The 57,671-nt window shown below is 59.8% G+C and carries 48 protein-coding genes and 1 riboswitch (2 of these 49 only partly in view); of the genes, 23 read left to right on the top strand and 25 right to left on the bottom strand.

Annotated elements, in window-relative coordinates; all coding sequences use genetic code 11:
• A protein-coding gene (gene trhA / locus ACA052_RS27120; protein WP_497647552.1) for a PAQR family membrane homeostasis protein TrhA crosses the window boundary here: on the top strand, window positions 1-353 show its 3' portion. It extends 265 nt beyond the left edge of the window; 353 of the gene's 618 nt are visible here — the last part of the coding sequence; the start codon falls outside the window, past its left edge; the stop codon is at window positions 351-353.
• Between the two features lie 93 nt (window positions 354-446).
• Here the strand turns inward: trhA and ACA052_RS27115 are convergent, their stop codons facing one another.
• Complete coding sequence (locus tag ACA052_RS27115) at window positions 447-1,166, bottom strand: 16S rRNA (uracil(1498)-N(3))-methyltransferase (RefSeq protein ID WP_497647551.1); 720 nt, start codon at window positions 1,164-1,166, stop codon at window positions 447-449.
• A gap of 147 nt (window positions 1,167-1,313) precedes the next feature.
• A complete protein-coding gene (locus ACA052_RS27110; protein WP_497647550.1) occupies window positions 1,314-2,720 on the bottom strand; it encodes an adenosylmethionine--8-amino-7-oxononanoate transaminase in 1,407 nt (468 codons plus the stop codon).
• 222 nt (window positions 2,721-2,942) lie between these two features.
• Here ACA052_RS27110 and ACA052_RS27105 point away from each other — a divergent pair, with 222 nt between their 5' ends.
• The 3 genes from ACA052_RS27105 (at window position 2,943) to ACA052_RS27095 (ending at window position 6,276) form a co-directional block, all read left to right on the top strand.
• Complete coding sequence (locus ACA052_RS27105) at window positions 2,943-4,700, top strand: flavin monoamine oxidase family protein (RefSeq protein WP_497647549.1); 1,758 nt, start codon at window positions 2,943-2,945, stop codon at window positions 4,698-4,700.
• A 400-nt stretch (window positions 4,701-5,100) separates the two neighbouring features.
• Window positions 5,101-5,652: a cytochrome b gene (locus tag ACA052_RS27100; protein ID WP_497647548.1), complete on the top strand. Its 552-nt coding sequence runs from the start codon at window positions 5,101-5,103 to the stop codon at window positions 5,650-5,652.
• Between the two features lie 30 nt (window positions 5,653-5,682).
• Window positions 5,683-6,276: a YceI family protein gene (locus ACA052_RS27095; RefSeq protein ID WP_497647547.1), complete on the top strand. Its 594-nt coding sequence runs from the start codon at window positions 5,683-5,685 to the stop codon at window positions 6,274-6,276.
• A 244-nt stretch (window positions 6,277-6,520) separates the two neighbouring features.
• Here the strand turns inward: ACA052_RS27095 and rhlE2 are convergent, their stop codons facing one another.
• From rhlE2 to ahcY, 4 genes are all read right to left on the bottom strand, one after another.
• Window positions 6,521-8,404 carry an RNA helicase RhlE2 gene (gene rhlE2, locus ACA052_RS27090; protein WP_497647546.1) on the bottom strand — a complete coding sequence of 628 codons (1,884 nt, stop codon included), beginning with the start codon at window positions 8,402-8,404 and terminating at the stop codon, window positions 6,521-6,523.
• A 223-nt stretch (window positions 8,405-8,627) separates the two neighbouring features.
• Complete coding sequence (locus ACA052_RS27085; protein ID WP_497647545.1) at window positions 8,628-9,443, bottom strand: substrate-binding periplasmic protein; 816 nt, start codon at window positions 9,441-9,443, stop codon at window positions 8,628-8,630.
• Between the two features lie 180 nt (window positions 9,444-9,623).
• Entirely contained in the window at window positions 9,624-10,469 is an 846-nt protein-coding gene (gene metF, locus ACA052_RS27080; protein ID WP_497647544.1) for a methylenetetrahydrofolate reductase [NAD(P)H], read from the bottom strand.
• Between the two features lie 152 nt (window positions 10,470-10,621).
• Window positions 10,622-12,031 (bottom strand): adenosylhomocysteinase, encoded by a 1,410-nt coding sequence (gene ahcY / locus ACA052_RS27075; protein ID WP_497647543.1) that lies wholly within the window; start codon window positions 12,029-12,031, stop codon window positions 10,622-10,624.
• Between the two features lie 23 nt (window positions 12,032-12,054).
• Window positions 12,055-12,156, bottom strand: a riboswitch (S-adenosyl-L-homocysteine riboswitch).
• Between the two features lie 198 nt (window positions 12,157-12,354).
• On the opposite strand from ahcY, the gene ACA052_RS27070 reads away from it, so the two are divergent.
• On the top strand, window positions 12,355-12,753 hold the full coding sequence (locus ACA052_RS27070; RefSeq protein WP_497647542.1) for an acyl-CoA thioesterase: 399 nt from the start codon (window positions 12,355-12,357) through the stop codon (window positions 12,751-12,753).
• Window positions 12,754-13,048: 295 nt separating this feature from the next.
• Window positions 13,049-13,933: a formate/nitrite transporter family protein gene (locus ACA052_RS27065; protein ID WP_497647541.1), complete on the top strand. Its 885-nt coding sequence runs from the start codon at window positions 13,049-13,051 to the stop codon at window positions 13,931-13,933.
• A gap of 30 nt (window positions 13,934-13,963) precedes the next feature.
• Here ACA052_RS27065 and ACA052_RS27060 read toward each other — a convergent pair whose 3' ends face one another.
• A complete protein-coding gene (locus tag ACA052_RS27060; protein WP_497647540.1) occupies window positions 13,964-15,979 on the bottom strand; it encodes a patatin-like phospholipase family protein in 2,016 nt (671 codons plus the stop codon).
• Between the two features lie 458 nt (window positions 15,980-16,437).
• Between ACA052_RS27060 and ACA052_RS27055 the strand changes: the two genes are divergently transcribed.
• From ACA052_RS27055 to ACA052_RS27045, 3 genes are read left to right on the top strand one after another with little or no spacing between them, the layout of a single operon-like run.
• The gene (locus ACA052_RS27055) at window positions 16,438-17,970 is read left to right on the top strand and encodes a multicopper oxidase family protein (RefSeq protein WP_497647539.1); all 1,533 of its coding nucleotides are present in this window, start codon (window positions 16,438-16,440) and stop codon (window positions 17,968-17,970) included.
• 9 nt (window positions 17,971-17,979) lie between these two features.
• Entirely contained in the window at window positions 17,980-19,122 is a 1,143-nt protein-coding gene (locus tag ACA052_RS27050; protein ID WP_497647538.1) for a hypothetical protein, read from the top strand.
• A gap of 3 nt (window positions 19,123-19,125) precedes the next feature.
• A complete protein-coding gene (locus ACA052_RS27045) occupies window positions 19,126-19,701 on the top strand; it encodes an SCO family protein (protein ID WP_497647537.1) in 576 nt (191 codons plus the stop codon).
• Here ACA052_RS27045 and ACA052_RS27040 read toward each other — a convergent pair.
• Window positions 19,667-20,845, bottom strand: a complete 1,179-nt coding sequence (locus tag ACA052_RS27040) for an MFS transporter (RefSeq protein WP_497647536.1) — start codon at window positions 20,843-20,845, stop codon at window positions 19,667-19,669. The two genes, ACA052_RS27045 and ACA052_RS27040, sit on opposite strands and share 35 nt — an antisense overlap.
• Before the next feature lie 286 nt (window positions 20,846-21,131).
• On the opposite strand from ACA052_RS27040, the gene ACA052_RS27035 reads away from it, so the two are divergent.
• Both ACA052_RS27035 and ACA052_RS27030 read left to right on the top strand, forming a co-directional pair.
• Window positions 21,132-21,965 (top strand): EamA family transporter, encoded by an 834-nt coding sequence (locus ACA052_RS27035; protein ID WP_497647535.1) that lies wholly within the window; start codon window positions 21,132-21,134, stop codon window positions 21,963-21,965.
• 41 nt (window positions 21,966-22,006) lie between these two features.
• Entirely contained in the window at window positions 22,007-22,390 is a 384-nt protein-coding gene (locus ACA052_RS27030; RefSeq protein WP_497647534.1) for an MAPEG family protein, read from the top strand.
• A 90-nt stretch (window positions 22,391-22,480) separates the two neighbouring features.
• Here the strand turns inward: ACA052_RS27030 and mltA are convergent, their stop codons facing one another.
• Window positions 22,481-23,653 carry a murein transglycosylase A gene (mltA, locus tag ACA052_RS27025; protein WP_497647533.1) on the bottom strand — a complete coding sequence of 391 codons (1,173 nt, stop codon included), beginning with the start codon at window positions 23,651-23,653 and terminating at the stop codon, window positions 22,481-22,483.
• A 128-nt stretch (window positions 23,654-23,781) separates the two neighbouring features.
• On the opposite strand from mltA, the gene ACA052_RS27020 reads away from it, so the two are divergent.
• Window positions 23,782-24,231 (top strand): c-type cytochrome, encoded by a 450-nt coding sequence (locus tag ACA052_RS27020; RefSeq protein WP_497647532.1) that lies wholly within the window; start codon window positions 23,782-23,784, stop codon window positions 24,229-24,231.
• Window positions 24,232-24,312: 81 nt separating this feature from the next.
• Here ACA052_RS27020 and ACA052_RS27015 read toward each other — a convergent pair whose 3' ends face one another.
• The 5 genes from ACA052_RS27015 to ACA052_RS26995 all read right to left on the bottom strand — a co-directional run bounded on the left by ACA052_RS27015 (window position 24,313) and on the right by ACA052_RS26995 (window position 29,169).
• Window positions 24,313-24,708 (bottom strand): DUF1090 domain-containing protein, encoded by a 396-nt coding sequence (locus ACA052_RS27015; protein ID WP_497647531.1) that lies wholly within the window; start codon window positions 24,706-24,708, stop codon window positions 24,313-24,315.
• A 98-nt stretch (window positions 24,709-24,806) separates the two neighbouring features.
• Window positions 24,807-26,480, bottom strand: a complete 1,674-nt coding sequence (ligB, locus tag ACA052_RS27010; RefSeq protein WP_497647530.1) for an NAD-dependent DNA ligase LigB — start codon at window positions 26,478-26,480, stop codon at window positions 24,807-24,809.
• Window positions 26,481-26,721: 241 nt separating this feature from the next.
• Window positions 26,722-27,912, bottom strand: a complete 1,191-nt coding sequence (gene metK / locus ACA052_RS27005; protein WP_497647529.1) for a methionine adenosyltransferase — start codon at window positions 27,910-27,912, stop codon at window positions 26,722-26,724.
• Window positions 27,913-27,930: 18 nt separating this feature from the next.
• Window positions 27,931-28,926 carry an ArsR/SmtB family transcription factor gene (locus ACA052_RS27000; protein WP_497647528.1) on the bottom strand — a complete coding sequence of 332 codons (996 nt, stop codon included), beginning with the start codon at window positions 28,924-28,926 and terminating at the stop codon, window positions 27,931-27,933.
• A gap of 12 nt (window positions 28,927-28,938) precedes the next feature.
• Window positions 28,939-29,169: a hypothetical protein gene (locus tag ACA052_RS26995; protein WP_497647527.1), complete on the bottom strand. Its 231-nt coding sequence runs from the start codon at window positions 29,167-29,169 to the stop codon at window positions 28,939-28,941.
• Window positions 29,170-29,199: 30 nt separating this feature from the next.
• Between ACA052_RS26995 and tkt the strand changes: the two genes are divergently transcribed.
• From tkt to fba, 6 genes are all read left to right on the top strand, one after another.
• Entirely contained in the window at window positions 29,200-31,197 is a 1,998-nt protein-coding gene (tkt, locus tag ACA052_RS26990; RefSeq protein WP_497647526.1) for a transketolase, read from the top strand.
• A 211-nt stretch (window positions 31,198-31,408) separates the two neighbouring features.
• Window positions 31,409-32,461, top strand: a complete 1,053-nt coding sequence (gene epd, locus ACA052_RS26985) for an erythrose-4-phosphate dehydrogenase (protein WP_497647525.1) — start codon at window positions 31,409-31,411, stop codon at window positions 32,459-32,461.
• Between the two features lie 12 nt (window positions 32,462-32,473).
• The gene (locus ACA052_RS26980; RefSeq protein ID WP_497647524.1) at window positions 32,474-33,637 is read left to right on the top strand and encodes a phosphoglycerate kinase; all 1,164 of its coding nucleotides are present in this window, start codon (window positions 32,474-32,476) and stop codon (window positions 33,635-33,637) included.
• A 34-nt stretch (window positions 33,638-33,671) separates the two neighbouring features.
• The gene (locus tag ACA052_RS26975) at window positions 33,672-33,893 is read left to right on the top strand and encodes a hypothetical protein (RefSeq protein ID WP_497647523.1); all 222 of its coding nucleotides are present in this window, start codon (window positions 33,672-33,674) and stop codon (window positions 33,891-33,893) included.
• Between the two features lie 56 nt (window positions 33,894-33,949).
• Window positions 33,950-34,282 carry an MliC family protein gene (locus ACA052_RS26970; protein ID WP_497647522.1) on the top strand — a complete coding sequence of 111 codons (333 nt, stop codon included), beginning with the start codon at window positions 33,950-33,952 and terminating at the stop codon, window positions 34,280-34,282.
• Window positions 34,283-34,522: 240 nt separating this feature from the next.
• Complete coding sequence (gene fba, locus ACA052_RS26965) at window positions 34,523-35,587, top strand: class II fructose-bisphosphate aldolase (RefSeq protein WP_046045276.1); 1,065 nt, start codon at window positions 34,523-34,525, stop codon at window positions 35,585-35,587.
• Between the two features lie 241 nt (window positions 35,588-35,828).
• On the opposite strand, the gene ACA052_RS26960 is transcribed toward fba, so the two are convergent.
• Window positions 35,829-36,497 (bottom strand): polysaccharide lyase family 7 protein, encoded by a 669-nt coding sequence (locus ACA052_RS26960; protein WP_497647521.1) that lies wholly within the window; start codon window positions 36,495-36,497, stop codon window positions 35,829-35,831.
• Window positions 36,498-36,817: 320 nt separating this feature from the next.
• On the opposite strand from ACA052_RS26960, the gene ACA052_RS26955 reads away from it, so the two are divergent.
• The 3 genes from ACA052_RS26955 to ACA052_RS26945 are packed head-to-tail and all read left to right on the top strand — an operon-like array spanning window position 36,818 to window position 39,824.
• Window positions 36,818-38,941, top strand: a complete 2,124-nt coding sequence (locus tag ACA052_RS26955; protein ID WP_497647520.1) for a putative bifunctional diguanylate cyclase/phosphodiesterase — start codon at window positions 36,818-36,820, stop codon at window positions 38,939-38,941.
• Between the two features lie 44 nt (window positions 38,942-38,985).
• Window positions 38,986-39,474 carry a M48 metallopeptidase family protein gene (locus ACA052_RS26950; protein WP_497647519.1) on the top strand — a complete coding sequence of 163 codons (489 nt, stop codon included), beginning with the start codon at window positions 38,986-38,988 and terminating at the stop codon, window positions 39,472-39,474.
• A gap of 53 nt (window positions 39,475-39,527) precedes the next feature.
• On the top strand, window positions 39,528-39,824 hold the full coding sequence (locus tag ACA052_RS26945; protein ID WP_497647518.1) for a winged helix-turn-helix domain-containing protein: 297 nt from the start codon (window positions 39,528-39,530) through the stop codon (window positions 39,822-39,824).
• 107 nt (window positions 39,825-39,931) lie between these two features.
• Here ACA052_RS26945 and ACA052_RS26940 read toward each other — a convergent pair whose 3' ends face one another.
• Complete coding sequence (locus tag ACA052_RS26940) at window positions 39,932-40,384, bottom strand: GNAT family N-acetyltransferase (protein ID WP_497647517.1); 453 nt, start codon at window positions 40,382-40,384, stop codon at window positions 39,932-39,934.
• A gap of 255 nt (window positions 40,385-40,639) precedes the next feature.
• Here ACA052_RS26940 and ACA052_RS26935 point away from each other — a divergent pair, with 255 nt between their 5' ends.
• Complete coding sequence (locus ACA052_RS26935; RefSeq protein WP_497647516.1) at window positions 40,640-41,377, top strand: substrate-binding periplasmic protein; 738 nt, start codon at window positions 40,640-40,642, stop codon at window positions 41,375-41,377.
• 143 nt (window positions 41,378-41,520) lie between these two features.
• Here ACA052_RS26935 and yccS read toward each other — a convergent pair whose 3' ends face one another.
• From yccS to betI, 9 genes are all read right to left on the bottom strand, one after another.
• Window positions 41,521-43,704, bottom strand: a complete 2,184-nt coding sequence (gene yccS / locus ACA052_RS26930; RefSeq protein ID WP_497647515.1) for a YccS family putative transporter — start codon at window positions 43,702-43,704, stop codon at window positions 41,521-41,523.
• A 232-nt stretch (window positions 43,705-43,936) separates the two neighbouring features.
• Window positions 43,937-45,115, bottom strand: coding sequence for a BaiN/RdsA family NAD(P)/FAD-dependent oxidoreductase (locus ACA052_RS26925; RefSeq protein WP_497647514.1), 1,179 nt, complete (start codon window positions 45,113-45,115; stop codon window positions 43,937-43,939).
• 129 nt (window positions 45,116-45,244) lie between these two features.
• The gene (dbpA, locus tag ACA052_RS26920) at window positions 45,245-46,582 is read right to left on the bottom strand and encodes an ATP-dependent RNA helicase DbpA (RefSeq protein ID WP_497650406.1); all 1,338 of its coding nucleotides are present in this window, start codon (window positions 46,580-46,582) and stop codon (window positions 45,245-45,247) included.
• 231 nt (window positions 46,583-46,813) lie between these two features.
• Window positions 46,814-48,241: a multidrug transporter subunit MdtD gene (mdtD, locus tag ACA052_RS26915; protein ID WP_497647513.1), complete on the bottom strand. Its 1,428-nt coding sequence runs from the start codon at window positions 48,239-48,241 to the stop codon at window positions 46,814-46,816.
• Window positions 48,242-48,395: 154 nt separating this feature from the next.
• Window positions 48,396-49,745 (bottom strand): TldD/PmbA family protein, encoded by a 1,350-nt coding sequence (locus ACA052_RS26910; protein WP_497647512.1) that lies wholly within the window; start codon window positions 49,743-49,745, stop codon window positions 48,396-48,398.
• On the bottom strand, window positions 49,745-51,187 hold the full coding sequence (locus ACA052_RS26905; protein ID WP_497647511.1) for a TldD/PmbA family protein: 1,443 nt from the start codon (window positions 51,185-51,187) through the stop codon (window positions 49,745-49,747). Before ACA052_RS26905 ends, ACA052_RS26910 begins: the two co-directional genes overlap by 1 nt.
• A gap of 271 nt (window positions 51,188-51,458) precedes the next feature.
• Complete coding sequence (gene betA / locus ACA052_RS26900; RefSeq protein ID WP_497647510.1) at window positions 51,459-53,162, bottom strand: choline dehydrogenase; 1,704 nt, start codon at window positions 53,160-53,162, stop codon at window positions 51,459-51,461.
• A gap of 155 nt (window positions 53,163-53,317) precedes the next feature.
• Window positions 53,318-54,790 (bottom strand): betaine-aldehyde dehydrogenase, encoded by a 1,473-nt coding sequence (betB, locus tag ACA052_RS26895; protein WP_497647509.1) that lies wholly within the window; start codon window positions 54,788-54,790, stop codon window positions 53,318-53,320.
• Between the two features lie 106 nt (window positions 54,791-54,896).
• On the bottom strand, window positions 54,897-55,490 hold the full coding sequence (gene betI, locus ACA052_RS26890) for a transcriptional regulator BetI (protein WP_497647508.1): 594 nt from the start codon (window positions 55,488-55,490) through the stop codon (window positions 54,897-54,899).
• Between the two features lie 380 nt (window positions 55,491-55,870).
• On the opposite strand from betI, the gene ACA052_RS26885 reads away from it, so the two are divergent.
• Window positions 55,871-57,671 carry the 5' portion of a BCCT family transporter gene (locus ACA052_RS26885; protein WP_497650405.1) on the top strand. Its footprint extends 149 nt past the window's final position, so only the first 1,801 of its 1,950 coding nucleotides appear in the window; it begins with the start codon at window positions 55,871-55,873; its stop codon lies off the right edge, out of view.

Raw genomic sequence — 57,671 nt, 5'->3', positions numbered from 1 at the left:
TCTGCCTGGTGACATTGCGCGGGCCATGGGGCTGGACGTTGTTCGGGATTGTCTGGGGACTGGCGCTGATCGGCATCCTGCAAGAGATCAAACCGCGTTCGGAAGCGCGGATCCTGTCGATCGTGATTTACGCGGTGATGGGCTGGATTGTGCTGGTGGCGGTCAAACCGTTGCTGGCAGCGCTGGGTACAACAGGCTTTGCCTGGCTGGCGTCGGGCGGGGTGTTGTACACCGTGGGGATTATCTTTTTTGCCCTCGACAACAGGCTGCGGCATGCCCATGGGATCTGGCACTTGTTCGTGATTGCCGGGAGCTTGCTGCACTTTGTGGCGATAATGTTTTATGTCTTGTGAAGCAGAAGATCAAAAGATCGCAGCCTTCGGCAGCTCCTACAGTTGAAATGCGATTCCCTGTAGGAGCTGCCGAAGGCTGCGATCTTTCAAAATTTAGAAGTCCCCCCAAAGCTGCTGGGCTACCGCCAACGCAACCACCGGCGCGGTTTCGGTGCGCAACACGCGAGGTCCGAGCCGGGCGGCATGGAAACCTGCTCCCTTGGCCTGATCAACTTCGGCATCCGACAACCCACCTTCCGGGCCAATCAGAAACGCCAACGTCGCCGGCTTCGCATGATTCACCAACGGCTCAGCCACTGGGTGCAGCACCAGTTTCAATTCAGCCTCAGTCTGCTTCAACCAGTCTGCCAACAGCAGCGGCGGATGAATCACGGGCACCCGTGAACGCCCGCACTGCTCGCATGCGCTGATCGCCACTTGGCGCCAGTGCAGCAGGCGTTTGTCGGCGCGCTCGTCTTTCAACCGGACTTCGCAGCGGTCGCTGAAAATCGGGGTGATTTCGCTCACGCCCAGTTCGGTGGCTTTCTGAATCGCCCAGTCCATCCGCTCGCCACGGGACAAACCCTGGCCGAGATGGATCGCAAGCGGCGACTCGACCTGCCCGGCGAAGCATTCATCGATCTGCACGACAACGCGCTTCTTGCCAACGTCCCGCAGCGTGGCGAGAAACTCCTGGCCCGAGCCGTCGAACAGCTGCAGCGCATCGCCTTCGACCATGCGCAGCACGCGGCTGATGTAATGGGCCTGGGCCTCGGGCAACTCGTGTTCGCCAGTGCTCAAAGGGGCGTCGATAAAGAAGCGGGACAGTCTCATGCTGGGTCTCTGGAAAGTGTTAATCATCTGAATCGGTGTCGACTTCATTCGCGAGCAAGCCCGCTCCCACATTGGAATGCATTCCCCTGTGGGAGCGGGCTTGCTCGCGAAGGCGGCGGCACAGTCCCCACAAAGTCACGAGTGAACTTAGCCCGGATCGCGGAAACCCGGATGAAAGTCCTTCGGCACCGCCACGCTGACGCTGTCACGGGTCGCGATGTCGATGCCTTCGCTGGCCACTTCGGCCAGAAAGTCGATCTGCTCCGGGGTGATCACGTACGGCGGCAGGAAATACACCACGCTGCCCAACGGACGAAGTAAAGCACCTCGCTCCAAGGCATGCTGGAACACCTTCAAGCCGCGACGTTCCTGCCACGGATACGCTTCCTTGGTGGCCTTGTCCTTGACCATCTCGATGGCCAGCACCATGCCGGTCTGGCGTACTTCCGACACGTTCGGATGATCCACCAGATGCGCGGTGGCGGTGGCCATGCGCTGAGCCAAAGCCTTGTTGTTCTCGATGACGTTGTCTTCTTCGAAGATATCCAGCGTCGCCAATGCCGCCGCGCACGCCAGCGGATTGCCGGTGTAGCTGTGTGAGTGCAGGAAGGCACGCAGGGTCGGGTAGTCGTCGTAAAACGCGCTGTAGACGTCTTCGGTCGTCACGCACGCAGCCAGCGGCAGGTAACCGCCAGTCAGGGCCTTGGACAGGCAGAGGAAGTCCGGGCGGATGCCGGCTTGCTCGCAGGCGAACATCGTCCCGGTGCGGCCGAAACCGACGGCGATTTCGTCGTGGATCAGGTGCACGCCATAGCGGTCGCACGCTTCGCGCAGCAGTTTCAGGTACACCGGGTGGTACATGCGCATGCCGCCCGCGCCCTGAATCAACGGCTCGACGATCACCGCCGCGACCGTGTCGTGATGCTCTGCCAGGGTCTGCTCCATCGCGGCGAACATGTTCCGCGAGTGTTCTTCCCAGCTCATGCCTTGCGGACGCAGGTAGCAATCGGGGCTCGGCACCTTGATGGTGTCCAGCAGCAACGCCTTGTAGGTTTCAGTAAACAACGGCACGTCGCCCACCGACATCGCCGCCATGGTTTCGCCGTGGTAGCTGTTGGTCAGGGTGACGAAGCGCTTCTTGTTCGGCTGGCCGCGGTTGAGCCAGTAGTGGAAGCTCATTTTCAACGCGACTTCGATGCAGGACGAACCGTTATCGGCGTAGAAGCACCGGGTCAGGCCTTCCGGCGTCATTTTCACCAGGCGCTCGGACAGTTCGATCACCGGCTGATGGCTGAAGCCGGCGAGGATCACGTGCTCCAGCTGATCGACCTGGTCCTTGATGCGCTGATTGATGCGCGGGTTGGTGTGGCCGAACACGTTGACCCACCAGGAGCTGACGGCGTCGAGGTAGCGTTTGCCTTCGAAGTCTTCCAGCCAGACGCCTTCACCGCGCTTGATCGGGATCAGTGGCAGCTGTTCGTGGTCTTTCATCTGGGTGCAGGGATGCCACAACACTGCGAGATCGCGTTCCATCCACTGTTTATTCAGTCCCATATTCGGTCTCCTCGAGGCTACCCGCGATGCAGGCGGGCAAACAATCGCGCAAGCCTATGCAATGCATCGCGCGGGGACAACCCATTGTGTCGATTGAGCTACTTTGTATAGGCCAGTAGACGTTGCTGGCGGGCGTCTGAAGCCTGACGTATCCTTCGCGGTTCTTTGAGTCGTCTGGCTCGTAAAACCGCTATTTTCACGTGTATTTCCGGAGTTCTCTGAATGTCTGCTGGTTGGCTGCGCGCCTGTGCGCTGGTGATGTTGGGGCTGTTCAGCGTGTCTGCGCTGGCCAAGGATAAAACCGCAATCGTGATCGGCGGCGGGCTATCCGGCCTGACGGCCGCTTATGAACTGCAGAATAAAGGCTGGCAGGTCACCTTGCTGGAAGCCAAGCCGAGCCTGGGCGGTCGCTCCGGCATGGCCACCAGTGAGTGGATCGGCAACGACAAGACCCAACCGGTGCTGAACAAGTACGTCTCGACGTTCAAGCTGAGCACCACGCCGGCTCCGGAGTTCGTGCGTACGCCGGGCTACCTGATCGATGGCGAGTACTTCACCGCCGCCGACCTGGCGACCAAACAACCGGCCACTGCCGACGCGCTCAAGCGCTACGAAAAAACCGTGGATGATCTGGCACGCTCGATCGATGATCCGCAGAACCCGGCCGCCAACAGCACGCTGTTCGCCCTGGACCAGATCAACGTGGCCAATTGGCTCGATCGCCTGAACCTGCCAGCAACGGCGCGCCAACTGGTGAACCAGCAGATTCGCAGCCGTTATGACGAACCTTCGCGCCTGTCGTTGCTGTATTTCGCACAGCAAGGTCGTGTTTATCGCGGTGTTTCCGACCGTGACCTGCGCGCTTCGCGTCTGGTCGGTGGCAGTCCGGTGTTGGCCCAGGCTTTCGTTAAACAACTGAAAACCATCAAGACCAGCTCTCCGGTCTCCTCCATTACCCAGGACAAGGACGGCGTGACCGTCAAAGTCGGCAGCGTTGGCTATCAGGCTGACTACGTCGTTGTCGCCGTGCCGCTGCGCGCACTGAACAAGATCCAGATGACCCCGGCGCTGGATGCCCAGCACATGGGCGCCATCAAGGGCACCAACTACGGCTGGCGCGACCAGATCATGCTGAAATTCAAGACGCCGGTGTGGGAAAGCAAGGCGCGGATGACCGGCGAGATCTACAGCAACACCGGCCTTGGCATGTTGTGGGTTGAACCGGCCTTGAAGGGCGGCGCCAACGTGGTGATCAACCTGTCCGGCGATAACGCCCGGGTGATGCAGGCCTTCGGCGACAAACAGATGGTCGATCAGGTGTTGATCCGCCTGCACGCGTTTTATCCACAGGCTCGCGGTGCGTTCACCGGCTATGAAATCCGCCGCTACAGCACCGACCCGTCGATGGGCGGCGCTTACCTGGCCTTCGGTCCGGGGCAGATCAGCAAGTACTGGCGCCTGTGGGAGCGTCCGCTGCAACGTGTAGCCTTTGCTGGCGAACACACCGACACCTTGTACCCGGGCACCCTGGAAGGCGCACTGCGCACCGGGCAGCGTGCGGCCAGCCAGGTTGAAGACCTGGCGGCGGGCAAGTCGTTTGAGCCGGTGAAGGTTGTTCCGGCAGCCACGGCTGCGGCGGCGGGTGCAGTGGCGGCCAAGAAAGGCAACTTCTTCAGCAACCTGTTCGGTGGTTCGGATGACGACAAGAAACCAGAGCCGGTCAAGGCACCTGAGCCTGTCACTCCACCTGCACCGGCTCCAGCGCCAGCCCCGACCCCTGCGCCAGCTCCGGTCGAAGCGCCGAAACCTGCGGCACCGGTGAAAGCCGAGCCGGCTAAAAAGGCCCCGGCGAAGAAGCCGGCAGCCAAGACCGAAGCCAAGAAAGCGCCAGCCAAGGCGCCGGTGAAGAAAGCCGAGCCGGCGAAAAAACCAGCGGCCAAACCCGCTGCGACCCCGGTAACAGAGACCAAAACGCAGTAAGTTTTTGGATTAAAGAAACGCGGCAGAGATGCCTGGTGCCACCCCTGTAGGAGCGAGCTTGCTCGCGATGGACGTCAACGATAAAGCGTGTTTTCTGAATAAACGCGCCGCACTTGAATCCATCGCGAGCAAGCTCGCTCCTACAAGGGGCCGCTACCAGGCAGAAAGGCCGCGTTTTTTTGTGCCTGGAGAAAACCAACCCCGGGAATCGAATAAACCCGACGGCGAAAGTGTTCTTTAGTTGGACTGCATTTTTTCTCACACATTGGTCTTTAATCTTTCCTTAACACACCTATTTGAGACTACTGATCGTATTTCCCGATATTTCAAAGCGAAATTTTCGGCTTTAATTCGATAGATAACTCGATAGTCTTGGGCCAGCACTTACAGGGACTCGGCAATGCAACTACGTAACTCTACTTCCCGCTACGGCTGGGTCAGCATCTTCCTGCACTGGGGTGTGGCGCTGACGATTTACGGTTTGTTCGCTCTGGGCTTGTGGATGGTCGATCTGGGTTATTACGACCCTTGGCGTAAAGCCGGGCCGGACATCCACAAGAGCATCGGCTTGTTGCTGCTGGCGTTCATGGTGCTGCGCGTGTTGTGGCGCTTTATCAGCCCGCCACCACCGACGCTGCAAAGCTACAGCCGCATGACGCGCCTCGGCGCCAAGTTCGGCCATGGTTTTCTGTATCTCTGTTTGTTCGCTGTGATGATTGCCGGTTACCTGATTTCCACCGCAGAGGGTGTCGGGATTCCGGTGTTTGACTGGTTTGAAGTGCCTGCACTGGTTTCCGGACTGCCGGACCAGGCAGATAACGCCGGTGCGATTCACTTCTACCTGGCGTGGGCGCTGGTCATTTTTTCCGGCCTCCATGCGTTGGCAGCACTGAAGCACCACTTTATCGACCGTGATGTGACCCTCAAGCGAATGCTGGGTCGCAAAGCCTGACGTTCAACTTAGCCCCCAAGGAATACAAACATGTTGAAAAAAACCCTCGCCGCTCTGGCAATCGGTTCCGCCCTGTTGTCCGCCAACGTAATGGCCGCTGACTACGTCGTTGACAAGACTGGCCAGCATGCCTTCGTCGACTTCAAGATCAGCCACCTGGGTTACAGCTACATCACCGGTACGTTCAAGGACATCGACGGTAAGTTCAGCTTTGACGCTGCCAAGCCGGAAGACAGCAAGATCGAGTTCAACGTGAACACGGCGAGCGTTTTCACCAACAACGCTGAGCGCGACAAGCACATCTCCAGCAAAGACTTCCTGAAAGTGGCTGAATTCCCTAAGGCCACCTTTGTCTCCACCAGCGTTAAAACCACCGGCAAAAACGCCGACGGTAAAGTCACTGCCGACGTGGCCGGCGACCTGACTCTGGCTGGCGTGACCAAGCCAATCGTGGTCAAGGCCACTTTCCTGGGTGAAGGCAAGGATCCATGGGGCGGCTACCGTGCCGGCTTCGAAGGCACCACCAGCATCAAGCGTTCTGATTTCGGCAAGATGATGGACTTGGGTCCACAGTCCGACGCCGTGGATCTGTACATCACCTTTGAAGGTGTCAAAGCGAAGTAACTTTCGCCGCTTGAACAAAAACGCCCCCGTTCTCACGAGCGGGGGCGTTTTTTTGTGCCTGCCACAAACCCCTGTAGGAGCTGCCGCAGGCTGCGATCTTTTGATCTTGCTCCTACCTGGTTCTGCTCAATGAAAATCAAGATCAAAAGATCGCAGCCTGCGGCAGCGCCTACAAAAGCGATTCACGCACCAAAAAAATGCCCTGGATCTTGCGGTCCAGGGCATTTTTTATTGCAGCGATAAATCAGCGGTTGCGGGTCAGCAGCGCTGGTTTTTCGCCACGAGGACGGCCTGGCAGTTGATCAAGTTGCTCAGGAGTCGGGAAACGATCGGTTTTCGACTCCTTGTGAATGATCTTCGGCGCCGGGCCGCGCGGGTTCTGCACGGCCGGTTCCGAACGCGGCTGCTCATCACGTGCCGGGCGACGGTTGCGGCCTTCTTCGCGACGGGCCTGACCGTCACGTGGCGCGCCATTGCGCGGACCACTGCGCTTGGCCGGCGGCGTGCCGGTGGTGGCGCCATCGCTGCTGCGTGGACCGCTTTGGCGACCCTGTGGCTTGCCGCCGGTGCGCGGTGCACCCGCGCCAGTGCCGGCTGCCGCGCCTTGTGCCGGAGCACCCGGACGGCGACCACGGCCCTGGGCCGGTTTGGCTTGAGGCACGTAGTCGACGCGGTTACCGAAGTTATCCACATCGTCGTCGAGGAACTCGTCCGGGGCACGATCAGCGGCAGCGCGTGGCGCCGGACGCTGTTGCTCGCGAGCCGGTGTGCCCTCGCGTGGCTTCTGCTCGCGCGCCGGGCGCTCGCCGCGACCCGCGGTGGCGGCAGGTTTTTCCTTGCCGCCCTTGTCCTTGCCTTTGTCTTTACGACCGCCACCACCGCCAGTGCCGTTCGGACCATCGCCGCGCGGGCCACGTGGGTTGCGCGGGTTACGCACATCCGGACGCTCGCGAACTTCTGGTTTCTCGGCTTCTACGGCGCTGGAGTCGAAGCCCATCAGGTTGCCGTCGGCAATCTTCTGCTTGGTCATGCGCTCGATGCTTTTCAGCAGTTTTTCTTCGTCCGGGGCTACCAGCGAGATCGCCTCGCCCGAACGACCGGCACGGCCAGTACGGCCGATACGGTGAACATAGTCTTCGTCGACGTTCGGCAGTTCGAAGTTGACCACGTGTGGCAACTGATCGATGTCGAGGCCGCGAGCGGCGATGTCGGTGGCTACCAGGATGCGCACTTCACCGGCCTTGAAGTCGGCCAGGGCTTTGGTGCGAGCGTTCTGGCTCTTGTTGCCATGGATTGCGACGGCGCTCAGGCCGTGTTTGTCCAGGTACTCGGCCAGGCGGTTGGCGCCGTGCTTGGTGCGGGTGAACACCAGCACCTGTTCCCAGGCGCCAGCGGTGATCAGGTGCGCCAACAGCGAACGCTTGTGGTTGGCTGGCAGACGGAACACACGCTGTTCGATGCGCTCGACCGTGGTGTTCGGCGGCGTGACTTCGATGCGTTCCGGGTTGTGCAGCAGCTTGCCGGCGAGGTCGGTGATGTCCTTGGAGAACGTCGCCGAGAACAGCAGGTTCTGGCGTTTGCTCGGCAGACGGGCCAGGACTTTCTTCACGTCATGGACGAAGCCCATGTCGAGCATGCGGTCAGCTTCGTCCAGCACGAGGATTTCCACGTGGGACAAATCGACGCTGCCTTGGCCGGCGAGGTCGAGCAGGCGGCCAGGGCAGGCCACCAACACGTCAACACCGCGGGACATGGCCTGAACCTGCGGGTTCATGCCGACGCCGCCGAAAATGCAGGCGCTGACGAACTTCAGGTCACGGGCATAGACCTTGAAGCTCTCATGCACTTGCGCCGCGAGTTCGCGAGTAGGGGTCAGGACCAGTACGCGCGGTTGGCGCGGGCCGTGACGCTGGGATTTGTCCGGGTGACCGCCAGGAAACAACCGTTCCAGGATCGGAAGGGCGAAGCCGCCGGTTTTACCAGTACCTGTCTGAGCCGCGACCATCAGGTCGCGACCTTGCAACACGGCGGGAATGGCCCGCTGTTGCACCGGAGTAGGCTCGGTATAGCCCGCTGCCTCGATGGCGCGGACTAAAGCCTCGGAGAGACCGAGGGAAGCAAAGGACATGAGTAATCCTGTTTTAGTTAGGGCTTGGCCCAATGGGAGTCTTGCCTGGCGCGAATGGCGTTTATGAGGAACGCAATCCCGTCCGGTCCTGCTGGGGCCTGAAAGCTCGTCTGGAGCGCTCGCGCGGGCTGGAAAGCTGCGCTGTAGCGGGGTCGAGATGCCTTGAACAAGTCCGAGCGTCCGGGCGTGAGCCTGGCGGGAAGGCCGGAGTATAACAGAGCAATCACTGCGCGCCGCTTTCCTGCTGCTCAACGGTTTTTACGGCAGTACTGGAAGCCGTAGTGGCCTGCGGCTGGGACGTTGGGTCGGCGCCATAGCGGGCACTCAGTTCGGCGTAGGCGGGCTCCCTCTTGAAACGTTTGAGTTCGGCCCCGAAGCGCGCCACCAGCAAATCCATGCCGGCGTTGCGGCGCACGGCGAGAAATTGGCTCTGATGGCTGATCACCGTAGGGTTCTCGGTAATCTTGTCGCGGATGTCCAGCTCATCGAGCAAGTGCTGCCCGACCCGGCGATCCGTGATCAGCAGGTCGATCCGGCCGCGCACCAGTTTGCCGAAGTTGGCTTCATGGGTGGGTGCCGGTTCGCGGGTGAACAACGTCGAGTCGCTGAAATCCTTGCTGTACAGGTAGCCTGGCGAGGTGCCGACAGTCAGGCCGCGCAGTTCGTCGAGGGTGCGGAACGGGTGGGGATGTTCGTTGGCGTAGAACATCACGAACTCGACTTCTGACAGCGGTTCGCTTGGATAAAGCAGGGTCGCGTCGCGCTCATCGGTGTGGAAAATATCGAGCGCACCATCGGCCTGGCCTTGCTCGAGCATCGACAGGCAACGTTTCCATGGCAGGAATTGCCATTCCACTTCGATCCCCAGGCGTTTGAAGACAATCGCGGTGGTTTCGTAGTCCAGGCCCAGGGATTTACCGTCCTGTTCATACACGTACGGAGCCCAGGGTTCGGTGACAATGCGCAATTTCTCGCCCCGAGCGGCGAAGCTCAGGCAAGTGAAAAGAAACAGGGTCAGTAACTGCGGGATCAAGGGCATGGCTTGAGATTACGACGAGAAACCGGAAAGAGCCAGAAACCCGATCCAGAAGCTCTATCTCCGTGTGTTGCTTCACAATAAAACAAAAGATCGCAGCCTTCGGCAGCTCCTACAGGGATTACACATTCCACTGTAGGAGCTGCCGCAGGCTGCGATCTTTTGATCTTGCTTTGACGACTATTAACGCGGCAACTTCAGGTTGTTCCACACCGCCAGACTCGCTTCAGCCTGGTTCAGCGTGTAGAAGTGCAGGCCTGGCGCGCCACCCTGCAGCAGGCGTTCGCACATCTCGGTAATGACTTGCTCACCAAAGCCTTGAATGCTTTGGTTGTCGTCGCCGTAGGCTTCCAGCTGCTTGCGGATCCAGCGCGGGATTTCCGCACCACAGGCATCGGAGAAACGCGCGAGCTTGCTGTAGTTGGTGATCGGCATGATGCCCGGCACGATCGGGATGTTCACGCCCAGCGCTCGTACACGCTCGACGAAGTAGAAGTAGCTGTCGGCGTTGAAGAAGTACTGGGTAATCGCACTGTCGGCGCCGGCGTTGGCCTTGCGCACGAAGTTGGCGATATCGTCTTCGAAGTTGCGTGCCTGCGGATGCATCTCCGGGTAGGCGGCCACTTCGATGTGGAAATGATTGCCGGTCTCTTGGCGAATGAATTCGACCAGATCGTTGGCGTGACGCATCTCGCCGCTGGCCATGCCCATGCCCGACGGCAGGTCACCGCGCAAGGCAACGATACGCTTGATGCCAGCGGTCTTGTATTGAGCCAGCAGGCCGCGCAAGTCGTCCTTGCTGTCGCCCACGCACGAAAGATGCGGTGCGGCAGGGACTTTGACTTCGCTTTCGAGCTGCAACACGGTGTTGAGGGTACGATCACGCGTCGAACCGCCAGCGCCATAGGTGCAGGAGAAAAAATCGGGGTTGTACGTGGCCAGCTGGCGAGCAGTGGCGAGCAGCTTTTCATGCCCAGCGTCGGTCTTCGTAGGGAAGAACTCAAAGCTGTAGCGACGATCTTGGGACATGGTCATATCCTTGGAAACACGTAAGCCGGACGCAAACTCTTGTAGGAGCTGCCGCAGGCTGCGATCTTTTGATCTTCAAATGTTGTGCAAAATAAAGATCAAACGATCGCAGCCTACGGCAACTCCTACAAAGAGCGTTTAAGCAGCGCCGATCAGTAGCGGTAAGCGTGCGGCTTGAACGGACCTTCGACGGCCACGCCGATGTAGTCGGCCTGGGTCTTGGTCAGTTGAGTCACAACGCCGCCGAAACCGCGGACCATTTCCAGGGCCACTTCTTCGTCGAGTTTCTTCGGCAGTACTTCAACGGTCAGGCGCTCGGCTTTCTGGGCTGGCGACAGGTCCGCGTATTTCTGGCCGAACAGGAAGATCTGAGCCAGAACCTGGTTGGCGAACGAACCGTCCATGATGCGGCTTGGGTGACCGGTTGCGTTGCCCAGGTTAACCAGACGGCCTTCAGCCAGCAGGATCAGGTAGTCGTCGTTCTGAGCGTCGAACGCGCCAGGGCCGGTACGGTGGATCTTGTGAACCTGTGGCTTCACTTCTTCCCATGCCCAGTTCTTGCGCATGAAAGCGGTGTCGATTTCGTTGTCGAAGTGACCGATGTTGCAGACAACAGCGCGCTTCTTCAGGGCTTTGAGCATGTTCGAGTCGCAAACATTGACGTTGCCGGTGGTGGTCACGATCAGGTCGATCTTGCCCAACAGCGCTTTGTCGATGCTGGCTTCGGTGCCGTCGTTAATGCCGTCGATGAACGGCGAAACCAACTCGTACCCGTCCATGCAAGCTTGCATGGCGCAAATTGGGTCGACTTCGGACACTTTAACGATCATGCCTTCCTGACGCAGGGACTGAGCGGAGCCCTTGCCCACGTCGCCGTAACCGATGACCAGCGCTTGCTTGCCGGACAGCAGGTGGTCGGTACCGCGCTTGATCGCGTCGTTCAGGCTGTGACGGCAGCCGTACTTGTTGTCGTTCTTGCTCTTGGTCACCGAGTCGTTGACGTTGATGGCCGGGATTTTCAGCTCGCCCTTGGCCAGCATGTCCAGCAGGCGGTGAACGCCAGTGGTGGTTTCTTCGGTCACGCCATGGACGCGGTCCAGGATGGCCGGGTATTTCTTGTGCAGCAGCTCGGTCAGGTCGCCGCCGTCGTCGAGGATCATGTTGGCATCCCAAGGCGCGCCATCTTTCAGGATGGTTTGCTCAAGGCACCACTCGTACTCTTCTTCGGTTTCGCCTTTCCAGGCGAAAACCGCGATGCCGGCAGCGGCGATAGCGGCAGCGGCCTGGTCCTGAGTCGAGAAAATGTTGCAGGACGACCAGCGTACTTCGGCACCCAGGGCAACCAGGGTTTCGATCAGCACGGCAGTCTGAATGGTCATGTGGATGCAGCCGAGAATCTTGGCGCCTTTGAGCGGCTGCTCACCGGCGTACTTGCGGCGCAGACCCATCAGGGCTGGCATTTCGGATTCGGCGATGATGGTTTCGCGACGGCCCCAGGCAGCCAGGGACATGTCGGCGACTTTGTAATCGTTAAAATCTGCAGGCGTGATAACAGCGCTCATGATGAGCCTCCATTCGTAATGTATGCGAATGGGCGCCGTTGTGCGTTTAGTGTCTGGTCGATGACGACCAGGCAACGCCCCATCCGAGCCTGACAGGAATACCTGCTGCAGCGCCCCTCGGACAGGTGGCGGGAAAACGGTATCAATTGGAGATGACCGTTTTGAAACGGTGGCGATTATAGCGGGCTATGCTGATCTTCCAAAGCCTTTCTGTTGATCAATGTCTGAACGGTAATCGAGACCATAGTCGATGCTTAATAGAGCTCTGGGTCGGGCTCTGCCATGATGCCCACCATCATTGGGCAATACGTTCAGGAGCGAATATGAATTTCCACACCCGCAAATGGGTAAAACCCGAAGACCTCAACCCTAACGGCACGCTGTTCGGCGGCAGCCTGTTGCGCTGGATCGACGAAGAAGCGGCGATCTACGCCATCGTTCAGCTGGGCAACCAGCGCGTGGTCACCAAGTACATTTCTGAAATCAACTTCGTCAGCGCCTCGCGTCAGGGCGACATCATCGAACTGGGCATCACCGCTACCGAGTTCGGTCGCACCTCGATCACCCTGACCTGCGAAGTGCGCAACAAGATCACCCGCAAAAGCATCCTGACGGTGGAGAAAATGGTCTTCGTCAACCTCGGGGAAGATGGTTTGCCGGCGCCTCACGGCCGGACTGAAATCAAATACGTCAAAGACCAGTTCCAGGATGATGTCACGTAGGAGCTGCCGAAGGCTGCGATCTTTTGATCCTGATTTTCAGCCGTCAGTAAGGCCCCGAAGACAAGATCAAAAGATCGCAGCCTCCGGCAGCTCCTACACAGGCTGCGATCCGTCAGTAATAGCGTCGAGGCAAGATCAAAAGATCGCAGCCTCCGGCAGCTCCTACACAGGCTGGGATCCGTCAGTAATAACGTCGAGGAAAGATCAAAAGATCGCAGCCTTCGGCAGCTCCTACAGAACGCTCCCGGACCGCGCATGTCGTACTTACATGACACGCCACAGGTTCAGGAGCTATATGGACACCCCAAAAGACGGCAAGACCCCGAACCTCTCGACGAAAGAACAGCACGAAGTCGAGAAGAACCAGCCACCGCGCGCTGCGGTTCTGCATGAAATCATCCGTGCCCAGGGCGATCAGGAGCTGGAGCGCAGTGTCGCCGCGCTATGGTGGTCCGCACTGGCCGCCGGCCTGACCATGGGCCTGTCGCTGATGGCCATGGGGTTGCTCAACTCGCGTTTGCCGGATGGCGAAGCGTTCAAGGTGATTGCCAGTTTCGGTTACTGCGCCGGGTTCCTCGCCGTCATCCTCGCCCGCCAGCAGTTGTTCACCGAGAACACGTTAACGGCCGTCTTGCCGGTCATGACCAAACCCACACTCAACAATTTCGGCCGTTTGCTGCGCCTGTGGTCAGTCGTGCTGGTGGGCAACCTCTGCGGCACTTTGCTGGTGGCTTACGTCATGTTGCACCTGCCGATATTCGACAGTAAAACCGACCTGGCCTTCCTCGACATCGGCCGCAAGATCATGGAGAACGACGCCAGCCAGATGTTCGCCAAAGGCATCGTTTCAGGCTGGATGATCGCCACCATGGTCTGGATGATTCCATCCATGGAGAGTGCCAAGATGTGGATCATCATCCTCATCACCTACCTTATGGCGCTGGGGGATTTCACCCACATCGTGGTTGGATCGGCGGAGGTGTCCTATCTGGTATTTGCCGGCGAATTGCCCTGGAAGGATTTCTGGCTGGTGTTTGCCGGGCCGACGCTGGCGGGCAACATCATCGGCGGCAGCTTTATCTTCGCGCTGATCAGCCATGCGCAGATTCGAAGCGAAAGCGGACCGCCGAAAGACCAGGGGGGTGAGACTGAAACGACGCCTGACGAGCGCCAGGGATGAGAGGGCGGACGCACCCCCCCAAGCCTGCGGTTACTCGCCAGGAATCAGCCATGCCCGGGCTTGATCGACCGTTGTCGAATTGAAAGCACGCGACGAAGACGCGAAGCCGCGAGGGACGTACTGGTCGGCAATCCGATGGAGAACAGTGTTGAATTCGGTGGAGCTTTTGGCTTCTCGCAATTCGGGGATGGCTCTTGTGAGCAGTTTGACGTTCGAATCAGGCTGCCCCCGACGATACAAGGAGGGATAGATGACTTCACTGATGAAGTTTTCGCTCTTGGTTCTCAGGTCACGCACGCTCATTTCATCTATAGCGCAGGTAAAGACAATCGACTTGGGGCCCGTAGTCCCGGCGTCCATGCGTTTAACGGCTTGAAGCAGTTCCATGTAGTCCGGGACGTTTCCATGGTTGAGTTTATTCGCCAGCCATTCAGTTTTTCCCGCCGTGTCGCCGAGTTGATCCAGACGGTTGATCACCTCGCTCAATTGCGGGGTCAGGCTCAACGTGTCCGAGCCTGTGGTTTTTTTTACGTCGATCAGGGCTTGCCTTAAATCCGCCAGCCCCTGTTGAGCTTGCTCGCGGAAGTGGATGACGGCCTCACAGTCGGGAACGTCTTTGAGCCTGAGTGCCGCTGCGTTGAACTGTTGGTCATCAAGGGCCAGCAATGCGCCGCCGATGGAGTTGAATGTGTACGTTTCGTTGCTTTCGTGGTTTTTCAGGTAGTCGCCAACCACAATTTCCAGCTTCTGCTGCAGGTGGTTTTTATGCTCTAACGGCATGTTGAAGTTGACGGTGCCGTTTAACGTGCCGGTAAAGTCGCCCTTGTCGGTCTTCAACGGAACGATCACCGTATTTTTCGCAAAGGCTTGGAGGCCGGCCGCCTCTTGCGCGTCCCGAGCCGAGTAGCCTACGCCGACAAACTTGTCGGCCAGCGCCGAGAAAAACGTTCCGCGACCTTTCTTGGTGCCGCCATTACCGCTCTCGAACTTGAGGATCAGCTGGTCGCTCTCGGGAATTGGGCTCATCGGGAACTGGGGCTCGTAAAGTTCCTTGATCGGTGTGTTGAGCATGATCCCGCCATCCTGAAACAAGGTCCGCTCGCCTTCAACCTGAAAGTCCAGTCCTTGTTCCGACGGCTTTTGAAAGACCACGGGCAATGAACCGGAAATATGGGCCGCGCGTGCTACATCCATGTCCGGGGTCAGGCTGGCGTTGAACACCACCATCTGTGGTCGTTCGTCGAACATGACAGTGCCGGTGATGTTCAGTTGCTTGATTTCAGGCATGTCCTTGCTCAGCGTCTCCAAATCGCCAAAAGTAACGAAGCCTTGCGTTTTCATTTTTTCGACGCAGGCTTTCGTCGCCTCCGAAAGCTGTCGTTTAGGATCGGTAAGGGCTTGGTTGAAGCACAACTGGATCGACTCAACCATTTTTTCGCGGATCAGTGTTTCCAGCGGCATGGCTTTGGACTGGAGGCGAGGCATCAGGTCGCACAACAACCGTCCAATGGTGCCGGTCTTTCCCGGAAAATTCGCAATACCGTTGCCCAAGGCAGAGCTGACGTGCTGAATCGCACTCAGAATTTTGTGCTGACTGTCGAGGAGGGTGACAAGGTTGATCTCGTCCGACATGTTGTCGAAGTCGGCGTGTTTCATGCCGCTGGAGAGAAAAGCCGCTGAAATGGCGCCGGCTGATGAGCCGTGGAGGCGGCGTATCTTGTCCAGGTGGCCACTCTCTTCCAGTGCTTTCACCGCCCCTGAGTTGGCGACGCCCTTGCCACCACCGCCGCAAAGCACCAGGTCTTTGATATCCGGCAGCTTGAGGTCCATTTCGACCACGCCGTTTTCATAACGGCGGATCGTCAGTGTTCTATCAGTCAGTGATTGCACCAGCACTTCACACGTGCCCTGACCGATACGCATCGAGCCGTTCTTGAAGTCTCCCCAATCTACGACTTTCGGGTTTGATGAAGAATCGGGCGCGACACTATTCGATACGCTCAAAAGGCGGGTGGCCGTCGACGGGATGCTGTTGGGAATGATCATGATTGCTCTTCCTTAAAAGTCCGGAAGCGACACTTTAGCGGCGATAAGTGATGCGAGAGCCCTGCGCAGCAATTGGCAATAATAGCGTCGTACATACCCGGCGAATGAACTTGAAGGCTCTGGCCTGAGCCTTTCAGCCATCCATGCGTAAACGGCTATACGCTCCGGAAAGTATTCGCACAACACGCGTCTCCAATGCCTCAACCTTGCAGGTCGATTTCTTATCCGGTCGCATTGATTGAGGAAACCTTTTGGATGATTGTCTGTAGATAGGAGTCATTCCCTGTAACTTGCACCTCCGCAGTTCTCATCTAGACTGCAAAAGTTGCACGCAAAAGCAGCCGAGGCCACGGAACACGGGGCGTTGCGCACTGCGTGGTGGCTGCTGATCACCTTCGGCAACGCACAGGTGAACTACGTGCGTAGTTCTTAGCCTTATGCCACCGAAGGTCGCGATCATGCCCAGAGCTTTCAGCGTCCTCCCTGTTGCACTCTGCGCGAGTGTGGTGTTTGTTGCGCTGGCCGGTTGTGCGATCGGGCAGGCTACCGAGCCCGCGTCCCAGCCTTTGCGCCGCAATCCCGAGTTTTCCTACGATGCCAGCGGTGTCACCCATGCCACGCTGACGGCGGCCGAGCAGCAGGTCAATGTCGGCAACGAGCGTTATGTGTCGCTGGTGTTCAACGGCGATTACGATTCGCCGCTGATCCGCACGCGCCCCGGCGGGACCATGGCGATCCGTCTGGATAACCGCATGGACGAGATCACCAACCTGCATTTCCACGGTATGCAGGTCTCGCCCCTGGACGAGGGCGACAATATTTTCCGCATGACCCCGCCGCATCAGGTGGCCGAGTACAACGTCAAGTTGCCGTCGGACCACAGCCCCGGCGCCTACTGGTATCACAGCCATTTCCATGGGGGTTCACAGCGTCAGGTATCGGCCGGGATCGCCGGTCCGATCCTGGTGGATGGCATGCTCGATCCGTTTCCCGAACTCAAGGGCATCAAGGAGCAGGTGCTGGTCCTGCGTAACTTCCAGAAAACCCTGACCGGCAAAGTGGCGAGCGACATCATCACCAGCGCTCCGGCGATCCGCACGGTCAACGGGCAGGAAGTGCCGATCATCGACATCAAGCCCGGTGAAACCCAGCTCTGGCATTTCATCAATATTGCGGCCAACCAGTATTTCCGGATTCGCATCAACGGCCAGTCGATGCAGGTGTTGTCGCGCGATGGCAACACCGTCACGCGTCGGGTCGACGATGAGCAGGTGTTGATCGGGCCATCGGCGCGGTTCAGCGTGTTGGTGGTCGGGCCGCCAGCGGGGTCCCACGATGTCGTGATGGGTGACGCCGATACCGGGCCGGCAGGTGATAGTTATCCGGCGGCGAAGCTTGCGATTCTGCGTTCAAGCGGTGAGCGCGTGGCAACACGGCAGATTACCAGTGCCTATCCGCCAGCAGAAGATTTCAGCAAAGAGGCGGTGAACAAGACCCGGCAGTTCGTCTTCCAGGACTCGGACACCGATCCCAATGCGTTTCTTATCAACGGCACCCGCTTCGAACTGGATCGGGTCAACACCACGGTCAAACTCGGCGATGTGGAAGAGTGGCGCCTGTTGAATCCGTCACAGGAGTTGCACCAGTTTCATATCCACCAAGTGGACTTTCAGGTCACCGAAATTAATGGAAAACCGGTGCAGTTCAGCGGCTATCGGGACAACGTGTTCATCCCCGCTACCGGCTCGATCACGGTGCGAATTCCGTTTCGCGATCCGGTGATCCTTGGCAAGTTCGTCTACCACTGCCACATCCTTGAGCACGAGGACGGCGGCATGATGCAGGCGATTCAGGTGGTCAAGCCCGAGGATTACGAGCAAGCGGTCAAGCTCGAACCACTGGGCGGCCTTTACGGTGAAAACAACCAGTTGTGCGCCTACCTGCGCAACACCGGACAGGACCCGAAAGCGTCCAGCCCGTTGATCAAGTGAGGGGGCGCCATGAGCAACTATCGCTTGGCTGTTTTGTTGCTGGGATCGGTGTGCGGCACGGAGTCGGCACTGGCCGATGACGGGCAATATCCCAACGTCGGCATGGATTACGACGCGACCTTTCAATATGACCACGTGCATGCCGACTCACCCCAGGGCGGTAATCGCAACAGCACGGATGCCTACCCGGATATCAACAGCACGTTCTACTTCCGTTTCACCCATGACCAGCAGATCCAGTTATCTACCGAGATCAATCCTGTCGAGGGGCCTGAACCCGGGCAGAAGCGATTTTTTGAAGACGTGGGGTTGGTGGTCAACGACCTCAACTATTACCAGAACAACGCCAATTCAGCGTTCATGGTCGGCAAGTACCACGTGCCCTTCGGCCGTGCGCAGGACCAGGCGCCCGGGCTCTACACCGAAGATTTCGTCAGCACCTACGACCTCGATGGCATGCTCGGCGGCACCGGGGCGTATCGGTTTTTCGATCAGCAACTGGGCATGATCGAGCCCAACGTCAGTGTCTACACCGCTGATAATTCCGTTCTCGGTCGGCCCTACCTGCGCCACGGCGAGAAGCTCCAGCGTTCCGACGGTGGCCCGTCGAACACCGGCAAGCTCGACTCCTATGCCGTGTCGGTGAACTGGTTGGCGATTCCGGCCATACCCTTTCTCGAAATGCAGGTGGGGTACATGTTTAACAAGCAAGGCGATGACGTGGTGCAGTCCGGACCGCCGTTCGGGGACGCGGCGGACGAGAAAATCAAGATCGCTTCAGTCCGCTATATCTGGGCCTATGCGCCGAGCACGGAGCTGGAGCCGACACTGGCCGGACGTTACTTCGATATCGTGCCCTTCATTGAATTCGCCGATGTCGAGAACGAAGATGCGATCGAGGGCAACGACACGCGCTACCTGACCACGTCCCTGACCTTCGATTTCGGAGACTGGGCCCTGGGCGCGACTCGCACCGACAAACATCGCCCGTCCACTGGAGGTGCGAGTCGGCAGGATTATCTCAACGAGCTCAGCGTGACCTACAACATCACCGGTCAGATAAAGCTCGGGGTGTCCGCGGGCACGCAAAAACAGGATGGCGAGATGTCAGAGCTGGTGGGCCTGGCGCTGACCTATTCGGGAGGATTTTGATTGATGAAGCTGTTATTGGCGGCCAGCGTGATGCTGTTGATGGGGTTGGCGGCAGACGCTGCGGCCGCGACCCGCACTGACATCGGCGGGCCGTTTCAATTGACCAACCAGAATGGCCAGCGGGTCACTGAACGCAGCTTTGGCGAACCGGCATTGCTGTATTTCGGTTTCCTGACCTGCCCGGACATCTGCCCCACGGACCTGGCGAAAATGGCTCGCATCAGTCGCCAGCTGCAACAGCAACAGGGTATCAAGGTGCGGCCGATCTTCGTCACGGTTGATCCAGAGCGCGACACGCCCGACAAACTCAAGACCTACGTGAACTACTTCGCCAGCGACTTCGTGGGATTGACCGGTTCACCACAGGAGATCGCTCGCATCACCGACGCGTATCACGTGTACTACAAGAAAGCGCCGTATGGCGACAAACCTGGGCAGTACATGATGGACCACTCGACCATTCTGTTTTTACTCGACAGCCAGGGCCGCTACCTCAAGCACTTCGGTCGCGGACTGGATGAAAAGGAAATCGAGAAACAGGTGGTCACTGCGCTGGCGGATTCAGCTGCGGGGCAGTAGCGGCGCGTTGTTGCCGGTAGATAAAGTAAAGAGCGGCCAACACGGTCAACCCACTGACCAATGCTCCGGTCCATGGCAGGTCTGCCAGGTCCGCGCCACTGGCGACCACCAATCCGCCAATCCACGCCCCTGCGGCATTGCCGAGGTTGAAGGCACTCTGGTTCAACGTCGAACCCAGGTTGGGTGCCTCATGGGCCTGATCGATGATCAGCAACTGCAGTATCGGGCACAGGGCAAAGGCGAAGATCCCCCACAGCACCAGGGTGATGGCTGCCGGAATGACCGAGTGACTGGTTTGCGTGAACGCGGCCAGCACCACCACCACGGCCAGCGCCATGCCCACCAGTGATGGCAGCAAACGACTGTCCGCCAATCGTCCGCCGAGCATGCTGCCCGCCGTCAATCCGACCCCGAACAACAGCAGCATGAGCGTGACGCCATGTGGGCTGACACCGGTAATGTCCTGCAGGATCGGCGCGATATAGGTGAATACGCTGAACAGGCTGGTCGACGCCAGCACGCTCATGCCCAGCGCCATCAAGACGTTGACCTTGCCCAGCACCTTGAACTCACTGGCCAGGTCGGCCTTGTCCATCGCGATGTCCTTCGGCAGCCAGAGCCACTGCGCGATCGCGGCAATTACGCCAATCACCGACACTGCCCAAAACGTAGAGCGCCAGCCGGCGTATTGCCCTAGCGCAGTGCCCAACGGCACACCGAGCACGTTGGCTAGCGTCAGGCCGGTGAACATCATGGCAATCGCCTGGGCCCGTTTGTTCGGCGCCACTAAACCGGCGGCGACCACCGAGCCAATCCCGAAGAACGCGCCATGACACAACGCGGTGACCACTCGGGCCGCCATCAGCGTGGCGTAGTTGGGCGCCAGGGCGCAGAGGATGTTGCCGAGGATGAACATCAGCGTCATGCCCAGCAGCGTGGCTTTGCGCGGCATGTTGGCAGTGCCGATCGCGAGGATCGGTGCGCCGAATACCACGCCCAGTGCATAGCCGGTGATCAACAGGCCGGCATCGGGAATGCTCACGGCGAGGTCGCGGGCGACGTCAGGTAGCAAGCCCATGATGACGAATTCAGTGGTGCCGATGCCGAACGCGGCAACAGCGAGGGCAAGCAAGGCGAGTGGCATGCGCGAGGTCTCTGTCGGTAGTCTTGACGCTCTGATCAGGCATACGCATGCCGATGCCAGTTCTCGATGAGCGCGGGCAAGGGCAGAAATTATTGGAATTAGTGTGTGCGCAACTGAGTGCGGCGTGGTCGCTTGCAGTATAAACAGCTGCTGATATATCGCGAATCAATTCTCTACCCGGACTATGTAGGAGCTGCCGCAGGCTGCGATCTTTTGATCTTAAAAATCAAGATCAAAGGATCGCAGCCTGCGGCAGCTCCTACAGGGGCAAAATAAGGAGTGTGCCGTGCTTGCGACGGCTTTGGTGTTGGTGGCGGCGCTGTTGCACGCGGCGTGGAATACCCTGATTAAATTCAGCGCCGAACGGCTGCTGGTGGTGGCCTGCATGGATTCGGTGGCGATGCTCTTCGTCGCTGTGATGCTGCCGTTCGTGGCGGTGCCGCCCATCGAACTCTGGCCATGGATCCTGGCGTCGGCGGCGTTCGAATTGCTCTATCGCTATCTGCTGATCCAGGCCTATCGGGTGGGCGACCTTGGGTTGGTCTATCCCCTGATGCGTGGCTTGTCGCCCTTGGTGGTGCTGGCGCTGACACTGATCTTTGCCGGGGAAGTGCTGACGAATCAGCAAGTCTTCGGGATTCTGTTGATTCCGTTTGGCATGCTGTGCCTGCTCTGGCAGGGCGGTGGCGGTGCGCGTTTGCCGTGGTCGATGCTGCCGGTGGTGGCCCTGATAGGCTTGTGTATCGGTTGCTACACGTTCATTGATGGCCAGGCGTTGCGGCGTTGGTCGCATCCCCTGGACTACTTGGTCTGGGTCACGTTGCTGAGTGCCTGGCCGTTCCCGCTGCTGGCATGGGTGCGCAAACGCCCGGCGTTCATGCTGTTCTGGCGTCAGCAGTGGCGACTGGGTTTGGCGGTCGGGTTTTGCGTGTTGTTCAGCTACGCTCTGGTGCTGTGGGCCATGCAGCTGGGCTCGATAGCGGAAGCGGCGGCGTTGCGCGAAATCAGCGTGATTCTGGTGGTGCTGTTCGGCATACGCTATTTGAAAGAACCTTTCGGTCGGCCACGGCTCTTAGCCTGTGGATTGGTACTGGTCGGCATGTTGGTGATGAAGTTTTGACTGGAACCCGAATTTCCAAAACTTAAAGAAGGGATTGCTCTATGACGGTGGCTCTGTGGTGCATTTTGATCGCGTTTTTCCTGCCTTATCTGTGCACGGGCATCGCCAAGGCGAGTGGTGGGTTCAGGCTGCAAGACAACCATGATCCCCGGGACTTTCTCGAGTCACTGAATGGTTTCGCCAGGCGCGCACATGCGGCGCAACTGAACAGTTTTGAAGTGACACCGGCGTTCGCGGCGGCGGTGATCGTGGCGCACCTGGCCGGTAATGCCGAGCTGGTGACGGTCAATGTGCTGTCGGTGTTGTTCATCACCAGTCGGCTGCTGTACATCATTTGCTACCTGGCGGACTGGGCGATTTTGCGGTCGCTGGTTTGGTTTGTGGGGATTGGGTTGATCGTCAGTTTTTTTGTGGTGTCTGTTTAAAGAGCAAGATCAAAGATCGCAGCCTTCGGCAGCTCCTACAGGGGGATACGATCTCATGTAGGAGCTGCCGCAGGCTGCGATCTTTTGACGTTAAAGCTTGTCGGTCACCTGAGGCACTTGTGGCAAGGCCGCGCCTTTCGGCCACAACATCCAGATCTGCCCCTGCTGCTTCATGTCCCCAGCCAATTGCCCGGCCGCATCCCCGGTGCCCCAGAACAGATCCGCCCGGACCTCGCCGGCAATCGCGCCGCCCGTGTCTTGAGCCGCCACTGGACGCACCAGCGCGCTGCCGTCCGGTTTTGTGGTCGATAACCACAACAGGCTGCCGAGCGGAATCACTTTGCGATCCACTGCCGCGCTGTAACCTGCAGTCAGCGGCACGTTCAACGAGCCGCGAGGGCCTTCGTTGCTGTCGGGATTACGGGTGAAGAACACATAGCTCGGGTTGCTGCCGAGCAGTTCCGGAATGCGCGTCGGATTGGCTTTGGCCCAGGTGCTGATAGCGCCCATGGTCACGTCTTCTTTCTTCAGTTCACCCTGGTCCACCAGCCAGCGGCCAATAGGTCGATACGGGTGGCCGTTCTGATCGGCATAGGCGATACGCAACTGGCGGCCATCGTCGAGCTGGATGCGGCCCGAGCCCTGGATTTGCAGGAATTGCAGGTTCATCGGGTCAGTCAACCAGGCAACGACCGGTGCCTTTACGCCTTTGGACTCAATCGTCGCCGCATCGTCGTAAGGCTTGAGCACACGACCTTCGAGCCTTCCGCGCAGGCGTTTGCCCTTGAGTTCCGGGTAAATGCTGTCCAGCGAGACGATGATCATGTCCTCGGGTACGCCGTACACCGGGATGTTCGCCACGGCAGTCTGCGTCAGGCTGCCGGGGTAGACCGGTTCGTAGTAGCCGGTGATCAGGCCGTTGGGATTGTCATTGGCAGCACGCAGGCCGTAGACGTCGAGGTTCTGTTTGAGGAAGCCGCGAATGGCGCTGGCGGTGGGCGGCACATTGGCAGCCGAGGCGCAGGTCGCGCCCCAGACCGGATCGGCCTTGAGGCGGGTGCAGGCGCTGCGCCACGAACCGAAGCCGGCGACCAGGTCGTTGTCGGACACCGTCGGAAGCGCTTCCCACGTGGCGCTGGAGTAAGTGGCCAGGGCGTGGGTTTTCGGTTTGTTGTTGTCGCCACCGGTGCAGCCCGCAAGCACGGCCACCATCGGAAGCGTCCAGGCCAGGCGGTGACGCCATGCCTTGAGACGGCTATTCATGGAGTAATTCCTTTGTCGGTTGATTGAGTGCTCCATGCGCTCAAACAACCCGTATTGATAATAGGGCTATTGGTCTTTGCCGATGACGCGGGGATACTGGCCGCCGTTTCCCGTGACCTGAAGCCACCATGACTCTTAAAAGACTTTCCGTTGTATTGCTGGCCTGCCTGACGTTGTCCGCTTGCGGCGGTGTCGACCCCAATTCTCCGCTGGGTCAGCGCAAGGCTATTTTCAAGCAGATGCTCAAGACCGGTGAGGACCTTGGAGGCATGTTGCGTGGCCGGATTCCATTTGACGGCCCGAAATTCGCTGAAGGCGCCAAGAAACTCGACGCCTTGTCCCATGAGCCGTGGAAACATTTCCCACAGGTGCGCGAAGAAGATCACACCAGCGCCAAGGACACTGTGTGGCAACAGCAGGCACGCTTCCAGGAAATGGCCCACAACCTTGAAACCGCCACCGGTGAGTTGGTGATCGTCAGCAAGGTTCAGCCTTACAAGGCCAGCAACCTGGGGCCGGCGGTGCAGAAGGTCGAAGACGCCTGTAGTGCGTGCCATAAACAGTTTCGGGATCATTGATTGCTAAAAGATCGCAGCCTGCGGCAGCTCCTACAGGCGTACACCCTGTAGGAGCTGCCGAAGGCTGCGATCTTTTGATCTTTATTTATCCAGCTCATCCAGCGCGTCCTGCAATTCCTTGCGGGACTCGGCGAGTTTGTCTTTGCGCTTGTTGATCTTGTCCGGGTCGCCTTTTTTCATGGCCTTGTCGAGATCGGCCTGACGCTTGCTGACTTCATGCTTGGCGTCCAGCACTTTGTTTTCCCGTTCTTTCTTCAGGGACGCGTCGGTGCAATGAGCGGTGACTTCGTTCAGGGCCGTTTCCAGGCCGGCCTGCTGATCGGCGTTGCCGTGGGACTTGGCCAGTTCGATCTGGTTGATGATCCCCTGTTTCTTGGCGGCGCATCCGGTCAGCCCCGGAGCCTCTTCGCCGGCCATCAATGGGGTGGCCATCACGCTGCAAAGGGCCAACAGGGCGAGCGGTGAAAGAAGTTTCATAAAAGCTCCATGTGAAAAGGCAATCAGGTCGACGTGGCGATGAGCTGTTTGAGCCCGCCGCCGCCATCGGGTTCCCGGGTAGGCGGGCATCATCGGCGCTAAAAGCCGTCAATCCCCGCAACACGCAATGTTTCACTCAAGGCCAGCACCTGCGGGTCGCGGAAAAAAGCGCTCAATTGCGCGGCGCGTCCAGGGCCGATTCCGGCTTCAGCCTGCCATTGTTCGGTACTGCGTTGCGCCAGTTCCTGCCATGAATCGGCAAGCTGTGCCTGACCGGTCGGCGGCAACCCCAATGCTTTGAGCCAGCGAGCGAAAGGGCGTTGCCGGGCGCTGTTGAAACTGTTCAAAAGACGCACAGCACTGCGCTCGCCGAAGCCGTCAATGTTAGCAAGCTCTTGAGCATCGAGGGTTAGCCAATCCAGCAGGCCATTCAAGTGGCCTGTTTCGAAAAGTTTCTCCCACGTCCCAGGGCCGACATGAGGCAAAGCCAGGCCCTGTTTGCCGCTGAGCCAGGCCAGGCGTGCGAGAAATTGGTTTTTGCACCCAGGGGTCGGCTGCCAGCAACTCAGGTGATGAAAGTCGGCCGCCACCGGCACGTTCAATTCAGGTCGTTCGGTGGTGCGCAAAACAACGTCGTCCAGCCTCGGAATGGTCAGCCCCGCCAGGCTGATGGACACCTGATCACCGGGGCGGATGTCCATTTCTTTCCAGCGTTGCAAGGAGCTGACACTGACGCGTCTGATCCGCCGGTCATCGAGCATCACCGGATTCAGGTCCAGTACCGGTGTGATTCGTCCCGTGCGGCCGACCTTGAAGTCGACGTTGCGCACCTCGGCCAGCGCCTGGGCAAAGGGATATTTCCAGGCGACGGCCCAATGAGGTGTTTTTGCCTGCCAGCGTTCGGCTGAGGGTCGTTGACGCTGGCGCAGGACGACACCGTCGCTGGCAAAAGGGAGGGGCGAGCGATACCAGTGATCGCGCCAGCGCTGGGCATCGGCAAATGTCTTGATCGGCTGGCTGTAAGGCGCCGTGCTCGGCAATCCCAATTTATCCAGCGCGGCGATGCGGGCGGGTAAATCGGCCGGGCCTTGTGGCCAATCCCAGATAAACAACCCGATACCGGCAGCTTGCTCAGCTTCGAGTTGCTTGCGAGCCATCAGGCCCGCCACCGTGGAACGGGCATTCAGGCTGCCGGCCTTGGCTTGTACATGGTCGGCCAGGCGCCAATAGAGTTCGCCCTGCACCAGCAGATCCAGAGGTTGAGCCAGTTGCCGGGGGATGGCGGGGATCAGGCGCGCGGAGGTGGTCCAATCCTGTCCGCTCACGCCGTCGCCGCGACTGATGGCCTGGTGCAGCACGCCGTTGCGGTATATCAGCGTCACAGCCACGCCGTCGACTTTCGGTTGTATCCAGATGTCCTCACGAGTGCGCAGCCACATCTCCAGCGCCTTACCATCACTCAGTTTTTCCAGGCCAGTGTGGGCGATGGGGTGGACGGTCTTGCCGCCGGCAGTGCGCAAAGGTTCGGGTGCCGGGGCCAGGTCAAAGCACATGCGCCATTCAGTCAATTGCGCGCGGGACTGATCGTAGATTTCGTCGGCGACCAATGAGCGGCCGTTCCGGTGATAGATGTCGTCCCAGAGGTCGATTTTTTTTTGCAGGGCGGTGATTTCGTCCAGGGCGCGGGCGGGTGACCAGTCGGGGCAGTTGTCTGCGTTTGAGGTCAGGCAAAACAACGTCAGGAAGCAAGCGGAAAACAGGCGCAGAAGCATGGTGAGCGTCCTTGCTCGGAGAGATGCTTGAAGGCTAGGTCAATACTCGGCGATAGCGTTCTCGGGTGTTTTGCGGAGTATTTCTAGGCGTGAAGATCAAAAGATCGCAGCCTTCGGCAGCTCCTACAGAGTAATGCGTACCCCTGTAGGAGCTGCCGAAGGCTGCGATCTTTTGATCTTCAGCCATGAAAAAGCCCCGCACGGCGAACCGTGCAGGGCTTTTGGTACCGCCGGGGAAGTCTTACAGGCCGGCAGCCGAACGAAGGTCGTCGGCGCGGTCGGTTTTTTCCCAGGTGAAAGTGGTGAAGGTGTCTTCGCCCACAGTCTTGGTTGCCGGGGTGCGACCGAAGTGGCCGTACGCAGCGGTTTCCTGGTACATCGGGTGCAGCAGGTCGAGCATGGTGGTGATTGCGTATGGACGCAGGTCGAACACTTCGCGAACCAGCTTGACGATTTTGTCGTCGCTGATTTTGCCGGTGCCGAAGGTGTTCAGCGAGATCGACGTAGGCTGAGCAACACCGATCGCGTAGGAAACCTGAATCTCGCAACGCTCGGCCAGGCCGGCAGCAACGATGTTCTTGGCCACGTAACGACCCGCGTAGGCTGCCGAACGGTCAACCTTCGATGGATCCTTGCCGGAGAACGCGCCGCCGCCGTGACGGGCCATGCCGCCGTAGCTGTCGACGATGATCTTGCGACCGGTCAGACCGCAGTCACCCACAGGGCCGCCGATGATGAACTGGCCGGTCGGGTTGATGTGGAACTGGGTGTCTTTGCTCAGCAGTTCGGCAGGCAACACGTGCTTGACGATCAGCTCCATCACGCCTTCGCGCAGGTCGTTGTAGGAAACGTCAGGGTTGTGTTGGGTCGACAGAACAACGGCGTCAATACCGACAACCTTGCCGCCTTCGTAACGGCAAGTCACTTGCGACTTGGCGTCCGGACGCAACCAAGGCAGCAGGCCGGATTTACGGGCTTCGGCCTGGCGCTGAACCAGTTGGTGCGAGAAGGTGATCGGTGCTGGCATCAGCACGTCGGTTTCATTGCTGGCGTAGCCGAACATCAGGCCTTGGTCGCCGGCACCCTGATCTTCAGGTTTGGCACGGTCAACGCCCTGGTTGATGTCAGGGGACTGCTTGCCGATGATGTTCATCACGCCGCAAGTCGCGCCGTCGAAGCCGACATCGGAGCTGTTGTAGCCGATGTCCAGAATGACGTTACGCACGATCTCTTCCAGGTCGACCCAGGCCGACGTGGTGACTTCACCCGCGATGATTGCCACGCCGGTTTTCACCAGAGTCTCGCACGCCACACGGGCGAACTTGTCTTCAGCAATGATGGCGTCCAGCACCGCATCGGAAATCTGGTCGGCGATTTTGTCCGGATGCCCTTCGGACACGGACTCGGAGGTGAAGAGGGAGTATTCGCTCATCTCGATGTTTTCCTGAATTTACCGATGGTGAGTGTCGCCAGTTGGCCGCTGAAAGTGGCGGACCTGAATCTGGAAACCATTGCGTAAGCCTACATAGAGGCTTTCCCCGGGAACGAGTCCCGCAGCGGTGGCCCAACGGGCCAAATCGTCCTGTTCAAACCCCAACCACAGATCACCGCAGGCCTCCCTGGCCCAACTCTGGTTGTGGCTACATAACTCTGTCACGAGCAGGCTACCGCCCGGTTGCAGCAAATCGGCCATGTGCTTGAGCGCATCGGCCGGCGCGGCGAAATGGTGCAGCACCATGTTCAGTACAACGCAATCGGCCTTGAGGCTTACACCGTTCAATGCATCGGCCAATTGCAGGCTGACGTTAGCCAGCGTTTCACGTTCGCAGACTTCACGGGCCAGCTCGAGCATCGCCGGGCTGTTGTCCAGCGCCGTCACCTGAGTGAAGCGGCGCGCCAGTTCCGGTAAAAAGGCACCATCACCGGGGCCGACTTCGATGGCGGTCGCGCCTGCACCGAAGCTCAGCTTGTCGAGCAGCGCCAACACGCTTTCGCGGTATTGCGGCAGGCCGGCGATCAAGTCTTGCTGGGCGCGAAACTTCTCCGCTACCCGTGAGAAAAAGTCCTGGCTGGCGGCCGCTCGTTGTCCGTGGACCTGACCGATCCGCGACTGCACATCGGCAGGCAGGGTCAGGTTATCCACTTCTTCGAGCAAAGCAGCGTGCAACTTGCCGCCCAGCAGTTCAGTGTGGGGCAGGGCGCGACGGTAGAAAATCGCATTGCCTTCACGACGGGTCGCCACCAGGTCGGCCTGGGCCAGTACCTTGAGGTGATGACTCATGCCCGATTGACCGATGCCAAAGATTTGCGCCAGTTCCAGTACGCCAAACGAATCGTTGGCCAGCGCGCGCAATACATTCAGGCGCAGAGGATCGCCGCTGGCCTTGCACAAGGCTGCCAGCTCATCGCAATCATCAGGCTGAATGGAAGGCGCACGTAAATTCATAAGGCCAGCAGTCTAGTGACGGTCAGAAATCATCGCAAGAGCAATATCAAAAAGTTTTGATATTGCTCGATAGATGGCACTTCTCGGTGTTCCGCTCACTCTACAAACGGACAGCGGAAAGGTTTCACCAAGCGAAACCGTCGTTATCAATTGGAAAAACGCCTCCATATGACTATCTGTCATTGCCCCGAGGCGGCTCGGTGAGGGAAAATGCTCGCCTTTTTTCCGTTTCGTTTTATTCACTCTCGATTCAATATCCGCAGGAGAACAGCGATGCCCAGCCGTCGTGAGCGTGCCAACGCCATTCGTGCCCTCAGCATGGATGCCGTGCAAAAAGCCAACAGCGGCCATCCCGGTGCCCCTATGGGTATGGCGGATATCGCCGAAGTACTTTGGCGTGACTTCCTGAAGCACAACCCGAGCAATCCATCGTTCGCCGACCGTGACCGCTTCGTGCTGTCCAACGGTCACGGCTCGATGCTGATCTACTCGCTGCTGCACCTGACCGGCTACGACCTGTCGATCGATGACCTGAAAAACTTCCGCCAACTGCACAGCCGCACCCCGGGTCACCCGGAATTCGGCTATACCCCTGGCGTTGAAACCACCACCGGTCCACTGGGCCAAGGCCTGGCCAATGCCGTTGGTTTTGCCCTGGCAGAAAAAGTCCTGGCGGCGCAGTTCAACCGTCCTGGCCACAACATCGTTGATCACCACACCTACGTGTTCCTGGGTGATGGCTGCATGATGGAAGGCATTTCCCACGAAGTCGGCTCCCTGGCCGGTACTTTGGGCCTGGGCAAGCTGATCGCCTTCTATGACGACAACGGCATTTCCATCGATGGCGAAGTTGAAGGCTGGTTCACTGACGACACGCCTAAGCGTTTCGAAGCCTACAACTGGCAGGTGATCCGCAACGTTGACGGCCACGACCCGGAAGAGATCAAGACTGCGATCGAAACCGCTCGTAAAAGCGCTCAGCCAACGCTGATCTGCTGCAAGACCACCATCGGTTTCGGTTCGCCGAACAAGCAGGGTAAAGAAGACTGCCACGGCGCCCCGTTGGGTGACGCGGAAATCGCCTTGACCCGCAAGGCGCTGAACTGGAACTACGCGCCGTTCGAAATCCCGGCCAACATTTATGCCGAGTGGGACGCCAAGGAAGCCGGCCGCGCGGCCGAAGCCGAGTGGGATCAGCGTTTCGCTGCTTACTCCGCTGCTTTCCCTGAGCAGGCCAACGAACTGGTTCGTCGTCTGAGCGGTGAGTTGCCAGCCGACTTCGCGGAAAAAGCCTCGGCTTACATTGCTGAAGTCGCGGCCAAGGGCGAAACCATCGCCAGCCGTAAAGCCAGCCAGAACGCCCTGAATGCCTACGGCCCTCTGTTGCCAGAACTGCTGGGCGGCTCCGCTGACCTGGCCGGTTCCAACCTGACCCTGTGGAAAGGTTGCAAAGGTGTTTCGGCGGAAGACGCCAGCGGCAACTACATGTACTACGGCGTTCGCGAATTCGGCATGAGCGCGATCATGAACGGCGTGTCCCTGCACGGCGGCCTGGTGCCTTACGGCGCAACGTTCCTGATGTTCATGGAATATGCGCGCAACGCGGTACGCATGGCGTCGCTGATGAAGAAACGCGTGGTGTTCGTCTACACCCACGACTCCATCGGCCTGGGCGAAGACGGCCCGACTCACCAGCCAATCGAGCAACTGACCAGCCTGCGCAGCACGCCGAACCTCGACACCTGGCGTCCAGCCGATGCCGTTGAATCGGCCGTTTGCTGGAAACTGGCCCTGGAGCGCAAGGACGGCCCTTCGGCGCTGATCTTCTCGCGTCAGAACCTGCAGCATCAGGAGCGTGATGCGGGCCAGATCGCTGATATCGCCCGTGGCGGTTACGTGTTGAAGGACTGTGCGGGCGAGCCTGAACTGATCCTGATCTCCACCGGTTCGGAAGTGGGCCTGGCGGTTCAGGCTTACGACAAGCTGACCGAACAAGGTCGCAAGGTGCGCGTTGTGTCGATGCCTTGCACCAGCGTGTTCGATGCTCAAGACGCCGGTTACAAGCAAGCGGTCCTGCCGTTGCAGGTCAGCGCCCGTATCGCCATCGAAGCCGCCCACGCGGACTACTGGTACAAATACGTGGGCCTGGAAGGCCGCGTGATCGGCATGACCACCTTCGGCGAGTCGGCGCCTGCGCCTGCCTTGTTCGAAGAGTTCGGCTTCACCCTGGAAAACATCCTGGGTCAGGCTGAAGAGCTGCTGGAAGACTAAGCACGACGCGGTGGTTTCATAGCCACCGCGGTCCCCGATGTCGATACTGTGTCGGGGCCCTGTAGGAGCTGCCGAGTGAAACGAGGCTGCGATCTTTTGATCTTGTTTTTTAGATCAGGATCAAAAGATCGCAGCCTCGTTTCACTCGGCAGCTCCTACAAGGGATTGTGTTGTTAGCGAGAATTCGTCTGCTGCGTCTATCGAGAACCCCATGCCTCAACCGCGTCCTTACAAAGTTGCACTCAACGGCTATGGCCGGATTGGTCGTTGCGTCTTGCGTGCGTTGTTTGAGCGAGGCGAGAAGGCAGGGTTTGAAATTGTCGCGATCAACGATCTGGCCGACATGGCCAGCATCGAATACCTGACACGCTTCGATTCCACTCACGGGCGTTTTCCCGGTGAAGTGAGGGTTGAGGGCGATTGTCTGCATATTAATGGCGACTGCGTGAAAGTCCTGCGCAGTGCCACCCCCGAAGGCATCGATTGGGCGTCGCTGGGCGTCGATCTGGTGCTGGAGTGCTCCGGCGCTTACCACACCCGTGAAGATGGCCAGCGGTTTCTCGACGCTGGCGCGCCGCGTGTGCTGTTTTCCCAGCCGATGGCCAGCGAGGCGGATGTCGACGCCACCATCGTCTACGGTGTGAACCAGGATTGCCTGACCGGCAACGAACTGCTGGTGTCCAACGCGTCCTGCACCACCAACTGCGGCGTGCCGCTGTTGCGTCTGCTGGACAAGGCCATTGGTTTGGAATACGTGTCGATCACCACCATTCACTCGGCGATGAACGATCAGCCGGTCATCGACGCCTATCACCACGAAGACCTGCGCCGCACCCGTTCGGCCTTCCAGTCGGTGATTCCAGTGTCCACTGGTCTGGCACGCGGCATAGAACGTTTGTTGCCGGAACTTGCCGGGCGAATTCAGGCCAAAGCCGTGCGGGTGCCGACGGTTAACGTGTCCTGCCTCGACATTACGATGCAGACCGCGACCGCGACCGACGCCACCGAAGTCAACCGGATCTTGCGTGAGGCCGCCACCAGCGGACCGCTCAAGGGCCTGCTGGCCTACACCGAATTGCCTCACGCCAGTTGTGATTTCAACCATGACCCACATTCGGCCATCGTCGATGCCAGTCAGACTCGAGTTTCCGGCCCACGGCTGGTGAACATCCTGGCCTGGTTCGACAACGAATGGGGTTTTGCCAACCGAATGCTGGATGTTGCGGAACACTTTCTGCAAGCAGCTGCCTCTCAAAAACAGTAGGAATTGCGACCCATGACCGTGTTGAAGATGACCGACCTCGATCTGCAAGGTAAGCGCGTACTGATCCGCGAAGACCTCAACGTCCCAGTCAAGGACGGTGTTGTCACCAGCGATGCGCGAATCCTGGCTTCGCTGCCGACCATCAAGCTGGCCCTGGAAAAAGGCGCGGCCGTGATGGTTTGCTCGCACCTTGGCCGTCCGACTGAAGGCGAGTTTTCCGCCGAGAACAGCCTCAAGCCAGTCGCTGACTACCTGAGCAAGGCCCTGGGCCGCGAAGTGCCGCTGGTGGCCGATTACCTGGGTGGCGTCGACGTCAAGGCCGGCGACATCGTGCTGTTCGAAAACGTGCGCTTCAACAAGGGCGAGAAAAAGAACGCTGACGAATTGGCCCAGCAGTACGCCGCCCTGTGCGACGTGTTCGTGATGGACGCCTTCGGCACCGCTCACCGTGCCGAGGGCTCCACCCACGGCGTGGCCAAGTTCGCCAAAGTCGCCGCCGCCGGCCCGTTGCTGGCTGCCGAACTGGACGCACTGGGCAAAGCCCTGGGTTCGCCGGCCCAGCCAATGGCCGCGATCGTTGCCGGCTCCAAGGTTTCGACCAAACTCGATGTCCTGAACAGCCTGAGCCAGATCTGCAACCAGCTGATCGTTGGCGGCGGCATTGCCAACACCTTCCTGGCCGCTGCCGGTCATCCGGTCGGCAAGTCCTTGTACGAACCCGACCTGCTGGACACCGCGCGCGCCATCGCCACCAAAGTCAGCGTGCCGCTGCCGGTCGACGTTGTCGTCGCCAAGGAATTCGCTGAAAGCGCCACGGCGACCGTCAAGCTGATCGCTGATGTGGATGCTGATGACATGATCCTGGACATCGGCCCGCAGACCGCGGCGAATTTCGCCGAGCTGCTCAAGTCGTCCAAGACCATTTTGTGGAACGGTCCGGTCGGCGTGTTCGAATTCGACCAGTTCGGTAACGGCACCAAAGTCCTGGCCGAGGCCATCGCGCAAAGTTCGGCGTTCTCGATCGCTGGCGGCGGCGACACCCTGGCCGCCATCGATAAATATGGCGTTGCGGACCAAATCTCCTACATTTCTACCGGCGGCGGCGCGTTCCTTGAGTTCGTCGAAGGCAAGGTGCTGCCGGCCGTTGAAGTCCTGGAAAGCCGGGCCAAGGCCTGAGGCCGCGCATTTGACCAGGCAAAGGAGTGTTCAGATGGTCAAGACGTTAGCGATGTTGATCGTCGCAGGGTTGCTGACAGCTTGCGGGAGTAACCCGAAAGCCAAGCCGGACCCCGCGCCGTCTGCCCCTCAGGATGGCTGCTACCAGGCCGACTGGCAGGCGGAAACCAACCCGGTCATCAACAAGCGTTCCGGGCCGGATGGCCTGGACAAATACGAAACACAGACGCCGGCCAAGGAACGTGGCTGCCCCTGACGGGTCTGACTCTTTACTCAGGGCTGGCGGCGTGCGCCGTCAGTCGAGGAACACGGATGAAAGGTTTTATCGCCGTTACGGCGCTGGCACTGCTGGCAGGTTGCTCCAGTTTGAACCTGTTCAAGCCCGCCGAATCGACGGACAGCTGGACCACCTGGACCTGCGACAGCCAGGCCAAAGTGCTTTGGCGCTACAGCGATGACAGCCGCAAGGAAGTCGACGTTCGCCTGGGTGGGGCCGATCAGGTCTACCGCTTGAAACTTGAGCCGGGCGCCGAAGGCTCGCTGTACAGCAACGACATGCTGGCGTTTCACGTAAAAGGTGAGGAAGGCCTGGTGTACTGGGTCGCCACCAATGATTTGATCGGCCGCGGTTGTAAAGCGCAGTAAATGGACTGCGCCGTACCTGTAGGAGCGAGCTTGCTCGCGATGGCCGTTAACGATAACGCGGGGTACCTGAATGCCCGCGTTGTTTGGGCCACCATCGCGAGCAAGCTCGCTCCTACAGGGGGCGCGTGCAATACCGAATTCGCAGGTCGGGCTGACCCCCGATCTGCAATAACTTGAATAGCCGCCGCCGCTACGGCAGGCTGGCACGATTAACGACCCAAACCGGGAGAGACACACACAATGGCACTTATCAGCATGCGCCAGATGTTGGACCACGCAGCCGAATTCGGCTACGGCGTTCCAGCCTTCAACGTCAACAACCTTGAGCAGATGCGCGCCATCATGGAAGCCGCTGACAAGACTGACTCCCCGGTGATCGTCCAGGCTTCGGCCGGTGCTCGCAAATACGCCGGCGCGCCGTTCCTGCGTCACCTGATCCTGGCCGCCATCGAAGAATTCCCGCACATCCCGGTGTGCATGCACCAGGACCACGGCACTAGCCCTGACGTCTGCCAGCGCTCCATCCAGCTGGGCTTCAGCTCGGTCATGATGGACGGCTCCCTGGGCGAAGACGGCAAGACGCCGACCGACTACGACTACAACATCCGTGTTACCCAACAAACCGTTGCCCTGGCTCACGCCTGCGGCGTATCGGTAGAAGGCGAGCTGGGCTGCCTGGGTTCGCTGGAAACCGGCATGGCCGGTGAAGAAGATGGCATCGGCGCCGAAGGCGTTCTGGACCACAGCCAAATGCTGACCGACCCGGAAGAAGCCGCTGACTTCGTCAAACGCACCCAGGTCGACGCCCTGGCCATCGCCATCGGCACCAGCCACGGCGCGTACAAGTTCACCAAGCCGCCTACCGGCGACGTACTGGCGATCGACCGCATCAAGGAAATCCACAAACGCATCCCGAACACTCACCTGGTGATGCACGGTTCGTCTTCGGTTCCACAAGACTGGCTGGCGATCATCAACCAGTACGGCGGCGACATCAAAGAAACCTACGGCGTACCGGTTGAAGAAATCGTCGAAGGCATCAAGCATGGCGTGCGCAAGGTCAACATCGACACCGACCTGCGCCTGGCTTCCACCGGTGCGATGCGTCGATTGATGGCCACCAACCCGAGCGAATTCGACCCACGTAAATTCTTCGGCGCGACAGTGACGGCGATGCGTGACGTGTGTATCGCTCGTTATGAAGCTTTCGGCACCGCAGGCAACGCTTCGAAGATCAAGCCGATCTCGCTGGAAGCGATGTATCAGCGTTATCTGAAAGGTGAGTTGAACGCTAAGGTCAACTAAGCGTTCAGCGTTTGAGTCGTATGAAAAAACCCGCCGAGAGGCGGGTTTTTTTTTGTGGGTGAATGCCCGGCTCGTTCTCATCCCTGTAGCAGCTGCCGAGCTTGCGAGGCTGCGTTCGGCTGCGAAGCAGTCGTAATCCGGCAAACACAGTACATCTGAAAAAACACCGTCTCAGTTTTACGACTGCTTCGCAGCCGAACGCAGCCTCGCGGGCTCGGCAGCTGCTACGGAGCGATCAGCCTTACTTGTCGTGATCGATATCGAGTTTGCTGAACGTCACTTTCCCGCCTTCGCTGGTGTACCCGGTGTTGTCCTGCACATAGACCCCGGCCTTGAAGTACAGCGGCTTGTCGCGCCAGGTCTTGCTGATGTCGGTGTCCCACTGGTAACCCGCCGCACTGATGCCTAGCGCACCACCGGGGCTGAGGTGGATGAAGTAGGAAAACTCCTGATCCAGCTTCACGCCGGTAGCGATGGTAATAACCCGTCCTTCGCCATCATCAGGGTGCATGCGCACTTTGGCGACGATGTTGCCTGTCTTCGTGCTGGTCTTGTACTGATACTCGACTTTCACCAGAGGCTTCTGGCTTTCATAGGCATGGATCTGGCCGATGACGATTTTGCCCGAGCTCGGCACCTGGTTCACCGCGAGGGTGGCACGCAGGGAGTTGTCGGCGTCCGGGTAGAGCCAGTTGCGCAGGGTGCCGTTGCTGTAGGTTTCGCGTAGTTCAGTGCGGGGATATTTCGCGTTTTCGGTGCGAGTGCCGGTCACCGGAGACCAGAAAAACAGCGTGCCGGTGTCGGAGTGGAAGTATTGATCCTTGAAACCCTTCACCAGTTTGGCTGTTTCAACGGTGTATGGCGGGTTGCCGACAGGAACACTGAGGTTCCAGGTTGCGAGATCGATCATAGAAAGCTTCCACAGATTTTTACAGCACGGACGTACCAGAAGCTCTAGCACGCGCCTTGGAGGGCGGTCTTTATAAGCGTAGAAGGCCGGTTTGTTAACGCCTGTCTGACAGATGGATGACGTCAAAATCCTGTTAAAAGGCCATCTGTCGCGGTTTCAGGGGCCTGTAGACGCGACCGTTAGTCGGCAAATGGACGCATTGGTTAAATGATGGCGCACTGACACCTTCTGCTTTCACGGAAGCCGGTCTAGAGTGAAGGCTTAGTATTTGTCCGGTTTTCACGAGAAACCGGCCTGACGCCCCGAACAAGAGAAGCAGCATGGAATGCGCGCACCCCCCGCCAGCTGAAGGCAGTTCGATTCTTTTAATCGTCGATGATTACCCTGAAAACCTGCTCAGCATGCGCGCTTTATTGCAGCGTCAGGACTGGCAGATCATGACCGCCGCCTCGGGTTTCGAGGCGCTCGGGCTGTTACTTGAGCATGATGTCGACCTGGTGTTGTTGGATGTGCAAATGCCGGGCATGGATGGGTTTGAAGTGGCGCGCCTCATGCGTGGCAGTCAGCGAACCCGCCTTACACCGATCATTTTCCTCACCGCCAACGAGAAGTCCCAGGACGCCGTGATCAAGGGCTATGCCAGCGGCGCGGTGGACTACCTGTTCAAACCGTTCGACCCTCAAGTGCTCAAACCCAAAGTTCAGGCGTTGCTCGAGCACCAGCGCAACCGCCGCGCGTTGCAGCGCCTGAGTCATGATCTGGAAGCCGCTCGCGCGTTTAATGCCTCGGTACTGGAAAACGCTGCCGAAGGCATTCTGGTGGTGGGGGAGGACGGGCTGATCCAGTTTGCCAATCCTGCGATGTCGCGCCTGCTGAATGCGACGGTGCAAGAGCTGCAAGGCAAGGAGTTTCTGGATTTCCTGCAAAAACCGCATATCCCGATCTGGGCTGAGTCGGACATGCTGACCGGCTACACACGCGGCGAGACGCTGCGCCTGCACGACGCACTGTTGCGCACGGCGCCCGGTCAGCAAGTGCCGGTGGCGCTGTCTTGCGCACCGTTGCCCTCCGAGCAACACGCTATGGTCGTGACGGTGCAGGACATGTCGGTGGTGCGTCACCTGCATCAGCAGCTGGAATTCCAGGCTGTGACCGATCCGCTGACCGGGCTGCTCAATCGCCGGGGGTTCTATCAGACCGCGGAAAACCTGCTGCTGCGAGGCGAACGCTCGGACAGCGCATGGGTCCTGCTTTACCTCGATCTTGACGGTTTCAAGCGGGTCAACGATTCTCTCGGTCACGACGCGGGCGACCGGGTCCTGCGCTGGGTGTCCGAGCAGTTGAAAGCCTGCTTGCGGCCCTTTGACATCCTGGCGCGCATGGGCGGTGACGAGTTCACGGCGTTGCTGGACCTGGAGTTTCCCGAGCAGGCGGCAAAAATCGCTGAGAAGCTCATTGAGCGGGTGTCGATGTGTCAGCAGATTGATGGGCTGGATATCGCGCTGGGGGCGAGCATCGGCATTGCCACCTTCCCGGATTGCGGTGCCAGCCTCGACGGTCTGCTGCGGGCCTCCGACATCGCCATGTATGAAGCCAAGCGCGCCGGGCGTCAGCAGTATCGCTTCTACGATCACGAAATGAATGGCCGGGCGCGCTCGCGCTTGATGCTCGAAGAAAGCGTGCGCACGGCCATCGAGAACCGTGATTTCAATCTGGTTTATCAACCGCAGGTGGCCATTGCCGATGGCCGGATTCGCGGGTTCGAGGCGTTGTTGCGCTGGCAGCATCCGAGTGTCGGCGACGTACCGCCAGGGTTGTTTTTACCGTTGCTGGAGGAGGCTCGGCTGATCAGCCGCCTGGGCAGCTGGATCTACCAGCGTGGCGCCGGGCAACGCAAAGCCTGGGAAACCCTGTTTGCCGAGGACCTGGTGCTGGGCGTCAGTTTGAGCAGCACTCAGTTCGGCATGCCGAATCTGGTGACCGAATTGCGCCAGGTGCTGGAGCGTCATGGCTTGCAACCGCATCATCTGGAGGTCGAGGTGACTGAAGAGGCCTTGGCACACAATCCTGAGGAAACCCGCAAACAGCTGCGATTGCTGCGCAAACTCGGGGTGCGGGTGGCGTTGGATGACTTCGGTTCCGGGCCGTGTTCGCTGTCGCACCTGCGCGACCTTGAACTGGACACCCTCAAGCTTGATCGTCATTTGATCGCCCGCCTGCCGGACTCCTCACGGGATGCGGCGCTGGTGTGCAACGTGATCGAACTGTGCAATCAGTACGGGATGCTGGTGATTGCCGAAGGCGTGGAAACCGTTGCGCAGTACGAGTGGCTGCAAGCCAATGGTTGCGGGTACGTGCAAGGTTTCCTGGTGGCGCGGCCGATGATGGCCGAGGAGGTCGGCGCCTTTGCACAGCCGTTCGACTGGAGCGCGCTGGCGGGCTGAATTCGCTACACTGATGACCTTTTCGTGACTCTGTTGCTGCCCAAATGACCGCGTTGAAATACCTCCAGGCCTATCCCGCAACGTTGCAGGACCAGGTGCGCCAGCTGATCGCCGAGGGTCGGCTGGGCGACTACCTGAGCCAGCGCTACCCGGAAAAACACGGGGTGCAGAGCGACAAGGCGCTGTACACCTATGCCTTGGACCTCAAGCAGGAATATCTGCGCAACGCGCCGGCCATCGACAAGGTGTTGTTCGACAACCGACTGGACCTGACCCATCGCGCCCTCGGCCTGCACACCACGATTTCCCGGGTGCAGGGCGGCAAGCTCAAGGCCAAGAAAGAAATTCGCGTGGCCTCGTTGTTCAAGGAGGCACCCTCCGAGTTTCTGAAAATGATCGTGGTGCATGAGCTGGCGCACTTCAAGGAGTCGGATCACAACAAGGCGTTCTACAAACTGTGCGAACACATGTTGCCGGGGTATCACCAGGTGGAATTCGATTTGCGGGTGTACCTGACATGGCGGGATATGTAGGAGCTGCCGAAGGCTGCGATCTTTTGATCTTCTAATCAATACGGAATGTGTAGATGGACGTAAGCAAGACCAAAAGCAGCTTCTACCGCCGCTTGTACGTGGCGTACTTGATCGACAGCGGGCTGGCCAGCAGCGTCCCGGCGCTGACCGACGTCACGGGCATGCCGCGGCGCACGGCCCAGGACACCATTGCGGCGTTGGCGGACCTGGATATCGTTTGCGAGTTCGAGCAGGAAGAGGGCGCGCGCAACCATGCGGGGCACTACCGGATTCGCGAGTGGGGAGCGATTGATCGAGGGTGGATCGAGCGCAATCTTCAGCAGATTAAAGCGGTGCTTGAATATCCCTGAATTTCTGCGTTGGGTCGTCTGACGCCTTCGCGGGCAAGCCTCGCTCCTACAAGGTCTGCGAATACGACCAAAATCTGTAGAAGCGAGGCTTGCCCGCGAAAGGGCCCTCAGAAACGGCGCATCCCAATATGCGGAATGCCATCTTCCAGAAACTCTTCACCCGCCACCACAAACCCGTACTGCCCGTAATACCCCTGCAAATGCGCCTGGGCCGAGAGATAAACCGGCGCATCGGGCCAGCGCTTCTCAGCCTGCTTCAATGCCTGCGCCATCAACTCATGCCCAAGCCCGGCGCCGCGTGCCCCAGGCGCGGTAATCACCCGCCCAATCACCACGTCACCGCCCTGCAACTCAGGATCAAGCAACCGCAGATAAGCCACCAGCCGATCCTCTTGCCAGGCCATCAAGTGGCAGGTGTCCCCCTCCAGATCCTGGCCGTCGACGTCTTGATACACGCACTTCTGTTCTACGACGAAAACCTCTGCCCGTAATTGCAGAATGGCGTACAGCTGCTCTTTGCCCAGATCGCTGTGGTGTTTGCAGATCCAATCGACTGTCATCTTCACATTCCTTGACCAAGTCGCTCCGATACTAAGCGTCCTGCTGAAAGTTGTCTTTATGGCGAAGAATTCTGTGACAAAGGACAAAATGCCATCATTCATTTCGCGCGGCGTTGCCTTCTTTGTGTAATCTTCGATGACGCGCTTTGCAGTGGCTTCAATGAGCTAAGGTTAGACCGGAATCATGCCGGTACAGAACCTGGAAGTTTTGGCTGAAAACACGCCGGGCAGCCCGCCCGCTAAGGATTTTCTAGCATGCCGCGATTGCATCGAGCTTTTGCTTTGATTGGATTGCTGTTGCTGACTCAAAGCGCGGCAGCGGAAAAACTGCGGCTGGTGGCTGATGCCTGGCCGCCGTTTACCGACGCCACGCTGGTCAACGGTGGGTTGGCCACGGACATCGTCAGCACCGCCCTGGCCCGGGCCGGCTATGCCAGTGATTTCGAACAGGTGCCTTGGGCGCGGGCCTTGCTGGGAGTAGGCGAGGGTCGGTACGACGTGTTGGTCAACGCCTGGTACACCGACGAACGCACCAAACTCGGCCAGTTTTCCGGCGAGTACTTGCTCAACCGCGTGCGCTTTCTCAAGCGCAAAGACGCACCGATCGAATACAACAACCTGCAACAACTGCACACCTATCCGATAGCGGTGGTGCGCGGGTATGCCTATTCCCCGGAATTCGACGACGACGTCTCGCTGCAAAAAATTCCGGTGCACAGCTTCGCCATGGCCGTGCGTATGGTCGCAGCCGATCGGGTCAAGCTGACCCTGGAAGACGAATACGTCGCCCGTTACTACTTGGCCCGCGAGTCAGCCAAGGTACGTAACTCGGTGGAGTTCTTGCCCAAGCCGCTGAGCGAGAACAGCCTGCATATTCTGGTCAGCCTGAAGAACCCGCAGCATGAACAGATCGTCGCCGGTTTTGACCGCGAGATTGCGGCGATGAAAGTGGACGGGAGTTATGAGCGGTTGATGAAGCAGCATGGGATGTGAGCTTTGTGGTGTGGTTGATGGCCCCTTCGCGAGCAAGCCCGCTCCCACATTAGTTCTCCAGTGTGGACAGATTTCGTGTACGACAAAGATCAAGTGTGGGAGCGGGCTTGCTCGCGAAGGGGTCATCCCTGACAACACACCTCTCAATCCTCGCTAGTATCCTTGATCAAATGCGCCGCCAACGTCCGCAACGGCCCAAGCTGCCGGCAGATCAACGCCAACTGCGTCTGCACCAGCCGTTGGCCTTCGTCGATCTCATCCGGCATCTGCTCCAGTTCGTTGGCCAGCGCCTCTTCCTCATCGCTCTGAATCGCAATTGGCAGTTTGCTCGCCAGGCCTTGGGCGATTTCATCGATGCTGGCGGCCAGTTTCACGCCGGCACTGTCGATCAGATGCTCGCGTACATCGGGCGGTAACTGGGTCTCACGGTGGGCGCCCAGGCCGGATAAATAGCTGAGCAAGGTGTGCGACAGCACCAGGAAGCGGAACCCGACGTCCGCTTCCTTACGGAAATGCCCCGGCTCCATCAGCATGTTGGCCAGCGTCGTCGACAGCGCCGCATCCGCGTTGTGGGCGTTACGCCGCGCCAGTCGATACGCCAGGTCGTCGCGTTTGCCAGCGGCGTATTGCTGCATGATTTGGCGCAGGTAGATGCTGTTGCAGGTCAGGGTGTTGGCCAGCACTTTGTTCAGGCGACGGCCTTGCCAGTCGGGCAGGAACAGGAACACCGCCAGCCCCGCGATCAGGCTGCCGAGCAAGGTATCGAGCAGCCGTGGCAGGAACAACCCGTAACCGTCACCCACCTGGTTGAAGCAGAACAACACCATCAGGGTGATTGCCGCCGTGGCCAGCGTGTAGCGGGTGGTGCGGTTGGTAAAGAACACCACGCCGGCGGCAATGGCGAAGCATGACTGGATCAGCGGGTTCGGGAACAGGTCGAACAGCGCCCAGGCGAGCGTCAGGCCGATGGCCGTGCCGATGATCCGCTGGCCGAGCTTGCGTCGTGTGGCGCCGTAGTTCGGCTGGCAGACGAAAAGGGTGGTGAGGATGATCCAGTAACCCTGGGACGGGTGGATCAAGTGCACCATGCCGTAGCCGATGCTCAGCGCCAGCGGCAAGCGCAGGGCGTGCCGGAACAGCAGTGACGTCGGTGTCAGTTGAGTGCGCAATCGTACCCACACATCCTTGAGGCTGCGCGGTGAGCGGTCGAGCAGGCTGCTGTCGGTGGCGTCGGCCAAGGCATCGGGGTTGCTGGCGTCGCTGAGCAAACGGTCGAGTGTGCCGAGATTGGCCGCCAGTGCCCGCAATGACCGCAGCAAGCCGCGCCAGGCCGGGTTGCTCTGAACGCGGAGGTGTTCGAGCGAGGCATGCAAATCGCCCAGGGCTTCGGCGAAGCTCGCGTCATAGATGAACGGCTGGCGCATCTGAATCGACTCGGCCAGTGCACGGCAGGCCTTGCCTTGCTGGCGCAGGAGGCGCTGACAGCGGAACAGCACGTCGCTATGGAAGAACGCTTCGGCCAGGGCGTTGTAAGGGTAGTGCGACGAACTGGCGCGCTCGTGGATGTCCTGGGCGAGGAAGTACAGCTTCAGGTAGCGGCTGACTTTCGAGCCTGGCCGGCCGTTGCCGACCCGGTGCAGGATGATTTCCTTGGCCGCGTTCAATGCCGCCACCACACGACCGTTCTGTTGGGCCAGTTCCAGTCGGCGCGCTTCCACGTCCATCTGGCGGATCGGCTCGAACAACGACGATTTCAGCTTCAGGTAAAAACCCAGCTCACGGAACAACCGCGCCAGGCTCTGCTGCACCGGCTGGTTGGAAAACAGGGCTTGCCACAACACCGAGAGCAAACCGTACCAGGCCGCGCCGGCCACCAGCAGCATCGGCTCGTGCCAGAAATCGGTCACAGCGCCGCCGCGCTGGTCCACGCCGATCACGGTGTACACCGACAGAATCAACGTCGCCGAAGCAATCGCGCCATAGCGCTCGCCGAGGGCGCCGAGCATGGTCAGGCCGAAACTGGCCAGCGCCAGGGCGATGATGAAGATAATGGGGTAGGGGAAAAGCAATTCGACGGAGAGCGCGGCGACGCTGAAACACACCAGCGTCACGGCCAGCGCATTGAGACGGCCCTGCCAGCTGTCGTCGGTTTCGGCCAGGGCACTGGCGATAATCCCGAGGAACAACGGGATCAGCAGCCCCATTTCATCCTGATACCAACAGACAGCCATGGTGCCGGTCAGGGCGATGAACACCCGCACGCTGTAGCTGAATTTATCCAGCGCCCAGAGGCGACGCAGAGACTGACGAAATGGGGTCGATGACATGAAGTGCGAGGGCCTTCCGAGGCAATGCCGCTAAATTGAGCCAGTAATGACGCCGACGCAATGGCGCCGATCACATCTGACAGCAAAATCTGTTCCTTCCCTGGCGAAACACCCACCGTGAAATACGATCCCCTGTAGGAGCTGCCGAGTGAAACGAGGCTGCGATCTTTTGATTTTGTTTTTCAAGATCAAAAGATCGCAGCCTGCGGCAGCTCCTACAGGGGTGGGGTGGTCAGACGTATTGCGCGGCGGCGTAGGCGGAGGCCCAGGCCCACTGGAAGTTGAAACCGCCCAGATGCCCGGTCACGTCGAGCACTTCACCGATGAAGTACAGGCCAGGGCTTTTCAGCGATTCCATGGTCTTCGACGACACTTCATGGGTATCGACGCCGCCCAGCGTTACTTCCGCAGTGCGGTAGCCTTCAGTGCCGGCCGGCACCACTTTCCAGCTCGCCAGTTTTTCGGCGATGTCGGCGATTTCCGCATGGGTGTACTGTTTCATCGGTTTGGAGACGAACCAGTTGTCCGCCAGCAGGTTGGCCATCTTCTTGGTGAAGATTTCACCCAGCAGGGTTTTCAGCTCACTGTTCGGGCGCTCGGCTTGCTGCTGTTGCAGCCAGGTCGGCACGTCGTGGTCCGGCATCAGGTTGATCTCCACCGTGTCGCCGGATTCCCAGAACGAAGAAATCTGCAAAATGGCCGGACCGCTGAGGCCGCGATGGGTAAAGAGGATGTTCTCGCGAAAGCTCTGGTCGTTGCAGCTCACCAGGCAATCCACCGACGTGCCGGACAGTTCGGTGCAAATTTCCTTGAGCTGATCGGTGATGGTGAACGGCACCAGGCCGGCGCGGGTCGGCAGCAAGTCGTGGCCGAATTGCTTCGCCACCTGATAACCGAAACCGGTCGCGCCCAGCGTCGGGATCGACAGGCCACCGGTGGCGATCACCAGCGATTCGCACGTCAACTGACCGAGCGTGGTGTCCAGCAAGTAGCCGCTTTCGAGCTTCTCGATGGTCTGGATCGAGGTGTCCAGGTGCAGGCTGACGCCGACCTGATCACACTCGTTGAGCAGCATTTCCAGGATGTCACTGGATTTGTTATCGCAGAACAACTGGCCGAGTTTTTTCTCGTGGTACGGCACGCCATGCTTGGCGACCATGCCGATAAAATCCCACTGGGTGTAGCGCGCCAGTGCGGATTTGCAGAAGTGTTCGTTTTGCGAGAGGAAATTGCCCGGTTCGGTGTACATGTTGGTGAAATTGCAGCGGCCACCGCCCGACATCAGGATTTTCTTGCCGGCCTTGTTCGCATGGTCGAGCAACATCACCTTGCGCCCACGCCCGGCGGCGGTCAGCGCACACATCAACCCTGCGGCGCCAGCGCCAATGATCATGACTTCGGTAGAGCGCAAAACGGTGTCCTCGGAATAGAAAACCTGTAGGAGCTGCCGAAGGCTGCGATCTTTTGACCTTGTTGTTTAAGATCAAAAGATCGCAGCCTCGTTTCACTCGGCAGCTCCTACAGGGGATATGCGTAGTTCTTACAGGATGCGCACGCGCAACGAGCGGCCTTTGATCTTGCCGTCGTTCAGGCGCTGCAAGGCTTGCTTGGCGATGCCGCGTTCCACGGCCACATAGGCCTGGAAGTCGAAGATGGCGATCTTGCCGACCTGGGCACCCGGAATGCCGGCATCGCCCGTCAGTGCACCCAGAATGTCGCCCGGACGTACTTTGTCTTTACGGCCCGCGCCGATAACCAACGTGCTCATCGCCGGCAGCAACGGTCCGCCGCCCTGGGACTTGAGGTTGTCCAGCTGATCCCAGCTCAACGGCGACTTCTGCAGTTGCTCGATGGCCTGGGCGCGGTGCGCTTCGGACGGGGCGACCAGGCTGATCGCAATCCCTTTCTCACCGGCGCGGCCCGTACGGCCTACACGGTGAATGTGAATTTCCGAATCACGGGCCAGCTCGACGTTGATCACCATGTCCAGCGCATCGATGTCCAGACCGCGAGCGGCGACGTCGGTGGCAACCAGTACCGAGGTACTGCGGTTGGCGAACATTGCCAGTACCTGGTCACGGTCACGTTGTTCCAGATCGCCGTGCAGGCCGACGGCAGAGATGCCTTTGGCGGTCAGGTGATCGACGGTTTCCTGAACCTGCTGCTTGGTGAAGCAGAACGCCACGCAGGACGCCGGACGGTGATGCGCAAGGACCTTAACCACCGCGTCCATGCGTTCTTCCGGAGAAATCTCGTAGAAACGCTGCTCGATCTGCGTGTCGTCGTGGAACGCCTCGGCTTTCACAATCTGAGGGTTGCGCATGAACTTCGAGGCCAACTGCTTGATGCCCACCGGGTAAGTGGCCGAGAACAGCAGGGTTTGGCGACGTTCCGGGCACTGGGCGATGATTTCTTCGATGGAATCGTAGAAACCCATGTCGAGCATGCGATCGGCTTCATCGAGGATCAGCGTGTTCAGGCCATGAAGTATCAGCGAACCCTTGCGCAGGTGCTGCTGGATACGACCCGGGGTGCCGACGATGATGTGCGCGCCGTGCTCCAGAGAACCGATCTGCGGGCCAAACGACACGCCACCGCACAGGGTCAGGACCTTGATGTTGTCTTCGGAACGGGCCAGGCGACGGATTTCCTTGGCCACCTGGTCAGCCAGCTCGCGCGTCGGGCAAATGACCAGTGCCTGGCAACCGAAGAAGCGCGGATTGATCGGGTTCAGCAGGCCGATACCGAAGGCGGCGGTCTTGCCGCTGCCGGTCTTGGCCTGGGCGATCAGATCCATCCCCTTGAGGATCACCGGCAAGCTTTGCGCCTGGATCGGCGTCATCTGGGCATAACCGAGGGAGTCGAGGTTAGCCAGCATGGCGGCGGACAGCGGCAAAGTATTAAAAGCGGTGGCGATGGTGGTCACGGGACTGGCCTGCAAAACAAAATGTCGCGCAGTGTATCAGTCCTATGGCCATTCGCCCGTAGTTTCCGGACGAGACGTCGTAGCAGCTGCCGAGGCACGAGGCTGCGTGGGGCTGCGAAGCGGCCCCCGAGGGCGGTCCTGCGGACGCGCAACGCAGCCTCGTGGCTCGGCAGCTGCTACAAATCAGTGCTCTATGTCGTGCTCGCGGCTGACTGTTCGTCGACCATCATTGGGTGAAAGTTGCGAGAAGATGGTGGCGGCCAGCATTGCCATGATCCCGACGGTCACGAAGGTCAGTTGGAACGCGCCCAATATCGTGTCCACCCCATCGTTTCCGACTTCTGCGGTAAACCCGCCGAGCAAGGCACCGGCGCAGGCAACGCCGAGGCTCAGGGACAATTGCGCGACCACCGACAGCAGGCTGTTGCCGCTGCTGGCGCTGGCGTCGTCGAGGTCGATGAGCGTGACGGTATTCATCGCGGTGAACTGCAGCGAGTTGATCGCGCCGAGAATCGCCAGCATCCCCAGCAGCAACCAGTACGGCGTTTGTTCGCTGACCAGCCCCATGCTCGCCAGCATCAGCCCCAGGGCCAAGGTGTTGCCGGTCAGCACGATCCGGTAGCCCAGGCGCTCGATCATCGGTCGCGCCACGGACTTGGCGACCATCGCCGCAGCAGCCAGCGGCAGCATGCTCATCCCGGCCTGGGACGGCGAGTAACCCAGCGCCACTTGCAGCAGCAACGGCACGAGGAACGGCAGGGCGCCGCTGCCCAGACGGGCGAACAGGTTGCCGAGGATGCCGACGGCGAAGGTACGGGTCTGGAACAGTGAGGGCGCAAACAGCGGATTCTCGGTGTGCCCGGCCCGCAACCAATACGCCGCCAGGCAGGCCATGCCGCCGAACAGCAGCAACATCACCCGCAAGTGCGGCAGGTGCAATTCGCCGAGGCCTTCCATTGCGATGGTGATCAGCACCATCGCCGCCCCAAACAGCAAAAAGCCCAGGCTGTCGAAACGCGTGCGTTCGCTACCGCGCAGGTCGGGGATGAACTTCCAGACGGCGTAGCAGCCGATGGCGCCGACCGGCAAGTTGATCAGGAAGATCCAGTGCCAGGTCAGGTATTCCACCATCCAGCCGCCCATCGTCGGGCCGATCAACGGGCCGAGCAGGCCGGGAATGGTGATGAAACCCATGATCCGCACCAGTTCCGAGCGCGGGTAAGCGCGCAGGACCACGAGCCTGCCGACCGGCAGCATCAGCGCGCCGCCCAGGCCTTGAATCACCCGGGCGCCGATCAGCAGGCTCAGGCTGGTCGACAACGCGCAGAGCAGCGAACCGATGCTGAACAACAGGATCGCGCCGAAGAAGATTTTCTTGGTGCCGAAACGGTCGGCGATCCAGCCCGATGCGGGGATCAGCAAGGCAACGGTGAGCATGTAGGCGATGATCACGCCCTGCATGCGCAACGGGTCTTCCGCCAAGTCGCGGGCCATGGCCGGCAGGGCGGTGTTGAGGATTGTCCCGTCGAGGGACTGCATGAAGAAAGCAATGGCGACGACCCACGGGACCCAGCGGGCAGTGACAGCGTCGAGAGGTTGGCGGTTGGGCATGGGACCTCTTGTGGGTTGGCAAAGAACCATTGTGGCGAGGGGATTTATCCCCGTTCGGCTGCGAAGCAGTCGTAAGCTTTTGGGGTGGCTACGCCACCCAACGGGGATAAATCCCCTCGCCACAAAATCCCCCGTATTCGGGGAACGGGTATTTTTACAGGGTCAATGTTAGTCGACTGATCAAGGCACCCGGCAACAACGCCGAGGCCGTGGCCCGCTGGCTGTAGGTGCTGGCCGACAGCAGCAATTCGCGCTCCTCGGTCAACGCTTCCAGCTGCGAACCCAGCAAACTGTAGGCGCTGTCATCAAAGCGCATGGTGCTGACCGGCGCCTGTATCTCGCCGTTCTCGACCCAGAACGTCGCGAACCGCGTCATGCCGGTCAGGCGCGCAGCCGGTTGGTCCGAGTAGTTCAGGTACCAGAGGTTGCTGATGTACAAACCGGTGCCTAGTTGCTTGAGGATCTCGGCTTCTGGCAACGTCCCGCCCAGCATGTTCAAGGCGCTTGGCATTTCACCGCCACTGGCGCCGTTGGCGGTCAGGCCATATTCCGCCGCACTGCGAGAGCTGACCATCTGGGCACCCGCCTTGCCGCTGACAATCAATTGCAGATCGCTGCGCGGATAACCTTCGCCGGAAAACGCCGGGCTCAACGAACCGCTGACCTTTTCATCGATCGACACGAGCGTGCTGAACGAATGGTCACCCGCGTAAAGCTTCTGCAGCGGACTGTTTTTACTGGCAATCGACTGCGCCGAGAAGCCGCCCCAGCCCAGCATGTCCATGATCTCTCCCAGGGCTGCCGGTGCCAGATAGGCCCGGTACTGTCCTGGCGCCAACGTGCGTTGCGGTCTGCCCAGGAACGCCAGTTGCTCGCGCGCCTGCCGGAAGCGTTTGGCAAACCCCTCGCTGTTCCAGTCGTGCCCCGCGTAGCTGGCCTTCACCGCCTGACCGTTTTCGTGGAACAGGCTGAAATCGAAGTTAAAGCTGTTGGCCTGATGCCAGCCGAACGCACCTGAAGAGCTGGCGAAACCGCGACTGATCGGGCCGGCGGCGTAGAAACCCACCAGGTCCAGCCCTTCGGCAGCCTGGGTGATTTCGGCCACCACCTGCTCGGTGTCCGGCAGCGGATGCTCCTGCACATTCTTGCTCTGCCAGCCGGTGTAGTTGAGCAGCAAGTACGGATCCTGCGGCACCAGCGGCAAGGTCTCGCGCAACTGTTGCAGGCCGTCGGCCAGCCGCTGGAGATCGCCTTCAGCATCGCCGGACAGCGTGATATCAAGGTCGGCATGCCGGCCTTCGTTGATCAGTTTGAAACCGACGCTCGCCTGCTGCACATGACCGGCCTGTCGAACCTTGGCGTGATTGAATCGCACGAAGGCCGACGACTCGGCGGCGTAGCTGAGGGTGAACTGCTCCGGTTCGCGAATCGCGTCGCGCAACCCGTTGACCAGAGCCTTGAACACATCAGCCTGGCTTTTTGAAATGCTCGTCGACTGACTCATCAGGCGTCTCCCCCAAACACATCGACATGGCTGAACACACAGGCGGGCGAGGCATGGCCGACGCGGATAACCTGATTGGGTTCGCCCTTGCCGCAGTTCGGCGTACCGAGAACCTTGAAGGTGTCGGCATCGCCAACGGCGCTGAGGCTTTTCCAGAACTGCGCGGAAATCGCCCGGTAGTTGGGGTTTTTCACCACGCCTTTGAGTTCGCCGTTTTCAATCAACTGCGCCCACTCGCAACCGAACTGGAATTTGTTGCGCGCATCATCGATCGACCACGAACGGTTGGTGCTCATCAAAATGCCGTGTTCGATGGTGCCGATCAGTTGTTCCAGTGGCTGATCGCCGGGCTCGATGTTGAGGTTGGCCATGCGATCGATTGGCGGACGGTTCCAGCCGCAGGCGCGACTGTTGGCGACGCCATCCAGGCCTGCGCGGAATTGCGACAGCGCACCGCCCAGTGGACGCAGCAACACACCTTCCTTGATCAGGAATTGCTTGCTGGCAGCGGTGCCATCGTCATCATGGCCGTAGCTGGCGAGCTGCTCGGGGATGTCCGGGTCGAAGCTTACGTTGAGTAATTTGGAGCCGTATTGCAGGCTGCCGAAGTCTTCTGCCTTGACGAAACTGGTGCCGGCGTAATTGCGCTCGTCGCCCAGAATGCGGTCCAGTTCCAGCGGATGACCGATGGATTCATGGATCTGCAGCATCATCTGGTCGGGCATCAACAACAGGTCACGCGGGCCTTGCGGGGTGTTTGGCGCCAGTAGCAATTGCAGCGCTTGATCGGCGATTTTCGGGCCGGCGCCCACCAGGCCGCAGCGGCTGATGACATCGAAGCCACCCTGTTGGCCGAAGTTCTCGCGGCCGAGGGTGCGGGTCTGGCTGTCACTGCCGTCGTAGGCGGTGACTTCCAGGCTCGGGTAGATGAAACGTTGCGCCTGGCGCAGTTCGGCGCCGGCGCTGCTGAGGTAGATTTGCTCGACGTTGGTGATACCGATGCTCACCTGCCAGTTCACCAGTCGCTCGTCCTTGGGCACGGCGGCGGATTCGGCGCCGAGCAGTTGGTAGCAGTCGCTCAGGGATGGGAAGGGCTGGTCGAGGTTCGGCGAAAAGTAATCGGCGCGATCGCTGGAAACGGCTTGTTCGCGCAGGTCGAGCAACGCATGGGGCTTGAGCCTCCGGGCTTGTTGCTCGGCGCGGTCGAGGGCGGTTTGCAGGCCTTGTTGCGACAGATCGTTGGTCGCGGCATAGGCTTCGACGCCGTTGACCCGAACGGTCAGCATCGCGCCTTCGTCACGGCTCAGGCTTGGAGGTTCGGCGACATTCTTGCGCACCGACAGGTACTGGCCGGACTCACGCACATAACGCAGCGAAAAGAATTCAGCTCCCGTGCGCAAGGCAGCGAAGCGCTGCTTGAGCTGGGGGTGGAAATCGAACATTCGGGAACCTCCCTGGTATGGAGTGGCGGTGTAGCGATGCAGCGAGGGGGGTGAAACGTTTGCGTGGCGCTAGATTAGGCCTGGGCGGGGGATGGGATCAAGCTTGGATCGGTGTGGGGAAGGATTGCCGGGAGATATGGGGTGTCTGGTCGGGCCTCTTCGCGGGCAAGCCCGCTCTCACAGGGATCTTGGGTGGATCACAAATCTGCAATCCAACCCGGAACCTGTGGGAGCGGGCTTGCCCGCGAAGGTAGCGCCTCGGTTTCGCGTCTTACTGAGCAGCAGGGCTCACATCCCGCATTGGCTTGCCCCGCACCGGTGCATCACCGGCCACGAAGTAGGCGGCGGTGCTGCGCGGCAGCGGTTTGCGACCGCGAATCTTGTCGGCGATTTTCTCGGCGATCATGATCGTAGGCGCGTTCAGGTTGCCGGTGGTGATGATCGGCATGATCGAGGCATCGACCACACGCAGGGCTTGCATGCCGTGCACACGGCCTTCGGCATCGACCACGGCCATTTCGTCGGTGCCCATCTTGCACGAGCAGGACGGGTGGAACGCGGTTTCGGCGTGTTCGCGGATGAACTTGTCGAGTTGCTCATCGGTTTGCACGTCGATGCCCGGGCTGATTTCGCGGCCACGGAAGGCGTCCAGCGCAGGCTGCTGCATGATTTCACGGGTCAGGCGGATGCCGTCACGGAATTCCTGCCAGTCCTGTTCGGTGGCCATGTAGTTGAAGAGGATGCTCGGGTACTCGCGAGGATCCTTGGACTTGGCCTGGATGCGACCGCGGCTTGGCGAACGCATGGAACCCATGTGTGCCTGGAAGCCGTGCTCTTTCACACCGTTGCTGCCGTTGTAGTTAATCGCGACCGGCAGGAAATGGTACTGAATGTTCGGCCAATCGAATTCCGGACGGGTACGAATGAAACCGCCGGCTTCGAACTGGTTGCTGGCGCCGATGCCGGTGCCGTTGAACAACCACTCGGCACCGATGGCTGGCTGGTTGTACCAGAGCAGCGACGGGTACAGCGAGACCGGTTGGGTGCAGGCGTATTGCAGGTACAGCTCAAGGTGATCCTGCAGGTTTTCGCCGACGCCTGGCAGGTCGTGGACCACCGGGATGTCGAGCTTGTTCAGCAGTTCGGCCGGGCCGACGCCGGAACGTTGCAGAATCTGCGGCGAAGCGATGGCGCCGGAGCACAGCAGCACTTCCTTGCGGGCGCGGGCTTCAACGCGCTCTTCAGCGGCGCCGATCAGGTAACGCACGCCGACCGCGCGCTTGCCTTCGAACAGGATCTTGTCGGTCAGGGCGTGGGTGACGATGGTCAGGGTCGAACGCTTCTTGGCAACGTCCAGGTAACCGCGAGAGGTGCTGGCGCGCCGGCCGTTCGGCGTGACGGTACGGTCCATCGGGCCGAAGCCTTCTTGCTGGTAACCGTTGAGGTCTTCGGTGCGCGGGTAACCGGCTTGCACGCCTGCTTCAACCATCGCGTGGAACAGCGGGTTGTTGCCGGCTTTCGGCGTGGTCACGCTGACCGGACCTTCGCCACCGTGGTAGTCGTTCGGACCGATGTCGCGGGTTTCCGCCTTGCGGAAATACGGCAGACAGTTCAGGTAATCCCAGTCTTCCAGACCTGGAAGCTTGGACCAATTGTCGTAGTCCATCGCGTTGCCGCGGATGTAGCACATGCCGTTGATCAGCGAAGAACCGCCCAGGCCCTTGCCGCGACCGCATTCCATCCGGCGACCGTCCATGTGTGGCTCTGGATCGGTTTCGTACGCCCAGTTGTAGCGGCGGCCTTGCAGCGGGAACGCCAAAGCGGCCGGCATTTGTGTGCGGAAGTCGAGACGGTAGTCCGGGCCGCCGGCTTCGAGCAGCAGGACGGTGACGCCGGCGTCTTCAGTCAGACGGGTCGCCAGGGTGTTACCGGCCGAGCCGGCACCGATGATGATGTAATCGAATTCTTGGGACATTGAATGCACCCTCTTTGAAAGTGGTCAGGTCGCCTGTAGCAGCTGCCGAGGTACGAGGCTGCGTTGGGCTGCGCAGCGGCCCCTTGAGGGTGGTCCTGCGGACGCGCAACGCAGCCTCGTGCCTCGGCAGCTGCTACAGGGTTTTCAGCCGGGACTTAGAACACCGAGGCGTAGTCGCCGAGTTCGACCTGTACCGATTTGATGCGCGTGAAGTTGTTCAGCGAGCTGATGCCGTTCTCACGGCCCACGCCCGATTGCTTGTAGCCACCGACCGGCATTTTCGCGTCGGACTCGCCCCAGGCGTTGATCCAGCAGATACCGGCTTCCAGTTGATGAATCACGCGGTGAGCGCGGTTCAGGTCCTTGGTGACGACACCAGCGGCCAGGCCGAAGTCGGTTTCGTTGGCGCGACGGATCACTTCTTCCTCGGTGTCGTAGGTCAGGATGGCCATGACCGGGCCGAAGATTTCTTCGCGAACGATGGTCATCTCGTCGGTGCAGTCGGTGAACACGGTCGGCGCCACGAACGCGCCTTTGGCGAATTCGCCTTCGGTCAGACGGCCGCCGCCGCACAGAACGCGAGCGCCTTCTTCCTTGCCTTTGGCGATGTAGCCCAGCACGCTTTCCATGTGGGCGAAGCTGACCAGCGGGCCGAAGTTGGTGTTCTCGTGTTCCGGGTTGCCGACGCGGATGCGCGCAACGCGCTCGGCGATCTTGGCTTCGAAAGCCGCTTTGAGGTGCGTCGGTACAAACACACGGGTGCCGTTGGTGCAGACCTGGCCGGAGCTGTAGAAGTTGGCCATCATCGCGGTATCGGCGGCGCGGTCGAGGTCGGCGTCGTCGAAAATGATCAGCGGGGATTTGCCGCCCAGTTCCATGGTCACGTCTTTGAGCGACGAGGCGGAAGCGCTGGCCATGACCTTCTTGCCGGTGTCGGTGCCGCCGGTGAAGGAGATTTTTTCGATGCGCGGGTGCTCGGTCAGCCAGGTGCCGACTTCACGGCCGCTGCCGGTCAGGACGTTGAACACGCCAGCTGGCAGGCCTGCTTCGGTGTAGATCTCGGCCAGTTTAAGCGTGGTCAGGGAAGTGACTTCGCTTGGCTTGAAGATCATCGCGTTGCCGGCCGCCAGGGCCGGTGCGGATTTCCACAGGGCGATCTGGATCGGGTAGTTCCACGCGCCAATACCGGCGACAACGCCCAGCGGCTCGCGACGGGTGTAGACGAACGAAGTGGTGCGCAGCGGGATCTGCTCGCCTTCGATGGCCGGTACCAGACCTGCGTAGTACTCCAGCACGTCAGCGCCGGTGACGATGTCGACGTACTTGGTTTCGGAGTACGACTTGCCGGTGTCCAGGGTTTCCAGGGCGGCCAGTTCATCGTTGCGCTCGCGCAGGATGTCCACGGCTCGACGCAGGATGCGCGAACGCTCCATGGCGGTCATCGCCGCCCAGATTTTCTGGCCCTTTTCGGCGCTGACCACAGCGCGCTCCACGTCTTCTTTGGTCGCACGCTGTACGTTTGCGAGGACTTCACCGTTAGCCGGGTTGATGGCTTCGAAAGTGGCGTCGCTGCTGGCGTCACTGTAGCCGCCATCGATGTAGAGTTTTTGCAGTTCGAAACGGGCCATAAAGTCCTCGCAGAGCATAAGTTGGTTGGCGTTAACCACCGGGCGTGCCGTCAAGCATTGGCATCGCGGCCGGTAGCGGTTCAGGGGTTGAGCGGTTATGTGTGCTCTAACTCACCTGCTTGGCCAGTTGGAAATCCATGTATTCGTAAGCGATCCGGTGCGCTTGCTCGGTGTCGAAAGCATCTCCCGACAGCGCGCCGCGCAACCACAAACCGTCAATGAGGGCTGCCAGGCCCCGCGCTGCACTGCGCGCGTCATCGAGCGTCAATACCCGGCGGAACTGGCAGCACAGGTTGGAATACAGGCGGTGATCGTTGATCCGCTGCAACCTGTGCAAAGACGGGTGGTGCATGCTGGTGGCCCAGAAGGCCAGCCAGGTTTTCATTGCCGGGCCATTGACCTGGCTGGCGTCGAAGTTGCCTTCGATAATCACCTGCAGATGCGCCCGTGGGCTTTCATCTGTCAGCGCCTGACGGCGCGCGGTGACGTTCTCGCTGAGGACACTCATCAGGTACTGCGCCGTAGCGGCGATCAGGCCGTTCTTGTCCTGAAAGTAGTGACTGATGATGCCATTCGAGACACCGGCCAAACGGGCGATCAGCGCAATGCTGGCGTCTCCCATCCCGACCTGATCGACAGCCTGCAATGTGGCTTCGATCAACTGCTGGCGGCGAATGGGTTGCATACCGACCTTGGGCATCTTGCACATCTCCTTAGGCCTTCCGGCAGACGTAAAACGTCTATCGGATTGAAGGCCAGTCTATTTTGTTTTGATTGAACGTTCAATCAACAAAGAATAAGATCTGCGACAAATCGTCGCTATTTTCAGATTTTTCCTATAACCAAATGGCGAAAATCCGACGTCCAAAACTGCTCGAAACCCATACGCCTCGGCGCTTCAAGGGCTTCGGGCTTTTTTCGGGGTGTCTTTATATCACCCGCCGGTCGGCTGCCAACTAACCGATTGGTCGGGTATCGCGTTGCCTTGTGTTCTTCTCCCGCACTGCCCGGAGCATCTGTGCCATGAGTTCTGCTTCTCTTATAAAGACCCCACCCGAGAAGGTGACGGTCAACGGTTGGGTGTTCTACACCTCTACCGCGTTGATTCTGTTGCTGACCGCCATTCTGATCATCGCCCCGCAAGAGGCGGGCAGATTGCTTGGTATTGCCCAGGCCTGGCTGTCCCGCAGCTTCGGCTGGTACTACATGGTGGTGATTGCCGCCTACCTGGTCTTTGTCGTCGGCCTGGCGTTTTCGTCGTACGGCAAACTCAAGCTGGGCAGCAAGGACGACACCCCGGACTTCAGCTACGGCGCCTGGGCGGGGATGCTGTTCTCGTCGGGTATCGGCATTTCGCTTCTGTACTTCGGCGCTTCCGAGCCGCTGGACCACTACTTCAATCCGCCGGAAGGCGTCGCCGCCAGCAACATGGCGGCGCGGCAGGCGGTGCAGTTGACGTTCCTGCACTGGGGCCTGCACGGCTGGGCGATTTACGCACTGGTCGGTCTGGCCGTGGCGTACTTTGCTTATCGTCATAACCAGCCGCTGGCGTTGCGTTCGGCGCTGTATCCACTGGTGGGCGAGCGCTGGGTCAAAGGCGCGGCCGGTCATGCAGTGGACGGCTTCGGCATGTTCGTGACCCTGCTGGGCCTGGTGACGAACCTGGGGATTGGTTCGCTGCAAGTGTCGTCCGGGCTGGAAAACCTGTTCGGCATGCAACACAGCAACACCAACCTGCTGATCGTGATCATCGTGATGAGCACTGTCGCGACCATCGCGGCCGTGTCCGGCGTGGAAAACGGCATTCGTCGCCTGTCCAACCTGAACATCGTGTTGTTCAGCGGCCTGTTGATTTTCGTGCTGCTGTTCGGCCCGACCCTGCATTTGCTCAACGGCTTCGTGCAGAACGTCGGTGACTACCTGAACGGTGTCGTCCTGAAGACCTTCGACCTCTATGTCTACGAAGGGGACAGTGAGAAGTCCGACCGCTGGCTGGGTCTGTGGACCCTGTTCTACTGGGCCTGGTGGATTTCCTGGGCGCCATTCGTGGGCATGTTCATCGCGCGTATTTCCCGTGGTCGCACGGTGCGTGAACTGGTGGCCGGCGTGCTGCTGATCCCGTTGGGTTTCACCCTGGCGTGGCTGTCGATCTTCGGTAACTCGGCTTTGGACCTGGTGATGAACCACGGAGCGGTGGAACTCGGGAAGACGGCGCTGGAGCAGCCGTCCATGGCGATCTACCAATTGCTTGAGCATTACCCGGCGTCGAAGGTGGTGATTGGCGTATCGATCTTTGTCGGTTTCGTGCTGTTCCTGACCCCGGCGGATTCCGGCGCGGTGATGATGGCCAACCTTTCGTGCAAGGGCGGTAACGTTGACGAAGATGCGCCGAACTGGCTGCGGATTTTCTGGTCGGCGGTGATCACGCTGGTCACCATCGGTCTGCTGTTCGCCGGCAACTTCGAAGCCATGCAAACCATGGTGGTGCTGGCCGGTTTGCCGTTCTCGGTGGTGCTGGTGTTCTTCATGTTCGGCTTGCACAAGGCGATGCGCCAGGACGTGCAGATCGAACAGGAGCAAGCGGAGCTGGCGGCGCGCGGTCGTCGTGGCTTCAGCGAGCGTTTGACTCAGTTGGACCTGCAACCGAACCAGTCGATTGTTCAGCGCTTCATGGACAAGCAAGTCAGCCCGGCGCTGGAAGAGGCGGCGGCGCAATTGCGCGCTCAGGGCCTGGACGTACAAACGTTGTTGGGCAAATCGAAGCGTTGCATGGGGCTGCGGATCGACAGGGAGGAGGGCAACCCGTTTGTCTACGAAGTGAGCCTGGATGGTTATCTGGCCGCGGCGACCGACACGGTGTCGGCTGAAAGTGCCGATGAAC

The sequence above is a fragment of the Pseudomonas sp. LBUM1644 genome (assembly GCF_059716195.1).
This window is presented reverse-complemented; position numbering and strand designations above follow the sequence as displayed.

Coding starts and splice junctions, on each gene's coding strand:
- mltA (WP_497647533.1), bottom strand. CDS start 23,653: ATGAATAGCCGTCTCAAGGCATGGCGTCACCGCCTGGCCTGGACGCTT.
- ACA052_RS27020 (WP_497647532.1), top strand. CDS start 23,782: ATGACTCTTAAAAGACTTTCCGTTGTATTGCTGGCCTGCCTGACGTTG.
- ACA052_RS26940 (WP_497647517.1), bottom strand. CDS start 40,384: ATGACAGTCGATTGGATCTGCAAACACCACAGCGATCTGGGCAAAGAG.
- ACA052_RS26905 (WP_497647511.1), bottom strand. CDS start 51,187: ATGTTCGATTTCCACCCCCAGCTCAAGCAGCGCTTCGCTGCCTTGCGC.
- ACA052_RS26970 (WP_497647522.1), top strand. CDS start 33,950: ATGAAAGGTTTTATCGCCGTTACGGCGCTGGCACTGCTGGCAGGTTGC.
- ACA052_RS26975 (WP_497647523.1), top strand. CDS start 33,672: ATGGTCAAGACGTTAGCGATGTTGATCGTCGCAGGGTTGCTGACAGCT.
- ACA052_RS27040 (WP_497647536.1), bottom strand. CDS start 20,845: ATGCCACTCGCCTTGCTTGCCCTCGCTGTTGCCGCGTTCGGCATCGGC.
- fba (WP_046045276.1), top strand. CDS start 34,523: ATGGCACTTATCAGCATGCGCCAGATGTTGGACCACGCAGCCGAATTC.
- betI (WP_497647508.1), bottom strand. CDS start 55,490: ATGCCCAAGGTCGGTATGCAACCCATTCGCCGCCAGCAGTTGATCGAA.
- mdtD (WP_497647513.1), bottom strand. CDS start 48,241: ATGCCCAACCGCCAACCTCTCGACGCTGTCACTGCCCGCTGGGTCCCG.
- ACA052_RS27045 (WP_497647537.1), top strand. CDS start 19,126: ATGAAGCTGTTATTGGCGGCCAGCGTGATGCTGTTGATGGGGTTGGCG.
- ACA052_RS27105 (WP_497647549.1), top strand. CDS start 2,943: ATGTCTGCTGGTTGGCTGCGCGCCTGTGCGCTGGTGATGTTGGGGCTG.
- ACA052_RS27095 (WP_497647547.1), top strand. CDS start 5,683: ATGTTGAAAAAAACCCTCGCCGCTCTGGCAATCGGTTCCGCCCTGTTG.
- ACA052_RS27070 (WP_497647542.1), top strand. CDS start 12,355: ATGAATTTCCACACCCGCAAATGGGTAAAACCCGAAGACCTCAACCCT.
- ACA052_RS27030 (WP_497647534.1), top strand. CDS start 22,007: ATGACGGTGGCTCTGTGGTGCATTTTGATCGCGTTTTTCCTGCCTTAT.
- ACA052_RS26955 (WP_497647520.1), top strand. CDS start 36,818: ATGGAATGCGCGCACCCCCCGCCAGCTGAAGGCAGTTCGATTCTTTTA.
- ACA052_RS27065 (WP_497647541.1), top strand. CDS start 13,049: ATGGACACCCCAAAAGACGGCAAGACCCCGAACCTCTCGACGAAAGAA.
- tkt (WP_497647526.1), top strand. CDS start 29,200: ATGCCCAGCCGTCGTGAGCGTGCCAACGCCATTCGTGCCCTCAGCATG.
- ACA052_RS27000 (WP_497647528.1), bottom strand. CDS start 28,926: ATGAATTTACGTGCGCCTTCCATTCAGCCTGATGATTGCGATGAGCTG.
- ACA052_RS27110 (WP_497647550.1), bottom strand. CDS start 2,720: ATGGGACTGAATAAACAGTGGATGGAACGCGATCTCGCAGTGTTGTGG.
- ACA052_RS27050 (WP_497647538.1), top strand. CDS start 17,980: ATGAGCAACTATCGCTTGGCTGTTTTGTTGCTGGGATCGGTGTGCGGC.
- ACA052_RS26935 (WP_497647516.1), top strand. CDS start 40,640: ATGCCGCGATTGCATCGAGCTTTTGCTTTGATTGGATTGCTGTTGCTG.
- betB (WP_497647509.1), bottom strand. CDS start 54,790: ATGGCCCGTTTCGAACTGCAAAAACTCTACATCGATGGCGGCTACAGT.
- ACA052_RS27060 (WP_497647540.1), bottom strand. CDS start 15,979: ATGATCATTCCCAACAGCATCCCGTCGACGGCCACCCGCCTTTTGAGC.
- dbpA (WP_497650406.1), bottom strand. CDS start 46,582: ATGCTGGCTAACCTCGACTCCCTCGGTTATGCCCAGATGACGCCGATC.
- yccS (WP_497647515.1), bottom strand. CDS start 43,704: ATGTCATCGACCCCATTTCGTCAGTCTCTGCGTCGCCTCTGGGCGCTG.
- ahcY (WP_497647543.1), bottom strand. CDS start 12,031: ATGAGCGCTGTTATCACGCCTGCAGATTTTAACGATTACAAAGTCGCC.
- ACA052_RS26910 (WP_497647512.1), bottom strand. CDS start 49,745: ATGAGTCAGTCGACGAGCATTTCAAAAAGCCAGGCTGATGTGTTCAAG.
- ACA052_RS26980 (WP_497647524.1), top strand. CDS start 32,474: ATGACCGTGTTGAAGATGACCGACCTCGATCTGCAAGGTAAGCGCGTA.
- betA (WP_497647510.1), bottom strand. CDS start 53,162: ATGTCCCAAGAATTCGATTACATCATCATCGGTGCCGGCTCGGCCGGT.
- ACA052_RS26950 (WP_497647519.1), top strand. CDS start 38,986: ATGACCGCGTTGAAATACCTCCAGGCCTATCCCGCAACGTTGCAGGAC.
- ligB (WP_497647530.1), bottom strand. CDS start 26,480: ATGCTTCTGCGCCTGTTTTCCGCTTGCTTCCTGACGTTGTTTTGCCTG.
- rhlE2 (WP_497647546.1), bottom strand. CDS start 8,404: ATGTCCTTTGCTTCCCTCGGTCTCTCCGAGGCTTTAGTCCGCGCCATC.
- metK (WP_497647529.1), bottom strand. CDS start 27,912: ATGAGCGAATACTCCCTCTTCACCTCCGAGTCCGTGTCCGAAGGGCAT.
- ACA052_RS26960 (WP_497647521.1), bottom strand. CDS start 36,497: ATGATCGATCTCGCAACCTGGAACCTCAGTGTTCCTGTCGGCAACCCG.
- ACA052_RS27055 (WP_497647539.1), top strand. CDS start 16,438: ATGCCCAGAGCTTTCAGCGTCCTCCCTGTTGCACTCTGCGCGAGTGTG.
- ACA052_RS27085 (WP_497647545.1), bottom strand. CDS start 9,443: ATGCCCTTGATCCCGCAGTTACTGACCCTGTTTCTTTTCACTTGCCTG.
- ACA052_RS27115 (WP_497647551.1), bottom strand. CDS start 1,166: ATGAGACTGTCCCGCTTCTTTATCGACGCCCCTTTGAGCACTGGCGAA.
- ACA052_RS27015 (WP_497647531.1), bottom strand. CDS start 24,708: ATGAAACTTCTTTCACCGCTCGCCCTGTTGGCCCTTTGCAGCGTGATG.
- metF (WP_497647544.1), bottom strand. CDS start 10,469: ATGTCCCAAGATCGTCGCTACAGCTTTGAGTTCTTCCCTACGAAGACC.
- ACA052_RS26945 (WP_497647518.1), top strand. CDS start 39,528: ATGGACGTAAGCAAGACCAAAAGCAGCTTCTACCGCCGCTTGTACGTG.
- ACA052_RS27100 (WP_497647548.1), top strand. CDS start 5,101: ATGCAACTACGTAACTCTACTTCCCGCTACGGCTGGGTCAGCATCTTC.
- epd (WP_497647525.1), top strand. CDS start 31,409: ATGCCTCAACCGCGTCCTTACAAAGTTGCACTCAACGGCTATGGCCGG.